The sequence below is a fragment of the Dechloromonas hankyongensis genome, from assembly GCF_022012295.1.
Classification (GTDB): Bacteria; Pseudomonadota; Gammaproteobacteria; order Burkholderiales; family Rhodocyclaceae; genus Azonexus; species Azonexus hankyongensis.
Genome location: NZ_JAKLTN010000002.1, coordinates 1,317,943 through 1,374,577 on the forward strand (window position 1 = coordinate 1,317,943; position 56,635 = coordinate 1,374,577).

Genomic DNA, 56,635 nt, shown 5'->3' on the forward strand with positions numbered 1-56,635 from the left:
AGGATGCCCGCCGCGCCGGGACTGAGCGCTAAGGCGGCACCCGCTTAAGCGCCGGCCGCTGCGGCGCGCGCTTCCAGCCAGCGCAGCATCCCTTGCCCGGCCACCCGGCCGCTGGCCAGGCAGGCGGTAAGCAGGTAGCCGCCGGTCGGCGCTTCCCAGTCGAGCATTTCACCGGCGCAGAAGATGCCAGGCAGGCCGCGCAGCATCAGACCATCATCCATGGCTGAGAACGTGACGCCGCCCGCCGTGCTGATCGCCTCGTCGAGCGGACGGGTGGCGGTCACCATCAAAGGCAGGCCCTTGATCGCGGCGGCCAGGGCTGACGCCGACTCCAGTTTTTCCGGCGGGTAGGCTTCGCGCAGCAAGGCGGCCTTGACGCCTTCAATGCCGGCCCGCCGGCGCAGGTGGTTGGCCAGGGTATCCCGGCCGCGCGGCCGGTCGAGATCGGCCTGCAGGCGCTGCAGGGTGCGTCCCGGTGCCAGGTCGAGGCTCAGCTCGGCCCGCCCGTCGCGTTCCAGCGCATCACGCAGCGGCGCGGCCAGGGCATAGATCAGGCCGCCCTCGATGCCGCTGGCCGTGATATTGAATTCGCCCTGCCGGGTATGGCCTGCCGCGCTGGCGATCACCGGCTTGATCGGCTGACCGGCAAAGCGCTCGCGGAAATAGGGCGACCAGGCGACCTCGAAGCCGCAATTGGCCGGTTTAAGCGCCGCCACTTCGACGCCGCGCTCGCGCAGCAGTGGGACCCAAGCGCCATCCGACCCCAGCTTGGCCCAACTGCCGCCGCCGAGGGCGAGCAGCACCGCATCGGCCTTCACCGTCACCTCGCCGCCCGGCGTGGCGAAGCGCAGCGCGTCCCCGGCCCAGCCCAACCAGCGATGGCGGACATGGAAATGCACGCCCTGCGTCCGCAGCCGGTGCAGCCAGGCGCGGAGCAGCGGCGCCGCCTTCATTTCGCGTGGGAATACCCGACCCGAGGTGCCGACGAAGGTTTCGATGCCCAGGCCGTGAATCCAGTCGCGCAAGGCCTCCGGGCCGAAGGCGTCGAGCCAGCCCGCCACCTTCCCGGCCCGCGCACCGTAGCGGCCGACGAAATCGGCCAGCGGCTCGGAATGAGTGATGTTCATGCCGCCCTTGCCGGCCATCAGGAATTTGCGGCCGACCGACGGCATGGCATCGTACACCTCGATCTGCAGCGAACCGTTGGCCGACAGCACTTCGGCGGCCATCAGGCCGGCCGGGCCGCCGCCGATGATTGCGACGCGAAGGGCGGTCATTCCTTGTTCGCCCGGGCTGCGCTGGCCGCCGACAGTTCGGCCGGCAGCTCTTCCTCGTCGATGGGGAAGACAGTCACCGCCACTTCCGGTTCGGCGCCACCGCCGCCCAGGATGATGCCCCGCAGCGGCGAAATGTCGGAAAAATCGCGGCCAAAGGACAAGGTGATGTGCTCGGTGTCGGGCAGCAGGTTGTTGGTCGGATCGAAATCGACCCAGTCGTGCTCGCTGCCGGGCGCATAGACCGAAATCCAGGCATGCGACGCGTCAGCGCCGATCAACCGCGGCTTGCCCGGCGGCGGCCGGGTCAGCAGGTAGCCACTGACGTAGCGGGCAGCCAGGCCGAGGGCACGCAGGCAGGCGATCATCAGGTGGGCGAAGTCCTGGCAGACGCCGCGCTTCTTTTCCAGCACTTCGAGGACGGGGGTGGCGACCGTGGTCGCTTCCGGATCGAACTTGAACTCGCGGAAAATCTTCGCCATCAGGGCCTGGGTGCCGACTAGGACGGGCGTTCCCGGCGGAAAGCAGTCGGCGGCGTAATCGGCCAGTTCGTGCTTGACGCGGACATGCGGACTTTCGAACAGGAAGCGCACGGCGTCGAGGTCTTCCGGCCGGGGTTCAGTCGAATCGTAGGCCAGGCGGTCGCGCACCTCTTCCCACGGCAGCGAATCGTGCAGATCAGCCGGTACGTGCGGCTCGACGGCGATGGTCATCACCGAGCGGATGAGCAGCGCGTCGTGCGGGGCATGGAAGGCGACCCAGCACACCGGGTTGCCGAAGGCATCCTGGCCGTCGCGCCGCCAGCTTGGGGCTGGTTCGATCTCGATGCTCTGCTCGTCGATGCGCTGCCAGGACAGGATGCGCGGCGACAGGTGCAGTTGCTGCTGGGACAGCGACACCGCACTGCCATAGTCGTAGCGGGTCTCGTGCAGAACGTGATAGCGGACGGTGGTCATAGCGCCATGGTCTGCCGGCTGACATCGCCGACATGGGTGAAGTAACGCATGCCGAGCCAGTCGGAAAGCTGGCCGGCCGCGCTGTCCAGTTCCCGCAGCAGCCGGGCCAGTTCCTCGCAGGGCGAGCATTCCTGGCAATGGCTGAATTGCAGGTTCTCCAGGCGGCTCAGATCGAAATTGCGCAGGCGCTCGATGGCGGCCGGCAGGTCGCCGTCGAAATCGGCGCCCAACTCGCGCTGCATGCGCTCGAGATAGCGGGTCAGGACGCCGGCCTGGAACAGCACGCCGTGCGGATTGCTGTCGTCGAAAACCAGCAGGTCGACGACCGGCAGCAGTTCGGGCAGGCGCGAATAGCGCGAGCGGTAGGTAATGATCGAGTCAGACAGTTCGAGCAGCCACTCCAGCGAACCGGGCCCGCGCGCCGACGGCATGCGCAGGAAATGGGCGATGCTTTGCGCCAGGAAGGACAGACGCTCCAGGCGGCGGCCGATGATCAGAAAGCGCCAGCCGTCGTCGCGTGTCATGTTGTCCATGGCGAAGCCGGTCAGCGACGACGAGACTCCGAGCACGCGATCGAGGAAGGCGATGGCTTCGGTCAGGGTCGGATGCTTTTTCAGCGCCGCCTGCTGGTCGCGCTGCAGGCGGTTGAGCGAATGCCAGTGGTCGAGCGACAGGCGTTCGCGGACATGGGTCGCCGACCACATCAGGCTGCGGATATTGCCGGCCAGGCTGCCCGCCTGCTCGGGGTCGTAGATGGCTTCGAGCAGGGCGTGCTCGCTGCCTTCCCGGATTTCGTCATCCTCTTCCGGCGACGGCAGGACACCCAGCCGCATCGCCATTTCCATGGCCGAAATCACCGCTGGGGTCTTGGCGCCACCGGCTTCGACGACGCGCGACAGGGCGACGCGCAGCATGCGGGCGCTGTTGTCGAAGCGCTCGGAATAGCGGCCAAGCCAGAAAAGGTTCTCGACCACGCGCGACGACAGGTTGGCGCCGGCCCGCACCAGGTCGCGTACGCCGACAGAGGGCTTGAGCAGCGTGAATTCGCTGACCGGGCCGTCGGTCAGCACCCAGGTATCCTTCGAGGCGCCGCCGCGCTGCATCGAGATGGTGCGCGTATTGGCGCCGGTGGCGACGCGGGCAAGGCCGCCCGGCATCACCGAATAGCCGCCGTCGGCATCGCTCACCGCATAGGCGCGCAGGCCGACCGGCCGGGCGAGCAGCCGGCGCTCGTGCGAGCGGCTCCAGGTCGGCGCCTGCGACAGCTCGATCATTTCCTGGGCGACGTAGGCGTGCGGCCGCGCCTCGATGCGGCGCAGCATCTCGGTGCGCTCCGCGCCCTTCAGCTCGTAGCCGAAGACCGGATCCATGTGCTGCGTCGGGTAGGCCGGCTTGATGACCAGATCGTCGAAATGCTCCTTGACGTAGTCCAGCGCCGGTTTTTCGCCGCACCACCAGGTCGCCACCGACGGCATCATCAGCTTTTCGCCGAGCAGGCGCTCGCAGATGGCCGGCAGGAAGCCCATCAGGGCGCCGGAAGCGAGCAGGCCGCTGCCCAGGGCATTGGCGATGACCACCCGACCGGCGCGCGCCACGTTGAGCAGGCCGGGCACGCCGAGTGCCGATTCGCCGCGCAGTTCGAGTGGGTCGCAGTAGCTGTCGTCCTGCCGGCGCAGGATGACATGGACGCGCTTCAGGCCGCGCAGGGTTTTCAGATAGACGGTATCGCCGCGCACCGTCAGGTCCTGCCCCTCGACCAGCGGGAAACCGAGGTAGCGCGCCAGGTAGGCGTGCTCGAAATAGGTTTCGTTGTACGGCCCCGGCGTCAGCAGCACGATGTGCGGCTGCTCGTCGCCGTCGACCGGCGCCAGCGCGCTCAGGCCGTCGAGCTGGTCGCGGAAGAAGTCGGCGAGGTGCTGGACGTGCAGGTCGCGGAACATCTCCGGGAAGACGCGCGACACCACCAGCCGGTTTTCCAGCGCATAGCCGGCCCCCGACGGCGCCTGCGTGCGGTCGGCGATCACCCACCAGCGGCCGTTCGGCGAGCGTGCCAGATCGACCGCGTAGTTGTGCAGCCAGACGCCGCCCACCGGCTTAACGCCCTGGCAGGGCCACAGGTAGCCGTGCTGGCCATAGACCAGCGCCGGCGGCAGCAGGCCATCGGCGAGCAGTTTCTGCTCGCCGTACAGATCGGCCAGCATGGCGTTGAGCACGGCGGCGCGCTGGGCGACGGCGGCCGACACCTCGGCCCATTCGTCGGGCGGGATGATCAGCGGCAGCGGATCGAGCGCCCACGGCCGGTCGGCGCCGCTGGGGTCGGCATAGACGTTATAGGTGACGCCGTTTTCCTGGATGCGCCGATCGACGAAATCGAGCCGCCGGTGCATTTCGTCGGGGGCCACCGAATCGAGATGGATGAAGAACTGCCGCCAGTGCGGACGAACGCCGCCCTCCGCCGTCAGCATTTCGTCGTAACGGCGGGAACTCTGGGGATAGATGGCGAGGAGCGTGCGGGCCATTGAGCCTTGTCTGACGCGAACAGGCCGGATTCGGCTTACTGCCGGCCTGCAGGTGCGCGGGACGCGTTAATTGGGGTCAAAAACGGCGCAAGTCTAGCGTAAACGGGTGTTCGGCGCTGACCGCCACCGGCTTGGCGACGACCGTTCCCGGCGTATGCCCGAAGCGGAAGAAGCGCGCCAGACGGCGGCTTTCGGCTTCGTAGGCATTGACCGGGAAGACCTCGTAATTGCGGCCGCCCGGGTGAGCCACATGGTATTGGCAGCCGCCCAGCGAACGCAGCATCCAGGTATCGACGATGTCGAAAACCAGCGGCGCATGGACACCGATGGTCGGATGCAGGCACGAGCCCGGCTGCCAGGCCCGGTAGCGCACGCCGGCGACGAATTCGCCATTGGTGCCGGTGGCGGTGAGCGGTACCGGCTCGCCGTTGCAGGTCAGCACGTAGCGGTCCGGCGCCATGCCCTTGACCTTGACCTGAACGCGCTCGACCGACGAATCGACGTAGCGCACCGTGGTGCCGGCCGCCCCCTCCTCGCCCATGACGTGCCAGGGTTCCAGCGCGTGGCGCAATTCGAATTCGATGCCCCTGACGGCGAAATCGCCGTATTTCGGGAAACGGAATTCGAAATGCGGGGCGAACCATTCCTGCTTGAAGGGGTAGCCGGCCTGCTGCATTTCTTCCATCACATCGGCGAAATCCTGGGCGACGAAATGCGGCAGCATGAAGCGGTCGTGCAGCTCCGTACCCCAGCGGGCGAGGCGTTGCGGCGCGTAGGGTTCTTCCCAGAAGCGGGCGACCAGCCCGCGCAGCAGCAGTTGCTGGGCCAGCGACATGCGGGCGTGCGGCGGCATTTCGAAAGCACGCAGTTCGAGCAGGCCGAGACGGCCGGTCGTGCTGTCCGGCGAGTACAGCTTGTCGATGCAGAATTCGGCGCGGTGCGTGTTGCCGGTGACGTCGATGAGCAGGTTGCGCAGCACGCGGTCGACCAGCCAGGGCGCGATGTAACCGCTCACGGGCGGAATCTGCTTGAAGGCGATTTCCATCTCGTAGAGCGAGTCGTTGCGCGCCTCGTCGATGCGCGGTGCCTGGCTGGTCGGCCCGATGAACAGGCCGGAGAACAGGTAGGACAGGCTGGGATGGTTGTGCCAGTAAGCGATCAGGCTGCGCAGCAGGTCCGGCCGGCGGAGGAAGGGCGAGTCGTTCGGCGTGGCACCGCCGAGCACGAAGTGGTTGCCGCCGCCGGTGCCGGTATGGCGGCCGTCGATCATGAATTTCTCGGTGGTCAGCCGCGTGTAATAGGCCGACTCATAGAGATGGGTGGTCTGGTCCACCAGCTGGTCCCAACTGCGGGCCGGATGGATGTTGACCTCGATGACGCCAGGGTCGGGTGTAACGCGGAAATGCGTCAATCGGGGATCGGACGGCGGTTCGTAGCCCTCCATGATGACCGGCAGTTGCATTTCCTCGGCCGTCGCCTCGACGGCGGCGACGACTTCCAAGTAGTCCTCCAGTTTCTGGGTCGGCGGCATGAAGACGTACAGCTTGCCGCCACGCGGCTCGGCGCACATCGCCTGGCGGGTGATCCAGCCGGCGGACTCCTTGAAGCCGGGCGCGGTATCGGCCGGCTTGTCCCACGGATGGCCCTTGCCGCCTTGGTCACCGATGCCGCCCCGACCGAAAGCCGGGCTCTGCATGCGCACCTGGGCGCGCGCCGGCGCCTGCCCGGCGCGCTGCCCCCTGGCCGCCGCCATGTACTCGGCGTGGCTGGCCAGCGGTGCCTGCGCCATCTCGGCATCGGGCGCATTGACGTAGGGGTAGTCGCTCTGCGCCGTCCACGGCTGCGAATCGAGCGGCAGGCGATAGCCGAGCGGCGAATCGCCGGGGAACAGGTAGCAGCGCTCGCTGCGCAGGAACCACGGGCCGGTCTGCCACTGCTCGGAAACGTTCTTCATGATGGGCAGGACGTGGCCGACGGTATGGGTCATACCCTGCGTGAACACCTTCATCAGGCGTTCGCGTTCGAGCGGATCGTCCACCCGCGAATCGAAGGGATCGACGTTGCCCGGCAGGCGCCGTTCGCGCCACAGGTAGTAATAGACGTCCTCGTAGGCCGGGAAGACGTGTTCGGCGGTAACGCCCAGGCGCTCGGCGACCTGCTTCAGGAAACGGCCGGCCTGCTCGGCGCTGGCGCCGTAGTCCTTGCGTTCGTCGGCATAGAGGTCTGGTGCGTTCCAGATCGGCTCGCCGTCCTTGCGCCAGAAGCAGTTCAGCGACCAGCGCGGCAGCTGTTCGCCGGGATACCACTTGCCCTGGCCGAAATGCATCAGGCCGTGGGGGGCGTATTTTTCGCGCAGGCGATGGAAGATTTCCGCCGCGTAGAAGCGCTTGGTCGGGCCGAGGGCGGCGGTATTCCATTCGGCGCCGTCCGGGTCGTCGCTGGCGACGAAGGTCGGCTCGCCGCCCTGGGTGAGGCGCACGTCCATGGCCTGCAGCTTGGCGTCGATGGCGTGGCCGAGACCTTCGATCTCGACCCATTGCTCGTCGGTGTACGGCTTGGTGACGCGCGGCGCTTCCCATACTCGGGTGACCTGCATGTGGTGGACGAATTCGGTTTCGCACTCGTCGATGCCGCCGGTGACCGGCGCCGCCGAGGCCGGTTCCGGCGTGCAGGCGAGCGGGATGTGGCCTTCGCCGGCGAACAGGCCGGAGGTCGGGTCGAGGCCGACCCAGCCGGCGCCCGGCAGATAGACCTCGGCCCAGGCGTGCAGGTCGGTGAAGTCGGCTTCCGGGCCGGACGGACCGTCGAGCGACTTGACGTCCGGTGTCAGTTGGATCAGGTAGCCGGAAACGAAACGGGCGGCCAGGCCGAGATGGCGCAGGATCTGCACCAGCAGCCAGGCCGAGTCGCGGCACGAGCCGGTCTTCCTGGTCAGCGTTTCATCGGGCGTCTGCACCCCCGGCTCCATCCGGATGGTGTAGCCGATCGCCTGCTGCACCTGGGCATTGAGGGCGACCAGGAAATCGACGCTGCGCTTCTTTGCCAGCGGAATGCCCGCCACGTAGGCATCGAACAGTTTGCCGCCGGGCACCTTGTACAGATAAGGCGTCAGCTCGTGGCGCTGCCAGTCCTCGTACTGAAAGGGGAATTCCTCGGCATGCGGTTCGAGGAAGAAGTCGAAGGGATTGATGACCGACATCTCGGCCACCAGATCGACCTCGAAGCGGAACTGGCGGGTCTTTTCCGGAAAGACCAGGCGGGCCAGGTAATTGCCCTGCGGGTCCTGCTGCCAGTTGATGAAATGGGCTTCCGGCGTCACCTTCAGCGAATACGACAGGATGCGGCTCCGCGAATGCGGACAGGGGCGCAGGCGGATGATCTGCGGCCCGAGGTTGACCAGGCGGTCGTAGGAATAGTGGGTGACGTGATTGAGGGCGACGTGTATGGACACGGTGGGTCTCCGGAAAGATGACTGAGGCCCTAAAAGCAAGACACGAACCAGCCCGCAAACCGGCGTTATTGGCATGACATGCCCCCTGCGGCGCACCCAATGCAGGCTTGCTGCGAGCGCAGTGCACCAGCATGGGGCATGGCCGCACCATGCGCCGAGGCGCTCGGCTATGCCGCCCTGAAAACTTATTTTGTTGCAGTGCACCATTTTTGCCAGAAGTACTCTATACTGTGTCCGAACACATCGATTCCCCACTCTTTTCAGGAGACAGCAATGTCCATCAACACCGAACAATTCACCGCCGCCAACAAGGCCACCGTCGACTCCCTGCTGGCTGTCGCCAACACCGCCCTGGCCTCGGCCGAGCGCATCGCCGCCCTGAACCTGAACGCTGCGCGCAGCGCCCTGGAAGACACCGCTTCCGGCGTCCAGTCCGTGCTCGCCGCCAAGGACCCGCAAGCCGCTTTCGCCGCCCAGAAGGCCCTGGCTCAGCCGGCCGTCGACAAGGCTGTCGCCTACGGCAAGTCGGTGTACGAAATCACCAGCCAGACCCAGCAGGAACTGGCCAAGATGGTTGAAGCCCAATTCGGCGACTTCCAGAAGTCCGTTGCCGGCCTGGTCGACCTGGCCGCCAAGTCCGCTCCGGCCGGTTCCGAAGGTGCCGTCGCCGCCATCCAGAACGCCATCGCCGCCGCCAACTCGGCTTTCGGCAACATGAACGCCGTCGCCAAGCAATTCGCCGACGCCGCTCAAGCCAACATCGCCGCAGTGACCAAGAAAGTTCGCTAAATCGCTGCCGTAAGGCAAAATGCGAGGCCCTGCGCAGTCGGCAGGGCCTTTTTACTGTCCAACAACGAGCCATCGAGACGAATGGAGAAGCGCATGTCTGACCAGGACATCGACCGACAAGCCGAACGCATGCTGGAAGCAGCCCTCGGCGGCATGACGCCGCACCAGGCGCTGCTCGAATCCTCGCGCGCCGAGAGTGCCGACGTGACCGCCCGCACCGCCGCCATCGCCAAAAACCGCGAACGCGCGCTGAAACTGTTGGCCGCCCTCGAAGGATCGCTGGACTGAGCGCATTCCCGACGGCGCCAAGACGCCATCGTCGCCACCAGCCCTACCACTCGATATAAGCAACCAAACATCTGACCGACAGTCCAAATCTGTGGACTGGCGTTGACGGAAGCCAACCGGGCACCTAGCGTGAACCAGGAACGCGGTGTCGGCGGCTGAGTCGGCGCCACCCTTTTCGATGAAGTCCGGCACGAGGGGTTTTGGTGAGCAGTAACCCGGCGGATGCAGCGCAGTGCGGCGAGAACGGCCCGTTGGCGGGGGCGTGTGGGAACGCGCATGCCAAAGGCCCGGAACGCCATATCTCGCTGCGCACCAGCCTGATCACCCTGGTTCTGGTCTGCATACTGCCCGGCGTGGCGTTCAGTGCCTATCTGGTCTACGCCAACTACCAGCTGGAAAAACAGAAAATCACCCGCGAGACGGAATTGCTCGCCGGCCAGATCCTGGTCGAACTGGATCGCGAACTGTCGGCCATGGAATCCGGCCTGCGCGTGCTGGCCACCGCCGACTCGTTGAAAAGCGGCGATCTGCAGCGCTTCCACCAGACTGCCCGCGCCGCGCTGAAGTCGCAGATGGCGTACAACTATTTCCTGATCGACCGCGAGGGCCGTCAGGTAATCAACACCCTGCGCCCGCCGTGGGCGGCACTGCCGGCGACGGGCAATCCGCCGCAACTGGAGGAGGTTTTCCGTTCCGGGAAGACGGTCTTGACCGACCTGTTCGACGGACCGGTCACCGGCAAGCCGACCATCGCGCTGGGCGTGCCGGTCTACGGCAAGAGCGGCGAAATCATCTATGCCCTCAATGTCGGCCTGCAGCCGGATTATCTGACCGGGCTGTTGAAGCGCCAGGCCCTTCCCAAAGGCTGGATGGCCGCCATCATCGACGGCGCCGGCACCATCGTCGGCCGCACGCGCGACGCCGAGCGTTTTGTCGGCCAGAAGGTCGTTCCCGAGCTGCGCGAGCGTCTGGACAACAGCCGCTACGGCTCGCTGGCGGTTTCGTCCAAGGAAGGCATACCGGTCACTACCGCCTATGCCCGTTCGGCGCTGTGGAACTGGAGCGTCGCCACCGGGGCGCCCAAGTCGCTGGTCGAGGGCGAAATGTTCCGGCTGTTCGCCGGCATCGCGCTGGCCGCGCTGATCTTCATCGTCATCGGCACCTGGCTCGCGGTGCGCATCACGCGGCGGGTGGTTTCCTCGGTCGAGTACCTCAACGACGCCGCCCTCGCCCTGCGCGAAGGCAAGCCGCTGACCCTGCCCAAGGTGCAGCTGTACGAGGCCGAGGCGGTCGGCCACGCCATCGTTCAGGCCTCGCACCTGATGGCCAAGGTGCATCACCGCGCCTACCACGACCCGCTGACCGAACTGGGCAACCGCTCGCTGTTCTACGAACTGGTCCAGCACCAGTTGGCCGTCGTCGATCGGGAAAGCGGCAGCCTGGCCATCCTGGCCATCGATCTCGACAATTTCAAGGTGGTCAATGACGAGGAGGGGCACGCCGCCGGCGACCACCTGCTCGAAGTGGTCGCCCGCCGCATCGAAGGGACGATACGCGCTTCGGATGCCGCAGCGCGCATGGGCGGCGACGAGTTCGCCATCCTGCTTTTCGACGCCGACCAGTGCAGCGCCGAGGAAACCGCCCAGCGCCTGGTCGCCCGCCTGTCGGAACCCTACGACGGCGTCCAATGCTATGTCACCGCGAGCATAGGCATCGCCGTCTATCCCGCCGCCGGCAACGATCTCGGCGAATTGCTCGAAAATGCCGACCGCGCGCTGTACGCGGCCAAGCGCAGCGGCCGCAACACCTTCTGCCTGGCCGGCTGCCGGGAGCAGGCCAAGGCTTCCTGACGACGGTACCCGGCCGGAGCGCAGGCAATTTCCGATTGTTCGATAGCCGGCCGTCCGCTATCCTCCAGCCCGCAGCCACGCCCGGGGAATAGTCGTGTTTTACATAGTCGAAAGCAGCAAGTCGTTCTACGAAGCCAACCTCGACCTGGGGCCGGTGGTCGAACGCCTCGGCTTCGTCATCGTGCATCGTCAGGACCTCGGCGAAACCTTGCAGCGGCGCGGCATCGAACTCGACGAAGACTGCCAGGTGCACGAGGTCATCAATTACCGCTACGCCGCCGACCTGCTCAATATCGACATGCGTTTCAGCCTGGGTTGCCCGTGGCGCATCGCGGTATTCACCGAAAACGGCGCCACCAAGATCGGCATCGCCCGTCCGCCGGCGCTGGCCGCCGCCCTCGGCGACCATGCCGAACTCGCCCGTCTGGCGGCCGAAGTCGAGGCCAAGCTGATCCTGATCGTCGACGAAACGCGCTAAGAAGCTACTGATTTACCGCAAAATGTCATTCCCGCGCAGACGGGAATGACAAATATACAGTGCTCCCCTAACTCCCTCCGCCATACCCCATGATCGTCCGCCCCCATCTCCACTGGTTTCGCCTGCTTTTCGTCTGGCGCGGCTCGGTGCTGCCCTACATCCTGACCCGCCTGCTGCCCGTGCTGGCCGTTTCCGTCGCCAGCGTGCTCAGCCAGGACTGGTGGATGAGCGCCCATGCCGCCTCGGCGCTGTCCATTCCGCCCTTCACGCTGATGGGCGTGGCACTGGCCATCTTCCTCGGCTTCCGCAACTCGGTCAGCTACGACCGCTACTGGGAAGCGCGCAAGCAATGGGGCAACCTGCTCATCGCCGCCCGTTCGCTGACCCGCGAAGTGGCCAGCTTTGCCCCCGAGGCCACCGAATTGCAGCGCCGCGTCGCCCGCACCCTGGGCGCCTTCGCCTATGCGCTGAAGCACCAGTTGCGCAGCACCGATCCGCGCGTCGACCTGGCCTGCCGCCTCGATGCGGATGTCCTCGAACAGGTCTGTGCCGCCCGCTTCCCGCCGTCCGCCCTGCTCCTCTGCCTCGCCCGGGACATCGCCACGGCGCAGAAGGCCGGCCAGATCAGCGACCTGCAACTGCAAGCGCTCGACCGCAACCTCAACCTGCTCACCGAAGCCTCCGGCGCCTGCGAGCGCATCGCCAACACGCCCATCCCCTACACCTACCGCGTGCTGATGAACCGCACCGTGGTGGTCTATTGCCTGCTGCTGCCCATCGGCCTGAGCACTTCCATCGGCTGGCTGACCGCCCTGGTCGCCCCGTTCATCGCCTATACGTTCCTGGCGCTGGACGTCATCGGCGAGCAGATCGAGGAACCCTTCGGCAAGGAACCGAACGACCTGGCGCTGGCCTCGATGTGCCACGGCATCGAAGTCTCGGTCTGCGAACTGGTCGGTGAAACGCCGCGCGGCACGGCGCCGGAAGTGGTCGATTACGTCGTTACCTGACGTCAGGAAAAGGACAGGGCGCAGCACGTATAATTCGCCCTTTCCCGTCCGTCCTGCCGCCACCATGTCCAAGCCCTTCCGAATCGGCCTCGTCGTCCTCGCCGCCACCCTGCTCGCCGCCTGTGGCGAACCGGAGGACACCCGTCCCGGACAGCCGGTCAAGCACCGCCAGCAGGCGTTCAAGGAGATCATCAAATCCTTCGAGCCAATGGGCGTCATGCTGCGCAAGGGCAGCTTCGATGCCGAGCGTTTCGACAAGCTGTCGGCCGAGCTGGTCGCCAAGCGCGACGGGCCATGGTCGTACTTCGGGCCGGACACCAACTACCCGCCGACCAAGGCGACCGCCGAGGTGTGGAAGCAGCCGGAAGAATTCGAGAAGGACAAGCAGGCCTTCATCGCCGCCACCGACAAGCTGCAGGAAGCGGTCAAGAGCCGCGACAAGGCGGCGGTCGAAAAGGCCTACGATGCCGTGCACGACAGCTGCAAGACCTGCCACAAGCAGTTCAAGGAACGCTGAGAGACCGCCCCGCCATGCTGCGCCTCACCGAACTGAAGCTCCCGCTCGACCACGCGGCCGATGCCCTGCGGCCGGCCATCTGCCAGCGCCTGGGCATCGCCGATACCGACCTGATCGATTTCTCGCTCTTTCGCCGCGGCTACGACGCGCGCAAGAAATCGGCCATTACGCTGATCTACACCGTCGATTGCACACTGCGTGACGAGGCCGCCGTTTTCAAGCGCCTGGACTGCGACCGCAACATCGGCCCGACGCCGGACATGGCCTACAAGGTCGTCGCCCAGGCACCGGCCGATCTGAAGGAGCGCCCCATCGTCATCGGCATGGGCCCCTGCGGTTTCATGGCCGCCCTGCTTCTGGCCCAGATGGGTTTTCGCCCCATCGTGCTCGAGCGCGGCAAGATCGTCCGCGAGCGGACCAAGGACACCTGGGGCCTGTGGCGCAGGAACACGCTGAATCCGGAATCCAACGTGCAGTTCGGCGAAGGCGGCGCCGGCACCTTCTCGGACGGCAAGTTGTACAGCCAGATCAAGGACCCCAACTTCTACGGGCGCAAGGTGCTCGAGGAGTTCGTCAAGGCCGGCGCGCCGGAAGAGATCATCTACGTCAGCAAGCCGCACGTTGGCACTTTCCGGCTGGTCAAGATGGTCGAGAACATCCGCCAAAACATCGTCGACCTGGGCGGCGAAATCCGCTTCGAGGCCAAGGTAGACCAGCTACTGCGCGACAACAGCCAGGTGGTCGGCGTCGAACTGGCCGGAGGCGAGCGCCTGATGAGCCGCCATGTCGTGCTGGCGGTGGGCCACAGCGCCCGCGACACCTTCCAGATGCTGTACGACGCCGGCGTCTACATCGAAGCCAAACCCTTCGCCATCGGCTTCCGTGTCGAGCACCCGCAGACCCTGGTCGACCACGCCCGCTTCGGCCCCAATGCCGGCAACGAAATCCTCGGCGCCGCCGACTACAAGCTGGTCCATCACTGCAAGAACGGCCGTGCTGCCTACAGCTTCTGCATGTGCCCAGGCGGCCAGGTGGTCGCCGCCACCTCGGAACCCGGCCGCGTGGTGACCAACGGCATGAGCCAGTATTCGCGCGCCGAACGCAACGCCAACTCGGCGCTGGTCGTGAATATCGATCCCGAGGATTTCCCCGGCGATTTCAAGAAGAACCCGCTGATCGGCATGGACTTCCAGCGCCACTGGGAAGCAGCTGCCTTCGTCGCCGGTGGCGGCGACTACAGCGCCCCGGCACAAAAGATCGGCGACTTCCTGGCCGGCCGACCATCCACGGCCCCGGGCACGGTCGAACCGTCCTACCAGCCGGGCGTACGGTGGACCGACCTTGGTAGCTGCGTACCAACTTACGTGACCGAGGCGCTGCGCGAGGCAATTCCCGCCTTCGACCGCCAGATCAAGGGTTTCGCCATGGCCGACGCGGTGCTCACCGGCGTCGAGACGCGCACCTCGTCGCCGATCCGCATCAAGCGCGGCGCTGACTACCAGAGCATCAACACCCGCGGCCTCTACCCGGCCGGCGAAGGTGCGGGCTACGCCGGCGGCATCCTGTCGGCCGGCGTGGACGGCATCAAGGTCGCCGAGGCCGTGGCGCTGTCCATGGTAAACGCAGAAAAAAACCTGGCCTGAATGACGTCCGTGCAGTGCCCGAGTGCTTGGTAAGTGCTCGGCAATCAGCTTCAGTTCGATATTTTGCTTGTCGGCCTTTGCCGACGTTCAAGCATCCAGCCGACAGTCTGCCAAGCGTCAGGGAGCGGATGCTCAAGCTTCACTTGCGCCGAACAGCCGCTTTGCGATTCGGCGAATGCGAACTATTGACACAAAAGCGGACCTTTAATACTGGAGTAGGCCATCATTTGCACTACCCTCGGTGGCTGCCTCGACATACGTTCGGCATACAAATAGCCGTTGGCACCGCAGAGCATTGCGCAGTTGGCATAGGGGCTGGCGGTCAGGTGAACAAGTTGGCCCTTTGCAAAAGTGACGGTCACCGTACATGAGTCCTCGGTATTGTCGCTTCGCGCCACGAGTGCTCGGCCGTTCCATTTCCCAACTCCCGAGAAATCACAGACGTGCAGATCATCGAACGTGAAGCTAACTTCAATTTGAAAGTGTGATGGGTCAATTCGTGCAACTAGCACTCGATCCGTCACAGTGACCCGATCACATTGGGCAGGGTGCCCGCCAGGACATTGACCAACCCAATCTCGAACTTGATGAGGCCGAGTGTACTGTCCGACAAGGCGGCTGGGATGTCTGCTATCGGGAGAAATCGACAATGGCCGAATGAGGCCGACTCCTGCCTAATCCAATTACATCTCAGGCATGATGCCCCACCAATGGCTGCTCTCAAAATTGGACTGAAAGCCTGCGCCCCATTACGGCCGGCTAGTTTTAGCAGCCGTTGGCAGGCTAATCCGGAAGCTCTGCGTCACACATTGCGGCGGTGCTCACCGAATGCAAAGACTGTGCATAAGCGCTACCTTGATTGCCATCACTAATCAGGGAGTCGAATATACACAAGAGATGCGTCAGTTCGTCGCCATGGGCATAGGTGGTGACAAAATGTTCACGACAGTTTGCCGAAGCTTGACTCCAATAGAGGTCGTCCACAAATAGACGCTCTACTTCATTTGCTGCGGCTTGCGGGTCTATAACGACCCGATGTCCCGATATCACCCCCTGTTGCGCGCTGACTTCAGTGAATGCGAGCGTCGGGACACCGCGCGCCCAAGCCTGTAGGAATACATTCGGCATACCTTCGACAGTAGATGTATTGACGACGACCCGTGCCCGATCGAAGTATGGCTCGACTTTGGCAAGAGGCAGAAATCCCATGAACTCAACATTCGACATCGCGTTGGCCGCGCTCCGTATGGCCTCGAAATACGATGCATCGTTGGGACCGTTGCTTCCGCCAATCATTACAAAGCGCCGCTGAGGCAACAGCCGGGCTAGTTCAAGCAAAAGTTCGGCTCGTTTGTGCGGACGGAGCATGGCTACCCAAAGAACGTATTCGCCAGGTCCGGGAGATGCATCCGCTGGCAGTTCATAGCAGCTAGGGATAAGGATCGCCGAGCGGCCATAATGCTCACGGCAATTCCGCTGCTGAATTTTGTTTTGAGCAAGCACCGTATCGACTGCGGCCAATCCGCGCTCGAAGAGCCATCGATCACGGCGGTAGCGGATGAGCTGGTGCCCAGGGATAAAATCCGTATCTAGGGCACCTGCATAGACCGAGTGCTTGCCGTATGTACGGCAAAATCCGGCCATGACTGCCGTAATCACGCCAGCCGAGCGCTGATAGTAGATATCGGCATCTACCTCACGCATTGCTTGCCAAATACTGCTCAAGCGCGGATGCAGGAAGCGTAGTACCGGAAGTCCAGCATCAGCCGAATAAGCACGAACAACTGTTATGTTGTCCACAACGGCTTGTTTCGGCTGGCCGTAATCTAGGCAGATCATGGACACCCGGTAACCGTTGCGCACCAGCAAACGGGCAAGAATGCATTGCTGCACTTCAGCGCCACCCACTACCTCAATGCTGGCTTGCCCGGACAGTACCGGCCATGCGTTAGGGGCGACAAAGCAAATGTGCGGCTTTCGGCTTGAAGTTGGCCCCTGGGAGGTCGGCGCGTCGTCGCGCATGGGACTTTCGGATATACGTCGCACGATGCACGGACCAGACAATGGTTTGGTATCCAATTCGGCGCTCCTGAGTGACAACGTTCACGATGCAGTATCGATGTGCTTCACCACGAGTCTAGCCAGCGCTTTAATGCCGCCCGTTAATCAGCGATAGTTCCAACGGCAGCGACCATTTGGCATATGTCACCGGTAACCAAGCGATGCCGGTCACACAGTTGAATAGCCGAGGACCTTGTTCAGCTGCCATCAGCGTTAATTTCAACGTGCTTGCCTAAACCCGACGGTCTGAGTCCGTGGACGCATTACCTATTGATATTCGATGACGCCCTTGAAAGGCAGCTTGTGGCCGGTAGCACCAGGTGGCCACAGTGCAGATAAGCAGCCGTTGGAAAAACGGAAATATTTGAACGTCGGCATACTGGGATATAGCCCCGAAGGCACCCCCAAAGATCGTCCTTGATCTTCTCGGCATGACCGACGCCTGGGTTCTCGCGATGAGCGAAGCCGACGCGCAGATTGCCGCGTTGGCTTGAGGCCGGCAGCAGGTGCAAAAAGGCCCGGACGCTCCTAGCAAGACTGACGGCAAGGAGCATTCGGAACGGCAACTCCTGGGGAATGGAACGCCGCGGCTCGACCGTTGTCATCTGAAGAATTCCCCAGGGAGTTCGGTCATGCAAGAACGAGAATCGTCGCCGGTCTTTTACCGCTATTTTTTCTTCAGTTGGCTGTTCCGCGACGCCGGCCGGGGCAGTCTGTCCGAGCGCCGCGCTGCGTGGCACCACAACTTGGCCCAAGCGCGCTGGCTGCCGACCTATCTGCGGCGCTGGCTGACGCTGAGCGCACTGTTCTTCTCGGGCGGCGTCGGCGCGGAAGCCATCGGCGGCGTCTGGTCGTGCGCCGCATGCTTCGTTCTCTTTTCGTCGGCGCTGCCGGTCGTCTCGGTCATTATCGTCGCGATGCTCGGCTTCCGCTATTTGCCGAGCCCCTGAACTGCGGTTCGGCGGGCACTTAGTGGGAACAGTTTTCTTAGGCAGGTCTGAGCGGCGGGAATGGCCGATTTCCTACCTGGCACCCCACCCGCATTTGTTGGCCAAGCGCATGGAGTGGGCGTGCGCCTCGCCATCACGCCAGGTAACGCAGCACCAGGCTGGCCCCGCTGACCACCAACAAGCCGTTGAGCAACCTGAACAACTGCTGGCGGCTGATGCGCAGGTCGATGTGGTGGCCGGTATAGACGCCGAGCGCCATGGCCGGCACGAAAGCCAGGGCCGTGGCCAGCAGCTTGAGGTCGAGCAGACCGAGCGACAGGCAGAGCACGATGCGCCAGGCCGTCGACAAGGCGATCAGCGCCGCCTGGGTCGCCCGGAAGGCAGTGCGGCTCTCGAGGGTGCGTTCCAGATAGGCGGCGTAGATGAAGCCGCCGCTGCCGAACAGGCCGCCCAGTACACCGCCGAACAGGCCGTGGCCGAAGGCAAAGCGCGGTAGCCCTGCCTCCTCCTGGCGTTTGATCAGCCCCTTGAGGCCCTGGACGACGACGAAGCCGCCGAGCGCTACGGCCATCAAGGCCGGCGGCAGTTGGGCCAGGACCAGCACCCCGAGCAGTTGCCCGGCCAGCATGCCGGGGAACAGCCGCATGAAGGCGCCCCAGGCGACTTCCTTGCGGGCCCGCCAGCCGCGCAGCGAGGAACCGGCGAAATCGAGGATGGCGAGCAGCGGGATCACCTTGCCGACCGGCATCAGCATGGCCAGCGGCCCGCTGGCCATCAGCGCCGAACCGAAGCCGACCAGGGTGAATACGGCATAGGCGACAACCACCCCGAGCAGCGCCCAGGCCAGGGCGGCGGGATGGTTCGCCAGGTCGAGAAGAAAAGTGAAATCGGGCATGGTCGCCGCCTCCGGGTAATGAACGATTTCATTTTGCGGAGCGATGCGGTATAAAACAAATACCGATTTATTGCCTTATCCATGCCGAAAACGCATGCCTAGCCTGAAGCAGATCCGCTATTTCCTGACCGTCGCCGATCTCGGCGGCTTCACACCGGCCGCCGCCGCCCTGTTCGTCGCCCAGCCCGCGCTCAGCCGGCAGGTCGCCCAACTGGAGGAGGAACTTGGCTTTGTGCTGTTCGAGCGCGAGCCGCGGGGCGTGCGCCTGACGCCGGCCGGCGCCGTCTATCGCGACCGGGTGACTGCCGTCCAGAACCTGCTGGCTGCGGCGGCCGAGGAAGGCGGGCAACTGGCCAATGGCGAAGCGGGCGTGCTGCGCCTGCTGCATTCCAGCTCCATTCCGGCGAGCAGCCTGCTGCCGGTCATCGAACGCTTCCTGCATGCCTGCCCGAAGGCCCGCATCGATCTCGACCGCATCGCTTCCGAACTGCAGGTGACGGAAGTGGCGAGCGGCAAGGCCGACCTCGGGGTCATCCGCCTGCCGGTCCTGCGGCGCGACGCCGGCGTGCGCTTCATCAAACTGCCGGCCGAGCGCCTGTGGGTTGCCCTGCCCGCCGGGCATGCGCTGGCCGGCCACGACAGTCTCTGTATGGCCGACCTGCAGCGGGAAGCCTTCGTTTCCGCCGTCCATCGCGAACGCGGCGGCCTGGCCCGGCTGGTCACCGACCTCTGCCTGCGCCAGGGCTTCGTGCCGCGCACCGCCCGCGTCGTGTCACGCAAGACGTCGATGCTCAACCTGGTCGCCGCCGGGCTGGGCATCGCGGTGATCCCCGAGCGCATGACGACGCAACAGCTCGCTGGCGTGGCCTACCGGCCGCTGCGCGACCCCGAGGCCGTCGCTCTCAGCGCATTGGTGTTGCCGGCGCAGCCAACGCCGCTGGCCCAGGCTTTCGCCGACCTGATGACGCAGGACGCAGCGCCCGAAACAGCCTAGCGCAGCCCGCCGTACTCGTCGGCCAGCCGGTCGTAATGGGCGTGCGCCTCGCTTTCGCGGATGCCGGCTTCGTACCATTCGCGCATCGCCGGATGTGCCCGCAGCGCCTCGCTGTAGGCGGCCGCCACCGGCGGCAGCGGCACGTTGTAGATGTGCAGGCGCCAGACGATGGGGGCATACATCGCATCGGCCACCGAAAAATCGCCAAAGAGGTAGGGGCCGTCGCCGGTGGCGAATTGCGTGCGCGCCTCTTCCCAGATTTCGATCACACGGTCGATGTCGCGCTGGACTTCCGGCGCCGAGGGCTTGCCTTTCAGCTTGAGCTTGAGGTTCATCGGCATCGCCGTGCGCAGCTTGGCGAAACCGGCGTGCATCTCGGCCGAAATGCAGCGCGCCCGCGCCCGTGCCTGGGCATTGGCCGGCCACATCTGTGGATGGCGCTCGGCCAGGTATTCGGCGATGGCGATGCTCTCCCAGACCTGGAAGCCGTCATCGTGCAGGCAGGGCACCTTGGCGTTACCGGCCAGCGGCTTGAGCGCCGCGTTGTAGTCGCGGCCGGCCACCGACACCATGTGCTCGGTGAACGGCAGGCCGAAATGCTTCATCAGCAGCCAAGCACGCAGGGACCACGACGAGTAGTTCTTGTTGCCGATATAGAGGTCGTACATCGCTTTCTCCAGGTTTAAAGTACGCCGGACAGGTGCTTGCCGGCTTCGCGCCGGCTGAGGGCAGACAGCCCCCTGCCCGCGCCGTTCAGAAAATCGACCACGGCCTGCGGCTCGGTGCGCGCGAAATCGCGCAGCGCCCAGCCGATGGCCTTGCGGATGAAGAAATCCGCTTCGCCGGCCTGCGCCAGAGCATAGCCGAACAGCCGTTCGCAGTCGGTAGCGCCCCGCCAGCCGAGTTGATGCAGCAGGGCGATACGGCGCACCCACAGGTTGTCGTGGCGCAAGGCCGCATCCATCGCCTGCTGCGCCGCCGGATCGGCGAGGCGTGCTGCAAGTACGACATCGCCGACCACGCCGGCCAGGCCATCGACGCTGTCCCACCACGACTTGGCCTGGACCAGATCGATGATGGCCGGGATATCGGCCATGCCCAGGGCACGATGCTGGCGGGCGAGCAGATCGACCGCGACGTACTGGCATTCCCGTTCCGGCATGGCCCACAGCGCGCGGGCATGGGCGAGTAGTTCGCTGGCCGTCTGGCGTGGCCGGACCAGGGCGGCCACGGCCTGCCGGCGAACCGGCGTCGGGATGCCGCAAAAGACGAACTGGCCGCGCATGTAGGCCTGCATGGCCGGCGCCCGCTGCGGGTCGGCCAGCGCTTGCAAGGCACGGCGGACCTGTGTCGGCCAATCGACGGAAGGTGCTGCCGGCGCCACTGCATTCGTCACTGCCGGAAACTTTCGGCAACGATGCCGTGGCGGGTCAGCTTGTCGTACAGGGTCTTCTTCGGCGTCTGCAGCAGTTCGGCGACTTTCGCCACGTTGCCGGCACATTGCCGTAGCGCGCCCTCGATGATCTGGCGCTCAGCCGCATCGACCTGCCCGGCCAGCGACAGGACGGAGGCGGAGGCCACCTCGCCGCTAGCCAGCGCATCCGGCATGCCCAGCGCCCAGCGTTCGGCGACGTTCTTCAGTTCGCGCACATTGCCCGGCCAGTCGTGCGCCGACCAGCGGGCCAGATCGGCCGGCGTCCAGCTCGCCGCCGGGCGCTGGAAGCGGGCCGCCGCCTCGTGCAGGAAATGCGCCATCAGCAGCGGCACATCCTCGCGCCGCCGGCGCAGCGGCGGCAGGTCGAGACTGACCACGTTGAGCCGGTAATAGAGGTCGGCGCGGAATTCGCCACTGTCCGACAGCGCCTTCAGATCGGCCTTGCTGGCCGCCACCACCCGGCAATCGACCGGGATGACGGCATTGCTGCCAAGCCGCTCGACGCTGCGCTCCTGCAGCACGCGCAGCAGCTTGACCTGCAGGTTGAGCGGCATCGATTCGATTTCGTCGAGGAACAGGGTGCCGCCGCTGGCGTGCTCGATGCGGCCGATGCGCCGCTTGCCGGCGCCGGTGAAGGCGCCCGCCTCATGGCCGAACAGCTCGCTCTCGAACACCGTTTCGGGCAGCGCGCCGCAATTGATGGCGACGAAAGCGCCGCGCCGGCCGCTGGCCTCGTGGATGGCGCGAGCGATCACTTCCTTGCCGCTGCCGGTTTCGCCGTTGATCAGGATATCGACCCCGGTCGGTGCCAGCGTGCCGACCAGCTGGCGCAGGCGCTGCATGGCCGGTGACTGGCCGATGATGCGCCCGACGCCCCCGGCCTGCTCACCGATACGCTCCTTGAGCTGGCGGTTCTCGACGAGCAGCGCCCGCTTTTCCAGCGCGCTGCGCACGGCGGCGATCAGCCGTTCCGACGGGAAGGGTTTTTCGATGAAGTCGTGCGCCCCCTCGCGCATCGCCTCGACAGCCATCGCGACATCGCCGTGCCCGGTCATCAGCAGCACCGGCAGCTCGCGGTCGAACTGGCGCACCTCGCGCAACAGCGTCAGCCCGTCCTTGCCCGGCAGGCGGACGTCGCTGACCACCAGCGCCGGCGCACCGCCGGCCAGCGCGGCGAGCATGGCCTCGCCGTCGGCAAAGCCGCGCACTGGGATATCGGCCAGGGCCAGCGCCTGCTCGCAGCCCTTGCGGACGGCGGCGTCGTCCTCGACCAGAAAGACGGGGGCTTCAGCCATGAACGACGGCCTTGGCGTAAGTCGGGCGATGCAGGTCGCTGGTCTCCACGCTGAGTTGCACCTCACCGACCGCCTTGCCGATCAGCAGCGGCATCAGCGCGTCGAGCAGACTGTCGGCCAGTGCCTTGCGTTCCTCATCGCTGCGCCCGGACAGCATCGCGACATTGACGTGCAGGAAGCCGCGCGGCGTGTCGCGGACGCCGACCTGATAGCAGTCCAGCCCGAGCGCCCGACTCTTGATGTCGGCTTCACCGAACAGGCCGGAATCGAACATTGCTTCGTTGAGCGCCGACAGCGCCCGGGCCGGATCGAAATCGACCAGGCTGCGGGTGTATTCAAGCGTCAGGTGCGGCATGCGTTTCTCCAGAGGCCGGCAGGCTGAGCAGGAACTCCGCCCCGCCCTCGGGGACGTTGTGGGCGCTCAGCGTGCCGCCGTAACTTTCGACGATGGTAAGCGAAATAGCCAGCCCGAGGCCCAGCCCTTCGCCGACCGGCTTGGTGGTGTAGAAGGCTTCGAACAGGTGGGCGCGCACGTCGTCCGACAGGCCGGGGCCGCGGTCGCGCACAGCGATGCACACGGTATTGCCGTCACGGCGGGTGGCGATGTCGAGCACCGGTTCGGCCTGCCCGGCCATGGCGTCCAGGCCGTTGCGCAGCAGGTTGACCAGCACCTGCTCCAGGCGGCCGGCCTCGGCCACCGCGAGCAGCGGTTCCGGCGCAGCCGTTACGGCGATGCGCGCCCCGATTTCCCGGCGCCGCGGCTCGACGATAAGCAAGGCATGCTCGATGGCGCCGGCCACGGTGACCGGCTGCGGCGTCGGCGCCTCCTTGCGGGCGAAGGTCTTGAGCTGGCGGACGATACGCCCGGTGCGGTCGACCAGTTCGCTGATCATCTGCAGGTTGTCGCCGACTTCGGCGTAACGGCCGCGTTCGAGCAGGGCGCGGGCGTTGTCGGCGAAGGTCTGCAGCGCGGCCAGCGGCTGGTTCAGTTCGTGGCTGATGCCGGCCGACATCTGGCCCAACGTCGCCAGCTTGCCGGCCTGCACGGCGGCATCGCGCGTCTCGCGCAGGATGGCCTTGGTCCGTTCGAGCGCGGCGATCTGCTCGGTAAGGTCGGCGGTGCGTTCGGCAATGCGGGTTTCCAGTTCGGCATAAACGCGGCGCAATTCCTCGCGTCGGCGGGTGCGATGGCGGAAGTGCGCCGCCAGTCCGAGCACGAAGGCAGCCGCAAAAGCCACCGCCGCCCCGCCCCCGGCAGCGGCCGCGCGCGCCTCCGCCGGATCGCCGAGCTGCACCACCTGCCAGCCCAGCGTGCCGACCGGCCGGGCGTGGATGAGCCGCTCGCGCGGCGTCTCGCCGGGCAGCGCGACGCGCACCGGCTGCATGGCATTGAGCGGTAGCGGCTGGTCGGCCAGCGGCTGCAGCGGCTGGCCGCCGTATTGCTGCGTCTGGCGCAGGCGCTCGGTCACCGCATCATCGAGCCGGGCTAGCACCCGATAGCGCCATTGCCGGTTGGCGGACAGGAAGACGATCCCGTCGCCGTCGGCCAGCAGCAGCGTATCGCCGCCCTTGCCCAGGGCCTGCTCGATGCTCTCCAGCCCGAGCTTGAGGACGATGACGCCGAGCGTCTTGCCTGCCTCGCGCACCGGCGCCGCCAGGAAATAGCCGGGCTCGCCAGTCGTCACGCCGACCCCGTAGAAGCGCCCCAGCCCCTTGTCCAGCGCATCGCGGAAATACGGCCGGAAAGCGTAGTTGTGGCCGACGAAGCTCTGCGGCTGCCGCCAGTTGCTGGCCGCCACGGTCTTGCCGCGGGTGTCGATCAGAAAATTGACGGCGACGGCCGCGCCTTGCTGCGCCGCTTCGAGATAGGCATTGGCGGCGGCGATGCGCTGGGGGTTGTCCGGCTCGCGCAGCACGGCGGCGAGTGAGGGATCGAGCGCCAGCAGGCCGGGCAGCGACTCATGGCGCGACAGCGTGGCGTCGAGTGACAGCGCGAAGGCGTCGAGGCGCTGGGCCGCCTGCCGCCGGTCGTTGTCGAGATGGATGGCGAACAGCGTCCGGTAGCTCAGCCAGCCGAGCAGCAGGCACAGCGCCAGTGCCGCGCCGGACAGAAGCAGGACGCGGCGCTGCGGGCGGATGGCGGAGTCGGGAGCAGTCACGCCGCCATCCTACCGGCTTGCCCGGTTTTCAGTCGACCGCCGCCAGCTTGAGTTCGGCATTGGCGTGGCGTTGCTGCTCTTCCATGACCAGATGGCCGAGTTCGCGCTTCAGGTCGTTGAAGGCGGCCGACGACGGGTCGCGCGGCCGCGGCATGTCGACCTTCTGGTCGCGCTTGACCGTGCCCGGCCGATAAGTCATGACCACGATGCGGTCGGCCAGGTAGATCGACTCCTCGATCGAATGGGTGACGAACAGGATGGTCTTGCCCAGCTTTTCCCAGATGCGCAGCAGCTCGTCCTGCAGGTTGCGCCGGGTCAGCGCATCGAGCGCGCCGAACGGTTCGTCCATCAGCATGATCGGCGAGTCGAGAGCCAGTACGCGGGCGATGGCGACGCGCTGGCGCATGCCGCCGGACAGGTCCTTGGGGAAGCGGTCGCGAAAATCCTTGAGGTGCAGCAGGTCGAGCAGTTGGCTGACCGTCAGGTCGATCTCGGCCTTGTCCTTCTTCTGGACCTCGAGGCCGAAAGCGATGTTCTGGGCCACGGTCATCCACGGAAACAGCGCGTATTCCTGGAAGACCATGCCGCGGTCCGGCCCGGGCTTGAGAATCGTCCTGCCTTCGATGACGACTTCGCCGGCCGACGGCGGCTGGAAACCGGCCACGGCGTTGAGCAGGGTGGATTTGCCGCAGCCTGAGGGTCCGAGCAGGCAAACGAACTCGCCAGGGCGGATGCTCAGGTTGATGTCCTTCAGCGCGACGACATCGCCGCCCGGGGTCTTGAATACTTTCTGGACGTTGCGCACGTCGATATGGGTTTGCATGGTGTATCCCCTAGCGTATGAGTTTGCCGCCGGCGCCGATCATGGTCAGTTCGACGAAATCGCTGCCTTCGTGCTTGCCGGAAGTGAAATTGATCTGGTAGCCGCCGAGTTCGAAGGGCGCCGCGGACAGGGCCTTGACCAGCCCCTGAGTCGTCGGTTTCGGGCCGGCCCGCTTCAGGGCCTCGACCAACACCTTGCCGTAGAGGTAGCCCTCCATGCTCGACACGCTGGGTTCGGCGTCCGGCTGGTACTTCTTCAGCAGCCCCTGGTAGGCGCGGGTCACCGGCATCACGCCGGAAGTCGGGAACGGCACCACCTGCGTAATGCCCAGGCCGCGCGCCCGTTCGGCCCCGATGGCGGCGACCACTTCGCGGTCGTTGTTCACCGACAGGGCATAGAGTTGGGCCAGGCCACCCTTTTCGCGGTAGGCCTTGACGAAGGTGGCAGTCGCCTGGCTGTTCGAGACCAGCACGATGGCCTGCAGGTCGGGCGCCTTGAGCAGGGTTTCCACCGCTGCTTCGACCTTGGTCGTGTTCTTCTCGTAGCCGGCGCTGGCGAGCAGCGGCAGCTTGCGCTTGTCGAGGGCGCGCTGCACCGCCTGCAGACCGTCCTGGCCGAAGGGATCGTTCTGGTACATGACGCCGAAACGGGTGTTGCCGATGGTGCTCGCCACCTCGACCAGCTTTTCCACCTCGGCAGCGTACGAGGCCCGCAGGTGATAGACCAGCGGATGGCCGGGCTGGCGCAAGGAACTGGCCCCGGTGCGCACGCCGATGACCGGCACACCGATTTCATCGACGATGCCCTCCTTGATCAGTGCTGCGACGTTGCCGGTGCCGACAAGGCCGAGCAGAGCCACCGGCTTCTCCGGACGCTTGGCGACTTCGCGGGCCAGGCGCACGCTCTCCTCAGCCTTGTAGGCATCGTCCAGCGTCTCGAAGACGATTTTCTGGCCATGCACGCCGCCGGCGGCATTGGCCTCGGCGAAGGCGAGCTGGGCGCCCTGCTGCAGCTGCTTGCCGGTCCCGGCGAGCGGGCCGGACAGCGGGGCGATCTGCACGACGCGCAACTGGGCTTGCGCCACGCCGGCCGCCACGAGCAGCAATGCGGGCAGGAATCTGACGAGCTTCATGTTCAGTGCTCCAGGCCGCGGTGCCAGCGCAGCAGATGGTTGTTCAGGCGGCTCACCGCAGTGTCGATGGCCAGGCCGAGCAGGCCGATGGTGATCATGCCGGCGATGATCTTGTCCGACCACATGAATTCCCGGGCTTCGAGGATGCGGAAGCCGAGGCCGTCATTGACCGCGATCATCTCGGAAACGATGACCACGATGAAGGCGGTGCCGATGCCGATGCGCACGCCGGCGAGGATGTAGGGCGTGGCAGCGGGCAGGATGACGCGGGTGAACATCGTCCATTGATTGACGCCGAGATTGCGCGCCGCCCGCAGGTAGATGCCGTCCACCTGCCGTACGCCGGCGATGGTGTTCATCAGCACCGGGAAGAAGGCGCCGATGGCGATCAGGAAGAAGGACGGCGGATTGCCCAGGCCGAACCACAGGATGGCCAGCGGGATATAGGCGATGGGCGGAATCGGCCGCAGGATCTGCATCAGCGGATTGAACAGGGCATAGACCCGGGTGCTGGCGCCCATCATCAAGCCGAGCGGCAGGGCCAGGCCGGCGCCGATCAGGAAGCCGGCGATGACGCGGAAGAGGCTGGAATAGGCGTCGTGCAGCATTTCGCCGGAGAGCAGCCAAGTCAGGGTGCTCTGCCCTTCCACCGGCTGCTGAGCCGGCAGCAGGTAGGCCCACCACTTGGCGGCGACGGCCGACGGCGCCGGCATCACCACCGCCGAGAACAGGCCGGCCCGCGAACAGGCTTCCCACAGGATCAGGACCAGTACCGGCACCAGAGCGCCGTGGGCGAAGTTTTTCAGTTTCTGCATGGCGGCCTCACATCACCTTCAGGTCGGCCTTGGCCTTCTGCAACAGGTCGAGCTTGACCCACTCGGCGGCTTTGGGCGGCTTGGCCATGCGTCCTACGCCGTACTTGTTCATGAACTCGGTGGTGATGTCGATATGCTCGAGCGTCACGTCGTAGGTGTAGTCGGCATTGTCCATCGCGTCCTTGAAATCCTGCGACGTGATCTGGCCCTTGAACATCTGCTCGCGTACGTACTTGTCCGCCAGCGCCGTGTCCTTGTTGAACAGTGCGGTGGTCTCGACGAAGCACTTCATCAGACGCTGTGCGACGTCCTTCTTTTCGTTGTACATCTTCTCGGTCATCACCAGCAGGCGGACCGGCTCGCCCATCCGGGTCGAGTACGGCTTCATGATCTCGACGCCGAACTTCTTGTTCAGCGCCTGCGACGACTGCGGTTCGGACTGGCACATGGCGTCGATCTGCTTGGCGGCCAGCGCCTGGTTGAGGTCGGCGAAAGCGAGGAAGACGATCTGCACGTCCTTGCCCGGCTTGTCCGACCAGGTCAGGCCGGCTTTTTCCAGTTCGGCGTAGAGCAGCAGTTCGTGTGCGCCGCCACGGGTGACGCCGACCTTCTTGCCCTTCATGTCGGCCAGCGACTTGATGCCGCTATCGACGCCGGCGACGATGCGCGCCCCACCCTTGGCGAAGCCAGCCACGGTGACGATCGGCACGCCGTTGGCACGGCCGGAAATGGCGCCGTCGGACGCCAGCGCGGCGATGTCGATTTCACCGGCGACGATGGCCGGCATGATGTCCGGCCCCTTCGGAAACATGCGCTCCTCGACCTTCAGGTTGTACTTGACGCAGGCCTCCTTCATGTACGACACGGCACCGTAGTGGGCGAACTTCAGGTTGCCGAGGCGGACCACGTCGGGCGTCTGGGCGTGGCCGACCAGCGGGGCGGCAAGGTACAGGGTGGTGATGAGGGCAAGGGATGTGGTTTTTTGCATGGGGATCTCCTCCGGATTCAATCAGGACCGCAACGCGGACAGATCCGATATCGCACAACACATGCCAGTCCAGAATAGAACACACGTCAATGAATTCACAAGGGAAGTTAGACGACCAAGCAGGCCGTTCGTGCAGTTTTCCGGATAGAGGGTGCAATTCTGTGCGGAATTTCGCACAGAATCGCCTCGCCTTTTGCAGCGTGGCGCAGCGAAAGATTTTCCGTACGCCACGCCAGCGGCGGAAAGCGGCCATGGGAGCATGGTTTCGGCCTACGCAGCGCAACACCGCTGCACCGAAACATGCAAGCGTGCTGTAAGCAAATCCCCGTAAGCTGACTGCTGACTTGGAAAACATTCGTTTGTTTACAATGACGTGCGCACGCACATCGGCTTCAACAAAAACCACAAACGAGTTGACCCAAGTCAATAGATATTTATGTTGCAATGCAACAATATTCAAAGAACATTGTTACAATTTCATCGCCGTAATTATTAATTTCTTTCGCAAGGAGCTTCCCATGTCTATCAATCCCGAACAATTCGCCGCCGCCAACAAAGCCGCCGTCGATTCCCTGCTGGCTGTCGCCAACACCGCCCTGGCTTCCGCCGAGCGTATCGCCAGCCTGAACCTCGAAACCGCCCGCTCGGTTCTCGAAGATTCCGCCGCCAACGCCAAGGCCCTGATCGGCGCCAAGGACGTCAAGGACGCCGTCTCCATCCAGGCCTCCCTGGCCCAGCCGGGTGTCGAAAAGGCTGTCGCCTACGGCAAGTCGGTCTACGAAATCTCGACCCAGCTGCAAGAGCAAGTCAGCAAGATGGTCGAAGCCCAGTTCGGCGAATTCCAGAAGAACGTTACCGGCATGCTGGAAAAGGCCGCCAAGTCCGCTCCGGCCGGTTCTGACGTTGCCGTCGCCGCTGTGCAAAGCGCCATCGCCGCCGCCAACTCCGCCTTCGACAACATGCGCAAGGCTGCCCAGCAAGTGACCGACCTGACGCAAAACAACATCGCCGCTGCCACCAGCGCCACCGTCAAGGCCGCCAAGAAGGCTTCCGGCAAGTAATCTCGCCGTACCCTCAGCAGGAAAAAGCCCGCGTCGATCGCGGGCTTATTTTCTCTGGGGAGCACGCCTGCATAGAATTTCGAGATACGGATATTCATTCGTGCAGCGATCATTTGACCTAGCGCAAGCTCGGGCGGGCACGACGAAAATAGTATGCGCGACGCGCTGACGCGGCATGGCCGCGCTATGGCTGGCAAACGCCAGGGGGGCGACGCCGCGTGGCGTGATTTGCCTTGAATATTCAGGATGGCGTTTTGGCCACCCATCATCTTGTGGATCAGGAATGATGAATCTAGTGGGAAAACTGGTTTGGCAGCGGGAATACGATACCGGCGTCACCGAGATCGATTTGCAGCACCGTACCCTGTTCAGGATGTTCAACAAGGTGAATCTCGAGCTGCGGGATGACAGCGGCCGCGACGTCTGGGAACAAGCCATCCACGATTTGCTGGGCTATGCCCTGTTTCACTTCTGGTGCGAAGAGGATCTGGCGACGCGCTATGGTTATGATCAGGAAAAGCACGCCGACGCGATAGAGCATTTCAACGAGCACCTTGCCTTCGCCGAGGCGATGAACGACATGCGTTCCCGCCTTCGCACCGGCGAACGCATTTCCAAGGCGGCACTGATCGATTTTCTACGCGACTGGCTGTCCCGCCACGTTACCGACAGCGATCAGTGGCTGCTCGCATTCATTCTCGACAAACAGCGTCAAGCAGGCCTACACGCCATCGAATCGGCCAAGCGGAGCGCTGTACACTCATCGGGCGAGTGCACCGCCGCCTGACCCTGCTCCGGGCGAACGCTAGCGCAACGTGTGGAGATAGAGGGACTCGACCCGCTCCCGCGCCCACGGGGTCCGCCGCAGGAATTTCAGGCTGGAAGCGATGCTCGGCTCGTGGTTGAAGCAGCGTATGTCGATCTGGCGACCGAGTTCGGCCCAACCATAATGGGCGACGAGATGGTGGAGTATCGCCTCCAGCGTCACGCCGTGCAGCGGGTTGTTCGGTTGTTCTTGCGTCATCTCTGAACTGTATGGACTCGATCCGCCCCCGGTTCGTTTATATCGCTAGCCGGCCATCGCCGCATGCGACCTGGCAGTGCCGTTGGTGATCACCGTTTGCGCTGCTTGGGCATCGGCTTGCGTTGCCGCTGGCCGGGGCGTGCCTGGGCCTGTTCGGGCTTCGGCTTGGGGACCAGCAGGTTCTTGGCGGTCGTGGCTGCCGCCGCGCGATGGGCGAGCATCGCTTCGCGCAGACTCTCGGGCGCAATGGCGATGGCCGCCCCCTCGCTTGCTACGTAGGATGCCAGCAAGCCGCGCAGCGCGATCAGGCGATCCGCCATATCGCCCTTGCCCGGCAAGGCCTCGATCAACTGCTCGGCACCCGGCGTCAAGGCCAGGCCGCCATCGCGCTCGACCAGCAGACCGCATAGGCCGAGGCGGGAAAACGCTTCGCTCAGCTTGCCCTCGGCCGGAATATTGCCCTGGACAAGATCGATGGCCGCCATGATTTCCAGCAGCTCGGCAGGGCGGCGCTTGGCGGCCAGGGCCGTGGCAAGCAGGAGAAGCGGATCGTGATCGTGAATCGGGTACATGGGCAGCCTTGATGAATGGGCAAAAGGCAGCCGGAAATCGGTTTGCCTTTGCAAGGCTGGCAGTTTAAGGCCAGCCACCCGAAATCATCCGATTGATTTGCCGCAATTCAGAAAATATCGCCCGTTCAGTGGCTTGAGGCCCACATCAGGCGACACCAAGAAGAAGGCCCGACGTCACCGGGCCTACCTGCCATGCTCGCGCCAGCGATCAGGCCGCTTCGGCCATCGGCACCAGGAAGTCCTTGCTGATCCCGTCGCCGAGCAGATAGATGCGATCCATGAAGTCCTCCAGCCATTCGTGCAGGCCATGTTCGAGGATATTGCCGATCCGCCCGTAGTGCAGTTGGGCGTGCAGCAGACCGGCCTGGCGGGTGGTCTCGCCCGAGTGCTGGTTGGCGATCAGGTCGAGGGTCTTGATCACGCCGTTCATGCAGAAATGCAGCGAGCGCGGCATGTCCTTGTTGAGGATCAGCAGCTCCGCCACGCGGTCCGGCGTGATCACGTCGCGATAAACCTTGCGGTACACCTCGAAGGCCGACACCGAGCGCAGCAAGGCCGCCCACTGGTAGAAATCGGTCGCCCCCTCGTCGCCATGCGGGCGCAGCACGTGGTACTTGAAATCGAGGATGCGCGCCGTGTTGTCGGCCCTTTCGAGCAGCGTGCCGAGCCGGATGAAGTGGTAGCCCTCGTCCTGCAGCAAGGTGCCGAGCGTCGTGCCGCGCGTCAGCGACGAACGCATCTTGACCCATTCGAAATACTCGCTGATGCCGGCGCTGACCAGTTGCTCGAAGCTGCGCCCACGCGCCTCCAGCCACGTGTAGTTCAGCGTCTCCCACATTTCGGTAGTCAGCGTGCCGCGCACGGCATGGGCATTTTCCCGCGCCATGCGCAGGCAGCTATGGATGGACGAGAAATTGTCGGCATCGCTGACCATGAACTTCAGCACGTTCTCGCCATTGACCGCCGAATATTTGGCGGCATAGGCTTCCTCGAGGCTGTTCAGGGCGATGATGGCATTCCAGCTCTGGTTGGCCGCTTCCTCGGATTGCGGCACCAGCGACATCTGGTAGGTCACATCGAGCAGACGGGCGAGATTCTCGGCGCGCTCCATGTAGCGCGACATCCAGAACAGGTGATCGGCAGTACGGCTCAGCATGATTAATCCTCCAGAACCCAGGTGTCTTTGGTGCCGCCGCCCTGCGATGAATTGACGACCAGCGAGCCCTTGGTCAAGGCAACGCGGGTCAGGCCGCCAGGCACCATGTTTATGCATTCGCCCGAGGACAGCACGAAGGGGCGCAGGTCGAGGTGGCGCGGCGCAATGCCCTCCTCGACGAAGGTCGGGCAATTGGACAGGGCCAGCGTCGGCTGGGCGATGTAGCCCTCCGGCTTGGCGATCAGCAATTCTCGGAAGTGCGCGATCTGTTCCTTGCTCGATGCCGGGCCGACCAGCATGCCGTAGCCGCCGGCGCCATGCACTTCCTTGACCACCAGTTCCGGCAAATGATCGAGCACGTACTTCAGGTCGTCCGGTTTGCGGCACATGTAGGTCGGCACGTTGTTCAGCTTCGGCTCTTCGCCGAGGTAGAAACGGATCATGTCCGGGACATACGGGTAGATCGACTTGTCGTCGGCGACGCCGGTGCCGACCGCATTGGCCAGTGTCACGTTGCCGGCCCGATAGGCCTGCATCAGCCCCGGTACGCCCAGGGCGGAATCGGCACGGAAAACCTGCGGATCGAGGAAATCGTCATCGATGCGGCGGTAGATCACATCGACGCGCTGCGGCCCCTGCGTCGTGCGCATGTAGACCACCTCGTCCTTGACGAAGAGATCGCGCCCCTCGACCAGTTCGACGCCCATCTGCTGGGCCAGGAAGGTGTGCTCGAAATAGGCGCTGTTGTAGGCCCCCGGGGTCAGCAGCACTACCGTCGGATCGGAAACCCCCTTGGGCGACACCGCGCGCAGCTTCTCGAGCAGCACGTCCGGGTAGTGCTGGACCGGCGCCACCTTGTGCCGGGCGAACAGTTCGGGGAACAGCCGCATCATCATCTTGCGGTCTTCGAGCATGTACGACACACCGGACGGCACGCGCAGGTTGTCTTCGAGCACGTAGAACTCGCCGGCGCCGGCCCGCACGATGTCCACGCCGGTAATGTGCGCATAGATCCGGCCCGGCACATCGACGCCGCGCATGATCGGCCGGTACTGGGCATTGTTCAGTACCTGCTCGGCCGGAATGACGCCTGCCTTGAGGATTTCCTGATCGTGGTACACGTCCCACAGGAACATGTTGATCGCCTTGACCCGCTGGCGCAGGCCGGACTGCAGGGCCCTCCATTCGGCTGACGGAATGACACGGGGAATGATGTCGAAGGGGATCAGGCGCTCCTTGCCGGCCTCCTCGCCATACACGGCGAAGGTGATGCCGACGCGGTGGAAGGCCAGATCGGCCTCGGCCCGCTTGCGTTCGATGCGCTCCGGCGGTGTCGCCTTGAGCCAGTCTTCATATCCCTTGTAATGCGCCCGGACGCCGCCTTGGGCGTCGTACATCTCGTTATAGAAGTTCATTTTGGACTCGTCGCTGAGGATGCTCTCACACCGGATTCAGCAGGTTCCATGCCACCTGCAAATGACCTTCAAATCATACGCTCGGTACTACTTTGCGACTATTGACGCACTGTAAAGGTGCGCCTCGAATTCATGATGGTGCAAATAAAAAAACCCGCTGGATCGCTCCAGCGGGTTTGGTACAAAACGTACTGCGAACGGCTTAGACGCGTTCGAAGATCACGGCAATGCCCTGACCGCCACCGATACACATGGTGACCAGGCAGTACTTGCCGCCGATGCGGTTCATTTCGTAAATCGCCTTGGTGGCGATGAAAGCACCGGAGCAGCCGACCGGGTGGCCGAGGGCGATGGCGCCGCCGTTCGGGTTGGTCTTGGCCGGATCCAGGCCGAGCACCTTGGAAACGGTCAGTGCCTGGGCAGCGAAGGCTTCGTTGGATTCGATGACGTCCATCTGGTCCAGGGTCAGGCCGGCCTTCTTCAGAGCCAGCTTGGTCGCCGGGATCGGGCCTTCACCCATGACGTCGTTCGGCACGCCGGCAACGGCGTAGGAGACCATGCGGGCGATCGGCTTCTGGCCGGCAGCGGCAGCCTTGGCAGCATCGGCCAGGACGAAGAAGGCAGCGCCGTCGTTGATGCCGGAAGCGTTACCGGCAGTGACCGTACCGTCCTTCTTGAAGGCTGCCTTCATCTTGGCCAGCGATTCCATCGTCGTGCCACGCTTCAGGTGCTCGTCGGTGTCGAACACGACTTCGCCCTTGCGTGTCTGCTTGACGATGGGCAGGATCTGCGACTTGAAGTGGCCAGCGTCGATGGCGGCAGCGGCACGGCGCTGCGATTCGACGGCGAAGGCATCCTGGTCTTCACGGGTGAAGCCGTGCTTGGTGGCCAGGTTTTCTGCGGTGATACCCATGTGGCCGACGCCGAACGGGTCGGTCAGCACGGCGACCATGGCGTCGATGGCCTTGGTGTCGCCCATGCGGGCGCCGGAACGCAGCGTCGGCATCAGATAGGCTGCCTTGGACATCACTTCGACGCCACCGCCGATACCGTAGTCGCAATCGCCGAGCAGAATGTTCTGGGCGGTGGTGACGATACCCTGCAGGCCGGAGGCGCACAGACGGGAAACCTGCATGGCGACGGAGTCCATCGACAGGCCGGCCTGGATGGAGGCCACGCGGGACACGTAGGCGTAACGGGAATCGACCGGCATCGTGGTGCCGACGGTCACATAGTTGATCTGCTGCGGATCGACGTTGGAACGGGCGATCGCTTCTTTCATGACGGTGCTGGCCAGATCGCACGGATCCATGTCAGCCAGAGAACCACCGAAGGCACCGATGGGGGAACGAACTGCGCTCAGAACGACAACATCTTTGCTCATGAAACACCTCCAGATATAGATTATTCAGCCCACCAGACTAGCGAGCCCCAGCAAAAAGAGCAACAACATCCACACGACCGTGGCTCGCCAGACGAGGCCCACGGCACTTTGCATGAAATCTACGTCGGCTGGATCGCCCAGCCCCAATTCTGCGCGGTCGGAGACCTCGACGCCATCGACCACCGGCCGGCCCAACTGCACGCCCAAAGCCCCTGCCCCGGCTGCCAGCACGATGCCCAGATCGCGGTCCGGCCATTGCGCCGGCTGGGTGCGCCAGCAGTACGCCGCATCCTCGAAGTCGCCGACGATGGCAAAAGCCGAAGCGGTCGCGCGCAGCGGCAGCCAGTCGATGATACCGAAAACCTGGCGCGAAAATAGCGTAAATGCATTTTCCTGGTCGATCCGCTCGGCATTCCAGCGATCGCGGACGATCAGCGCCAGCCGGTAGAGCAAGGCGCCGCACGGTCCGGGCAGCAGGACGAACCAGAGCAGCACGGCAAAGACATGGCGGTGCGAAGCGGCCAGCGCCCCTTCGATGGACAGGCGTGAGATGTCTTCCGAACCGAGGTTGTAGGTCGAACAGCCCTGCCATTCGGCGAGCAACTGGCGCGCCCGTTCAAGGTCGCCCAGGCGCAGAGCCAACTGGATCTCGGTGTAATGGTGGCTGAACTGGCGGAAGCCCATGGTCAGGTAGAGCACCGCCACGTTGAGCAGCAAACCGAACAGCGGACTCAGCGCGTATAGCGCAGCATAGACGAGGCCGACCAGGGCCACCGGCAAGAGGACGGCGAAGCACCAGGCCAGCACACCATGGCGATAGGCACCTGCATTGAAACGGGATTCGATGAAATCCGCCCAGGCGCCCAGCGGCTCGGCAATGATGCGACGGTAATCAAGGGGCTGCAGTTGCTCGATGAGAAAAACTGCAATCAGCGAGAGGAGACTCATGTGGGGCTAAGCATTGCCGTATTCGGCTTATTTTCATATAGCAAAGTGTCACGATACCACAAGCTCAGGCGACGTGGAGAAGGCCTAGCCGCTCGGACAGCGAGCGGATCATGCCCGCCGTTGCGCCCCAGATGAAATACTCGCCGTAGGGCATGGCGAAATAATTGCGCAGCGCCCCGCGGTAATGCAGCGAATGCTGCTGGTGATTGGCCGGGTCGAGCAGAAATGACAGCGGCACCTCGAAAATCTCCGCCACTTCGAAAGGGTCCGGCTGCAGGTCGAACGGTGGCCTGACCAGCGCCACCACCGGCGTCACCCGGAACCCGGTGCCGGTGCGGTATTCCGGCAGGAAACCGACAATCTCGATCCGCTCCCGCGCCAGGCCGATCTCTTCCTCGGTCTCGCGCAGGGCGGTATCCGTCGGCGACCGGTCATGTTCCTCGACGCGGCCGCCGGGAAAACTGACCTGCCCGGCGTGGTCCCGCAGATGGGCCGTGCGCTGGGTGAGCAGAACGGTGTAGCCGTCATCGCGCAGGACGATAGGAAACAATACCGCCGCCGGGGTCAGCGGCAGGTCTGCTGCGCCATCTTCCTGCACAAACTCGCCGGCCAGCGGCTCGGGAAGCAAGCTGGCCCGCAAACGCTCCAGATCAACCGTCATTTCGCCGCGGAGTCTTCCTCGATTTCGGCATTGACCGACGCCAGCGCGTCCTGCAACGTTTCTTCGGACAAATCGTTGATCGACGTGGCGACCAGGTCGGCCGACTCGACCGCACCGACCGGCAGCCGCTTGCTGTCCAGGCTGGCGATCAGTACCGCCGCCGAACCGGCCACGCGCAACAGCGCCTGGCGCTCACCCATCAGCATTTCCAGCTCTTCGCGCAGCAGCGCTATTTCCTGATCTCGTTGCGGCATCTGCTCTCTCCTAGAATCGTTTTTTAAGTGTCATGGTACTGCCGTCGCGCTGCATTTCCATCCGGTTCAAAAAGCTCATGCCCAACAGGGCAATCGGCATGTCGGTCTGATGGATCAGCGCGCCCACGTTGTGCAAGGTCACATCGCCGATGCGCACGGTATCGAGTTGCACCTTGCTCACCACGGCCTGTCCATTGGCCGTATTGGTCAGCGTTTTCTCGCCACGATTGAAATCGACACCAACCCGCCGTGCATCGCTCATTCCCAGCGAAATCATCGTCGCTCCGGTATCGACCAGGAAGCGGACCGACGTCCCGTTGATCGTGCCGGTGGTGAAGAAATGGCCCTGCCCGTCCGCCGTCATGACGATCTTGCCGGAGCCATCGCCATTCGCCGCGCCGACGGCATACTGCCCGACGCGCAAGGGGCGCTTCTTGCCACCGATCTCGATCATCACCTGATCGCCCTGAACGGATAGTACCTTGACGCCATCCAGAGTCTGCCCGACCGGGACGGCCTGCGGCTCGCTGCCGTTGATCATCAGCATCGCCTTGCTGCCCATGATGCCGGCCAGGCCGACTTCCTGGGCCACAGCGACAGGGGACATCGAGAAAAAGAGCGCAGCGAGCAGCGTAGAATGACAACTCACTTTCGAGGACATTTTCCGCACCATGAAACCCGTTGCCATCTTCCGCCACTCCCCTACCGAAGGTCCGGGCTATTTTGCCATATTCCTTGAGCAGCACGGGATTCCCTGGCAATTGATCGCCATTGACGAAGGCGCCGCCGTGCCGGCCAAACCGGACGACTTCTCCGGCCTCTGCTTCATGGGCGGCCCGATGAGCGTCAATGACCCGCTGCCCTGGATCGAGCCGGTGTGCGCGCTGATCCGCTCGGCTGTCACTGCCGACATCCCGGTCATCGGCCACTGCCTGGGCGGCCAGTTGATGAGCAAGGCGCTCGGTGGCGAGGTCACCCGCAATCCGGTCAAGGAAATCGGCTGGGGCCAGGCCTTCGGCGAGGCCAATGCTACCGCGCGGCACTGGCTGGGCGACTTGGCCGGCAAGAGCGGGATCGTTTTCCAGTGGCACGGCGAAACCTTCAGCATCCCGGGCGGCGCGACGCGCCTCTTTTCCAACAACTACTGCGCCAACCAGATGTTCGCCCTCGGCCCCCACCTGGCCATGCAGTGCCATGTCGAAATGACGCCCGAAATGATCGCCAAGTGGTGCGAACAATGGGCCGACGAGGCGAATGCCGTAGCCGATCAGCCGAGCGTGCAAACCCCGCAGGCCATGGAAGGCGAAATCGCCGCCCGCCTGCCGACCATGCGACAGTTGTCGGAACAGCTGTATTCGGTGTGGATCAAGGGCCTGGCCCGCTGATCAAGACAAAGGGCAGCCGAAGCTGCCCTTTTCGTTTTATCCGGCCGGATCAACCGGTCAGTCGCGGAAATTGCCCGCCTTGATCGGGAAATCGGTCACTTCCTTGCGGATCAGGGAAATGCAATCCTGCAGGTCGTCACGCTTGGCGCCCTGCACGCGCACCGCATCGCCCTGGATCGAGGCCTGCACCTTGAGCTTGGCATCCTTGATCATTTTGACGAGTTTCTTGGCCAGTTCGGTCTCGATACCCATCTTGATTTTCAGCTCCTGCTTCACCTTGTTGCCGGACACCTTCTGTACCGGCTGGTGATCGAGGCGCTTGGTGCTCTCGACTTCTTTTTTCTCCATGGCCGGGAACAGGATGTCCTTGATCTGGTCGAGCTGAAAGTCCGAATCGCCGTGCAGGGTGATGACCTTGTCCTTCTCGTTGAACTCGACCTTGGCCGAGGTACCCTTGAAGTCGTAGCGGTTGTCGATCTGGCGAACGGCGACGTCGATGGCGTTCTTCAACGCCACCATATCGGCTTCGGAAGTGAAGTCAAAACTGGGCATGAAATCTCCTGAAATCAAAAGCCCGGCGACGGCCGGGCTGGTTGGCTCACCGGCTGTTTAGCCGAAGTGGCAAACGTAGTGGTAAGGCTCGTCGCAGGCGATTTCGAAGCTGGAATTGCCCGGCACGTTGAAGGACTGGCCATCGCCGTAGGTCTTCCACTCGCTTTCGCCTTTCAGCTTGACGCGGCAGGAACCGCCGACACCTTCCATGATTTCCGGCGCACCGGTATTGAAGGTCAGGCTGGACGGCAGGATCACGCCGACCGTCTTCTTGGTGCCATCGGCCAGCACCACGGTGTGGCTGACGCACTTGCCATCGAAATAAACATTGGCCTTCTTGACCACCGAAACGTTGTCGTATTGCGACATTTAAATACCCCAGAGTTTTTGAATGATTCCCTTGGCGATGAAACCGACCATGCCGAAAGCCAGCACGAAGAAGAGCACGAAGGTACCCGTCTTGCCGGCCTTGGACTTGTAGGCGATCTCGCCGATGATGAACAGCATGAAGAGAATGAAGGCACCCACGCCCCAGGTCGAGAAGAAATCCGCGATCTGTTCTTCGTTGAGTCCGAAAACGGTGCCTTCCATCGCTTAGCCCTTCTTCTTGGCGGCCGGCTTCTTGGCGACAGCCTTGGCCGGTGCAGCAGCTTTCTTGGCCACCGGAGCGGCCACGGCCTTCTTGACCACGGCCTTGGCAGCTACCGGCTTGGCGACGGCTTTCGGTGCAGCCTTGGCGACCTTGGCTGCCGGCTTGGCTGCCGGTTTAGCGGCAGCGGCCTTCTTCGGCGCCGCCTTCTTGGCAGCGGCCGGCTTACCGGTCTTCTTCGCCGTCAGGTTGGCCGCAATGCGCATGCGCAGGGCGTTCAGCTTGATGAAGCCGCCAGCATCACGCTGGTCGTAGGCACCGGCGTCGTCTTCGAAGGTAGCGATGGTCGAATCGAATAGCGAATCGGTCGCCGAATCGCGGCCGACGACGATGACGTTGCCCTTGTACAGCTTGAGGCGAACGGTACCGTTGACCGTCTGCTGGGTGTGGTCGATCAAGGTCTGCAGCGCCTTGCGCTCCGGGCTCCACCAGTAGCCGTTATAAATCAGGCTGGCGTAGCGCGGCATCAGGTCGTCCTTGAGGTGGGCGACTTCGCGGTCCAAGGTAATCGATTCGATGGCACGGTGGGCGCGCAGCAGGATGGTGCCGCCCGGGGTTTCGTAGCAGCCGCGCGACTTCATGCCGACGTAGCGGTTCTCGACCAGGTCGAGACGGCCGATGCCGTGCTTGCCGCCCAACTCGTTGAGCAGGGCCAGCACTTCGTGGGCCTTCAGCTTCTTGCCATTGACGGCGACCACGTCACCCTTGGCGAACTCCAGATCCAGGTATTCAGCCTTGTTCGGAGCCTTTTCCGGCGACACCGTCCACCGCCACATCGACTCTTCGGCTTCGGCCGCCGGGTCTTCCAGGTGACGGCCTTCGTAGGAAATGTGCAGCAGGTTGGCGTCCATCGAATACGGCGAGCCGCCCTTCTTATGCTTCATGTCGATTTCGATACCGTGCTTCTCGGCATAGGCCATCAACTTTTCGCGCGACATCAGATCCCACTCGCGCCACGGGGCGATGACCTTGATGCCTGGCTTCAGCGCGTAGGCACCCAGCTCGAAACGTACCTGGTCGTTACCCTTGCCGGTGGCGCCGTGGCAGATGGCGTCGGCGCCGGTTTCGTTGACGATCTCGACCAGGCGCTTGGCGATCAGCGGACGGGCGATGGAGGTACCGAGCAGGTACTCACCCTCGTAAACGGTGTTGGCGCGGAACATCGGGAAGACGAAGTCGCGGACGAACTCCTCGCGCACGTCGTCGATATAGATGTTCTTCGGCTTGATGCCGGCCTTCAGTGCCTTGGCGCGTGCAGGTTCGAGTTCTTCACCCTGGCCGAGATCGGCCGTGAAGGTGACCACTTCGCACTTGTACACGTCCTGCAGCCACTTGAGGATGACTGAGGTATCCAGACCGCCCGAATAGGCCAGCACAACCTTCTTGATATCGCTCATTTGCGTTCCCTTGTTTCGATTTTGATTTAATCCAGCCGCTCAGCCCTGAATACGGCCCAACAGCAAATACTCCATCAACGCCTTCTGGACGTGCAGGCGGTTCTCCGCCTCATCCCAGACCACCGATTGTGGTCCGTCGATCACTTCGGCCGTCACTTCCTCACCGCGATGCGCCGGCAGGCAGTGCATGAACACGGCTTGCGGGTCGGCCACCCGCATCATGTCGCCATCGACGCACCAGTCGGCGAAGGCCTTGATCCGCTCCTCGTTCTCGGCTTCGAAGCCCATCGAGGTCCACACGTCGGTGGTGACCAGATCGGCGCCGCGGCAAGCGTCCATCGGATCGGCGAAAATCTTGAAGCGGGCCGGATCGATTTTGCCGACCAGTTCCGGCTGGATCTCGTAGCCCGGCGGGGTCGATACATGAACCTTGAAATCGAGCACTTCGGCCGCCTGCAGCCAGGTGTTGCACATGTTGTTGGCGTCGCCGACCCAGGCCACGGTCTTGCCCTGGATGTCGCCGCGATGCTCGATGTAGGTATAGATATCGGCCAGTATCTGGCACGGGTGATATTCGTTGGTCAGCCCGTTGATCACCGGCACGCGCGAATTGGCCGCGAAACGCTCGATAATCTCTTGCTCGAAGGTGCGGATCATCACAATGTCGCTCATCCGGGAGATGACTTGCGCCGCATCCTCGACCGGCTCGCCACGCCCGAGTTGGGAATCGCGAGTATTCAGGTAGATCGCCGAGCCGCCCAGCTGCTGCATCCCGGCCTCGAAGGACAGACGCGTCCGCGTGCTGGCCTTTTCGAAAATCATCACCAACGTACGGTCGGAAAGCGGCCAGTACTTCTGGTAGGACTTGAACTGGTTCTTGATCCACGCCGTGCGTTCGAACACGTAGTCGAACTCGTCGCGGGAGAAATCCTTGAATTGCAGAAAATGTTTGATTGCCATGATTAAGCAGCCAGAAATGCCTTGATCAGCGGCGCGGTGCGCACCACCAGCTCGCGGGCGTCGCTTTCGCTGAAGATCAGCGGCGGCAGGAAACGGACGACGCTATCCGCCGTCACGTTGATCAGCAGGCCGGCCTCTAGGCCCCGGCCGACCAGGGCGCCGCACGGACGATCGAGTTCGATGCCGATCATCAGGCCATGGCCGCGAATATCGACTACCCCCTTGGTGCCAGCAAGCGCTTCGCCGAACAGCTGGCGAATCTGGCTACCGATATGCGCAGCGTTGGCCAGCAGGCCGTCCTGCTCGATGACCTCGATGGTCGTCAGCGCAGCGACGGAGACCAGCGGATTGCCGCCGAAGGTCGAACCGTGGTTGCCCGGCCCGAAGAGGCCAGCCGCCTTGCCGCGCGCCAGACAGGCACCGATCGGCACGCCCGAGCCGAGGCCCTTGGCCAGAGTGGCGATATCCGGTTGTACGCCGACCTGCTGGAAGCCGAACCAGCTTCCGGTACGGCCCATGCCGCACTGCACTTCGTCGCAGATCATCAGCCAGTCGTGGCTATCGCACAGCTCGCGAACGCCGCGATAGAAGGCCGGATCTACCAGATGAATGCCGCCCTCGCCCTGAATGACCTCGAGCATGACGGCAACGATATTCTTGTGATGTTCGGCGACGTTGCGGATCGCCTCCAGATCGCCATAAGGCACCCGGACGAAGCCGCTCACCAGCGGCTCGAAGCCGGCCTGCGCCTTGCGATTTCCGGTCGCCGACAAGGTCGCCATGGTGCGGCCATGGAAAGCCTTTTCCATGACGATGATGGTCGGCATCTCGATGTTCTTCTTGTGGCCGAAGAAACGCGCCAACTTTATGGCCCCTTCGTTGGCTTCGGCACCCGAATTGCCGAAGAACACCTCGTCCATGCCTGACAGGGAACACAGCTTGTCGGCCAGTTGCTCCTGCTCGCGAATGCAGTACAGGTTAGAGGTATGCAACATGCGACCGGCTTGGGCGGAAATCGCCGCCACCAGCCTGGGATGGGCGTGCCCCAACGTCGAAACGGCAATCCCGGACAGGGCATCCAGGTACTCCTTGCCTTCGGTATCGGTAATCCGGGAGCCCTGGCCGTGACTGAATGTCACCGGCAAACGGGCATAGGTATTCATGACATGCGACATGAGGCAACCTCATAAAACGAAAACGGCGGCAATTGCCGCCGAAACGACCACCACCCGACGGGTCATACAACCCAGGCCAAGCAGCAGAAAGCCGAATTTTATGAGAAAAACAAGGCATTGTATAGAACGCCGCTCGCCCACCAAGCCCCGCCGCATCGCGCCCTGTGCGCCATAATTATGGAAAGGTTAAGCGCTTCTGCTAGAATGCGCCCACGCAAGGTCGTATCGCCCGAAAACGCAGAGTAGAACAATGACAAACCTAGAATCGACCACATTCATCATTGTTGGCCTCACCAAAGAAGGACGCAAATTTCGCCCCAGTGATTGGGCCGAACGCCTATGCGGCGTCATGTCCGCTTTTGGTGCCGAGCGCAAGATGAAATACTCCCCTTACGTCGGCCCCGGAGATTACAACGGCGAAAAAGCTGTCTTCGTTGACGGCCGCCTGGGCGAACTAGAACCAATGGCTTACCGCTTCATGCTCAATTTTGCCCAGGACAACGACCTGCAAATCGTCGACGGTGTTTGCTCGATCGACGGCAAGAAATAAGCAGCAGTAATCAGAAACGGCAGAAATAAAAAAGGCGCCCGCAGGCGCCATTTTTATTGGGGCAATCTACCGCGATTAGGCAGCAGCAAGCGCCTTGATCTGAGCGGACAGACGGCTCTTGGTACGGGAAGCCTTGTTCTTGTGAACAATCTTCTTGTCGGCAATGCGGTCGAGCACTGCGACGGATTGCTGGAAGACGCCCTGTGCGGCGGCTTTATCACCAGCTTCGATCGCCTGGCGCACGCGCTTGATCGCGGTACGCAGGGTCGAACGCAGGCTGGCGTTGTGGGAGCGCTGCTTGTCAGCTTGACGGGCGCGCTTGCGGGCTTGTGCGCTGTTGGCCATGAATGAATTCCAATGGTGTTTCGATAAACCGAGGATTCTAACCGCACTGAGAACAAAAAACAAGATGCCGCATTGAAATCAGTGATGCATAGCCAAAATATACGCCGCTCATCGCCCCCAGCGGACCGTTGATTGATCCTGATATACACAATCCGAAAATCGGAGTCGATAATTCAAAATAAGGAGATGATCCATGAGGAAACAAAGCCTTCCGTTACCTAAAGGTTTCACGATAATAGAGTTGGTTATCACCATCGCCGTTCTAGGCATAGTGATAACTTTAGCAGCTCCGTCGTTTCAGCGAACGATCGCTGCCAATCGCGCCCAAGCCGTTAGCATGGACTTAGCGTCTGCTTTAATGCAAGCACGAGCTGAAGCAGTCAAAAGAGCAACCAAAGTTACTCTTTGCAAGAGTGTAGACGTCGCTAGCAATGCGAACCCGACCTGCACATCGGCCTCAGGGACATCCTGGGCCAATGGCTGGGTTTCCTTTACGGATGCCGGTACCGCCGGAAGCATTGACGGAAGCGACGCAAGACTAAAAATGGCGCAGCCCAATATTGGCTCTGGCACCCTCACTAGTTCAGATAGCAACTTTGGCAACTTTATATCGTTTGACTCCAGAGGGGCCGTCATCTCCAGCGGGGGAGCGTCAACAACAACATTCTCAATTTGTATAACCCCCTCGTTGCGAACGATTCAGATCTCTCCAATGGGTCGCATTCATACAGACTCAGGAAGCTGTTGACATGACTTCAAGGCCACCTCTCTCCTTTCATCATCAACAAAATGGCATGACGATGATCGAAACTCTAATCTCGATTGTCATTATCGCTATCGGCCTGCTGGGCTATGCCGGCCTTCTCCTGCAATCCAACAAGGCCAATCTGACATCCTATCAGCGCAGTCAGGCAACCTTACTGGCCTATGACATCGCCGATGCCATGCGTGCAAACCGCAGCAGCGCGCTAGCCGGACAATACAACATTGCCATGGGTTCTGCTGCCTCAAGCGGATCTGCTGTATCCACGCAGGATCTCGTACGGTGGAAATCGAATCTCTCGAAGGCGCTTCCGTCTGGTGACGGATCCATCCAAGTCAACGGAACAGGCAGCGCAACGATAACGATACAGTGGTCGAATACTAGCCAAGTACACGCTGGCGAGGACAGTAGCACCACATTCGTCACCCAAACCAGGATCTAGGGATTACAGAGCAATGGCGCCAAGAATCCATCCCCATTCCGCAAAGCAAGACAGCCCTGTTCTTGCCGCTGGCTTTTCCTTGGTCGAGCTAATGGTTTCCATGGCTGTCGGCTTAGCTTTGATTCTCGTGGTCAGCTACACCTATGTCGGTAGCAAACAAACGTTCAGGACACAGGAAACACTATCGCGCATGCAGGAAACAGCTCGTTTTGTCTTTGAAACCCTCGGCTACGACATTCGGATGGCCGGATTCACAGGTTGCGGCAATACCGCGACCGCCGTCAATACACTCAACGATTCCGCCGCTTGGGACAAAGACATTCTTAACTCCCCGCTAATTGGCTATGAAGGGGGAGTCAGCACCTTCCCCTCAGGGGTTGCTGGCAATGTTCTTCGCGGTGATTCGCTAACTGTGCTGCGTGGCGATGGCTCTGATTACACAGTCGCCTCTCACAATCCTTCCGCAGCATCGATGCAACTTACAGCCAACCATGACATCAAGCAAGGAGAAATCCTGATCGCCACCGACTGTCAACACACAGCCATCTTCCAGATGAGCAACGTCAATAATAACAATACTGTTTCCGTGGTTGACCACAATACTGGAAGTGGCATTAGTCCCGGAAACTGCACCAAAGGCCTAGGATCGCCGCTTCTCTGTACTGCACTCGGAACACCCTATACCTTTGGGCCGGGATCAAAGCTTCTTCGCATGAGTAGCGTGAATTACCACATCCGTTCCAATGCCTACGGGGAACCCGCTCTCTATCGGCTGCGCTTGGGTGCCAACTCCAGCGGGGCAGCAACTCAATTTCCAGAAGAACTGGCCGAAGGCGTTGAAAATATGCAGATCACCTATGGCATCGATGCCGGCACAGACAAACAGGTGGACCAATACGTCAAGGCTGACGCTGTCACCGATTGGTCGAAAGTATTAAGTGTCCGCATTTCCTTATTGATCGCTTCAACCGGAACTACGACATACACGACAGAAGCTCAGGCATACACCTACGACGGTGCGGCAGTGACGCCTACTGATCGGCGCCTAAGGAAGGTTTTTGACATGACAATTGCTGTCCGGAACAGACTGCCATGACACGCCAGCACATACACTTGAATCCTGCTCGCTCTCAACAAGGCGCCACCTTGATGGTTGTGCTGATTTTTTTGATGGTACTTTCGATGCTGGGTGTGGCAGCTGTTCAGAACAACATATTTCAGGAAAAAATGTCCGGAAACACCCGTGACCGTGAGCTTGCCTTCGAAGCTGCGGAAGCGGCGGTACGCGATGCCAGTGCAAACATAATCTCTTTAAGGGCCGGCCCATGGACTGGCGGAGGGGGATTAAGCACTTACGATGCGAACAATGCAAACGATTCGACATATTGGAATACGTCAAGTAACTGGTCGAGTTACCGTAATCCGTCGGCAACGGTGGCCAAGGTCGCCACTCAACCTCAATATCGTATCGAGAAAAAACCGAACATCGGGACTGTTGAATATTATCGCGTGACTGCTCGCGGCTTTGGCGCAGACAGCACGACGATTGTGATTATTCAGGCTGAATTCACCTATACCCCTTGAGCGAGAGACGATCATGAACGATATGTTTACGAGCCGTTCTTCCCTGCGGAAAACGCTACTGTCAATTTCATTTGGCTTTTGTGCATCCGCATTTGCTGTAGATGTCGCCAATACCCCCCTCTTTTTGACCGTCGATGTCCCACCGAACCTGATTCTGACACTCGACGACTCAGGCAGTATGGCACGCGCATTCACACCGGACCTGTGCGGCAATCCGGATGACGTCTGCGACAACAATCCGGATACCCGTTTGAATGATCGTTTTGTGAAATCAGCGCACTTCAATCCACTTTTCTACAATCCGAATATCAAATACGAAATTCCTAAGGATGCCAACGGCAATTTCGTTAATGCCGGAACTCAAACAAGTTTTACCGCTGCTTATCTCAACGGATTCGATCCAGCCTTCGGAACAATTGATTTGAGCTCGGGCTATCGTCCCAGTGCAGGCCTTCATATCAATACAGCCCATAAAAACCATCGGCTGATGAACCACTATCTTAGTGGCACAACAGGGGACGTCCGTTGTTCATCCGCGAACAAATGCCAGTACACCACCAACAAAGGGGGAAATTGGACCAACATGACTTCTGCCACGTCCTGCGCTGGCAGCAATGCAACATGTCAAGCCTATACCATGCCGGCGTATTACTATGTATTCGACACCAGTGTTTCCGGGTGCTCGGCTACAAACGTCGCAAACAAGACGAATAACAACTGCTACAAGATGGTGGTAGTCGGCAGTACTTCAGGAACCGGAACCGTTGACCTTAATGGTGACGGCGCTCTCAGCAATGCCGACAAGGATGAACGGCAGAATTTTGCCATCTGGTATTCCTATTACCGGACGCGCAACCTTATGACCATCAGCGCCGCTGCTCGTGCTTTTGCCAACGTTCCAGCAACTACGCGCGTGGGCTGGCAGGGCCTTAATAGTTGCCGAGGAGGCAACTCCAGTTTTGTCACTGCCGACTGCGAAGGCTGGGAGACGACAACCACCAATTTTTCCAATGCTATCAAGCCGTTCACCGGAACCCATCGCAGCAACTTCTACTCGTGGCTTTTCCGCCTCCCAATGAACCCCAGCACGCCACTGCGTACTGGCCTGAAGCGTGTCGGCGATTATCTGACGGTGAACAGCAATACGGTCGCAGCCCTAGCCAACACGCCATATGATCATTTCACGGAGACCTATACGGCGACCTATCTACCGATATCTTGCCGCAAGAATTTCCATATCGTCATGACCGATGGCATATGGGGAGACGCGCTGACAACGAACAACGCCGATAACGCGTCTGCGACCCTGCCTGATGGAACCACGTACACTCCCATTGCCCCGTTCAGCGCCACCGAAGCAGACACTCTAGGGGATATCGCCTTCTATTTCTGGAAAACCGATCTTTCTTCAGGGACCAATGGCCTGAACAATTCCATCATCCCAACCTGGCATGACCGCTCAGGCACCGATACCGAGCAATATTGGAACCCGGTAAACGACCCAGCCACTTGGCAGCACATGGTGAACTTCACTGTTGGTCTGGGTTTGACACCTTTCCTAGAATCCCTCACTCCGAGCTTAACTTATGGGAATGAGGGTTATGGCGGTAGCTATCCAAATATCAAGGCCGGAACGTTGTCTTGGCCATCGGTTGCATCCGATGGTGGCAAGGTAGCGGATCTCTGGCACGCCGCCATCAATAGCCGCGGCAAGTTCTTTAGCGCCGACGATCCCTCCGCGCTTAACGAAGCGTTTACATCGATCATACGCAGTGTCAGCGATGCCACCCCCTCTGCTGCATCGCTTGCGGCCAATTCGACGCAGTGGCAGGCCGGCTCTATCGTCTATCAAGCAAAATTCAACTCCCGCGATTGGAGTGGCAATTTCTTAGCGTTGCCTGTATCAAGCACCGGCGTCGTCGGAACTGCCTACTGGGATGCTGCCAATCTGCTACCTACACCAGCCAATAGAAAAATCTACACATTGAATGGATCGTCTAAAGAGGAAGCGCGCTGCACTGGTAACGGCACATTCCAAACAACGCTGAACAGCTCAGATAATCGCTGTGCTGACCGACTAAACTGGCTGAAAGGGGATACCAGCAAGGAAGCACGTTTCTACAACTCTTCATCGAACCCTACCGCTACGCTGCGTAATCGCACGGGTAGCCTTCTCGGCGACATCATTAACTCTGACCCCTTATACGTTGAAAAAACGGATTTCGGGTATGCCAACAGCGCATCCACCAGTTTTACCGAAAAGTCGACTTATGCTGCGTTCGTTACTTCGGTATCCAGTCGCATTCCTTTTGCCTACGTCGGGGCCAATGACGGCATGTTGCACGCTTTCCGCTCTGATACAGGAAATACTGATTCCGGCAAGGAGTTGTTCGCCTATATCCCCAAAGGCGTCTACTCCAACCTTGTCTCCTTAACCGACCCTAATTACAGCCATCGTTATTATGTTGACGGCGCTCCAATGGCTGGTGACGCCTATTTCAACGGATCGTGGCACACTACACTCGTCGGCGGTCTTAATGCCGGCGGCAAAACGATCTATGCGCTGGATATCACCAGCCCTACTACGTTCAATGCCAGCTCAATTCTCTGGGAATATGCCGATGCCGATGACCTTGGTTATACGTTTTCACAGCCTCAGATCGGGCGCTTGAACAGCGGACACTGGGTTGCAATATTTGGCAACGGCTATAACAGTGCAAATGGCAATGCTTACCTTTATGTAATCGAATTGGGTTCTGGCACCTTGCTTGCCAAAATTCAAGCTGGTTCGGCCACAAATAATGGACTATCGACTCCCATTTTATGGGACAACGATGGCGATAAGATAATTGATTACGTTTATGCAGGAGATTTACAAGGCAATATTTGGAAGTTCGACCTTACAGCTAACACACCTACCTCCTGGGGAATAGGCAATGGCGGCACCCCTTTATTCACTGCCGTAAACGCTGCCTCTCAGAGCCAACCTATAATCGCACAGCCTAAAATCAGCCAACATCCGTCTGGTGGCGTAGTTATTCTTTTCGGAACGGGCAAGTATATTGGCGATAGCGATGTCAGCACGACACAAATCCAATCGTTCTATGGCATTCGTGACTCCGGTCTGGACCGGACAATCGCCCGTAGTGAATTACAAGCCCAAACCATTGATAACGAAGCAACAATTGGAACATCACTCATCCGCATCACGAGCAATAACACTGTTGATTACTCCGGATCTCCTGCCAAGCAAGGCTGGTATATGGATTTAGTCTATCCAAGCAATGCCACAAGTAGTGGAGAACGTTCTGTATCAGCAGCCAGCCTATTGGAGGATCGGGTTATCTTTACAACGATTATTCCTTCTCGTGACCCTTGTGCCCCTGGCGGTGAAAGTTGGCTGATGGAGGTATTGGCTCTGACAGGGCAACGGCCAAACAATACGGTGCTGGATACCAACAACGATGGCTCATTTAATAGCGGCGACAACTACGGCTCGAGCCCTGCATCCGGAATGAAATCTACGATCGGCATGATCAAGGTTCCAGCCATCATCAAAAATGGTGAGACAGCCTTCAAGATTCTGACTGGAACATCAGGTGGATTCATGACCATCAAGAATAAGATTCCGCCACCAGCGCCAGGGACAATCAATCAACTCTATTGGCGACAAATACAGTAATTTAATTAGGAGATTTAAGTGAGACAACACGCCGCTATTGCTAACGACTTCGGCTTCACGCTAATCGAACTGATGATCACCGTTGCCATCATTGGAATTCTCGCGGCAATTGCTTACCCTTCATACGATTCGTATCTGCGACGCGGGGCACGTGCTGATGCGCGTGCTGCGTTGCTTGAGAACGCACAATATCTGGAACGCAACTTTACCGAGGCATCCCGGTACGACAAGAAATCAGACAACACGACGGCTGTAACGTTACCCGTAGTCAATTCGCCACGTGATGGCGGTGCTGTCTACACCATATCGGCTACTACCTTGACTAGCAGCACTTACACCTTATCCGCCACTCCGGTTGCAGGTGGGAGGATGGCTACAGATGGATGCGGAACGTTAACTTTAAACCATCAGGGCGTCAAAGGCGTAACCAGTGCCACCCTATCCGCCAGTGACTGCTGGAACAGGTGATAGATATTCGCAGGAAGAGGAACTTATCCGCCCCCCGTCTCACCATAAATACGATGAAAACTAAAGCAGGATGATCGGGCATACCGACAGAAACAATAGAATTTTGGCGTGCCCGGCAAACAAGTTAATCCTCCCGCTAACCTGCTCCTTGGCAATTCATTCAGCATTGCTTCTTGACTGTCATCTTTCGTCACAAAAAGCGTCTGCAACTACTCATCGTCGACTCTTAGTGACTCTAAACAGCTTTTCTAAAAACGATAGGAGCGTTGCCGAACTACCGAAACACAACGACTCTAGGACAGTAGATGAAATGCCATCTCATGGAAAAATCTCCCGAGATCCATCATCACAGAAGCGGCTTCCTTCAACTATCAATATTCTTCAGCCAGAGCTTCGTATTGCCCGGCCCAAGCTTTTGATAGCCCCAGAACATCGTGATGGCTTGGCTTTTGCCAGCGATGATAAAGGTTACGCAAATTTTGAATTGGAGATTGGATCTGACGGCACAGTACTTAATGCAAGAACAATCGATTCAAATCTTCCTGATGATTTTTTAAAAATAATAGAATCAAGTACCTTTGACGCAATTTTTAAACCAGCCGTTGAAGGTGGAAAGAAGGTAAAAGGAAAGGCGAATTTACGTTTCGAATTTCATCCTGCGGAACCAGTAGATCTTCGTTATGAATGGATTCCGGACTTTGAGCCTAACAGTGGGTAATCCAGCCTTATAGTTGCGTCAACTCCTTTGGCAGAGGGAATGAAACGCCTTCTTCTACGCCCGGCAACTGAGTAATTGATGCACCAGTGAGCGTATTGATTCGCTCTAGCACACGACTCACCAAAATCTCAGGAGCAGAAGCCCCGGCAGTAATGCCGATACTCTTTTTTCCCACTAGCCAGCGCACATCTACCTCGTCTGGACCATCAACTAAGTGGGCATCAATCCTCCTAGATACTGCGACCTCCTTCAGGCGCCGCGAATTTGAACTATTCGGGCTACCGACAACAATCACCAAGTCACATTGCTCTGCCAACTCCTTAACGGCATCCTGCCTATTTTGAGTGGCATAACAAATGTCATCTTTTTTAGGTCCCTGAATTTCAGGAAAACGCTGCTTCAGGGCTTCGATGACCACGGTAGCGTCATCTACAGAAAGCGTCGTCTGGGTTACATAGGAAAGGGAGGCGGAGTTCATAACACTCAGTCGAGCAACATCATCGACAGTTTCTACGATGTACATCCCCCCCTCGCTCTGCCCCATCGTCCCTTCCACCTCGGGGTGCCCCTTGTGGCCGATCATGACGACTTCACGGGTCTGGTTGCGCATCTTGCCGACTTCGACATGCACCTTAGTAACCAGTGGACAGGTCGCATCGAACACCTTCAGGCCACGGGCTTCGGCATCGGCGCGGACGGCTTTGGAAACGCCGTGGGCGCTGAAAATGACGGTGCTTCCGGCCGGCACTTCATCCAGCTCCTCGACAAAAACCGCCCCCTTGGCGCGCAGGTCGTCGCAGACGAACTTGTTGTGCACAACTTCGTGGCGCACATAGATCGGGGCGCCGAATTTTTCCAGGGCGCGTTCGACGATGGCGATGGCGCGTTCGACGCCGGCACAGAAGCCGCGGGGGTTGGCGAGGATGATTTCCATTACATGATTCCGATGATTTTCACCTCGAAGCGGATCGTCTTGCCGGCCATCGGGTGATTGAAGTCGAAGAGCGCGTGGGTGGCGTCCAGTTCGCGCAGGAAGCCGGCAAAGGTGCCGCCGTTCGGCGCGGTGAATTCGACGACGGAATTTTCCTTGAGTTCCATTTCCGGCGGCAGGCCATTTCGCGCAATGCGCTCGACCAGACGGGCATTGTGCTGACCGAATGCTTCGTCCGGCGGCAGTTCAAAAACGAAATGCTCCATCGCCGGCAGGCCGACCAGAACCTTTTCCAGATTTTCGGCCAGTTGCCCGCTCCCCATTTGCAAGGTAGCCGGACTCATGTCGAAGGTGGACAGGAATTCCTCGCCATCCTGCGCCGTAATGCGATAGTGGAGCGTCAGATAGCTGTCGGAACGGACGGTATTACTCATCGGAAGTCTCTTTCCTGGTGAAAAGCGTGGCGCCAACCATCAGGACCGCGCCCAGCGTAATCGCCGAATCGGCTAGGTTGAAGGCCGGCCAATAGTAGCCGGCGGCGTGCCATTGGATGAAGTCGACGACGGCGCCGAAACGGACGCGGTCAATGACGTTGCCCAGCGCCCCGCCCATGACTAGGGTCAGGGCCAAGGCCAGGAGTTTTTGCGTCGGATGCCTTTTCAGTTCCAGGGCGATCCAGCCGGAAACGCCCAGGGCCAGCACGGTGAAGAACCAACGCTGCCAGCCCGGCTGATCGGCGAGGAAGCTGAAGGCCGCTCCCGGATTGAAGGTCAGCACCCAGTTCCAGAAAGATGCAACATAGATGGTTTCGCCAAACTGGATATGGCTGAGCACCAGCCATTTGCTGAGCTGGTCGAGAACAACAACGATCGCGGCCAGCCCGTACCACCCATTCGCCGTCCTAGGCACTGACACGCGCCTCGCCGTCGCCATGCAGGTTGCTGACGCAACGGCCACACAGGCCCGGATGCTCGGCATGGGCGCCGACATCGTCGCGGACATGCCAGCAGCGCTCGCACTTGGCATGTTCCAGCGGTGTCGCCGTCACCGATTCGGCCTCATCGCCGATGACCGTGGTCGCTGAGCAGATGAAGATGAACTTGAGATCGTCGCCGAGCGAAGTCAGCGCGGCCAGCTTGTCGCCGGCGCAGCGGATTTCAACGGCTGCCTGCAGCGCCGAACCGATCTTGCCCGCTTCGCGCTGCGCCTCCAGCGCCTTGGTCACATCGGCGCGTGCGGTGCGGATCTGGCTCCACTTGGCCAGCAGATCGCCTTCGTCAGCCGCCACCGGCAGCTCGTGCCAGAGCTGGAACATGATCGAGTCGTCGTCCTTGCCGGTCAATACCGCCCAGACCTCTTCGGCCGTGAAGGAGGTGATCGGCGCCAGCAGGCGAACGAAAGCCTGCGTGATGTGCCACAAGGCCGACTGGGCCGAACGGCGGGCAACCGACTTCGGCGCCGTGGTGTACAGACGGTCCTTCAGGATATCGAGGTAGAAGCCGCCCAAATCTTCGGAACAGAAGGTCTGCAGGGCCTGGACGACACGATGGAACTCGTATTTGTCGTAGTCGGCGCGGCAGCCTGCTTGGAGCTCGCGCGTCAGCGCAAGTGCGTAGCGGTCGATTTCCAGCCATTGCTCGACCGACAGCATGTCGGCGGCAGCATCGAAGTCGGAAACGTTGGCGAGCAGGAAGCGTAGCGTGTTGCGGATGCGACGGTAGCCTTCGACGACGCGCTTGAGGATTTCGTCGGAAATGCTCAGTTCGCCGGAATAGTCGGTCGATGCCGTCCACAGGCGCAGGATGTCGGCGCCCATCTTGTCGGAAACCGTTTGCGGCGCGATGACGTTGCCCTTGGACTTCGACATCTTGTGGCCCTTGCCATCGACGACGAAGCCATGGGTCAGCAGCGCCTTGTACGGCGCGCGGCCATCGATGGCGCAGCCGGACAGCAGCGAGGACTGGAACCAGCCGCGATGCTGGTCGGAGCCTTCGAGATAGAGGTCGGCCGGATGCGTCGACACCGCAGCATGCGAACCGCGCAGCACATGCCAGTGCGTCGTGCCGGAATCGAACCAGACATCCAGCGTGTCCTTCATCTTGACGTACTGATCGGCCTCGGCGCCGAGCAGCTCGGCGGCATCGAGGCTGAACCAGGCTTCGATACCGGACTTCTCGACGCGCCGGGCGACCTGCTCGATCAGTTCTGCCGTACGCGGATGCGGCTGACCGGTTTCCTTGTGCAGGAAGAAGGGGATCGGCACGCCCCAGTTACGCTGGCGCGACACGCACCAATCCGGGCGGGTCTTCATCATGCCTTCGAGACGGGCACGGCCCCAGGCCGGGAAGAATTGGGTTTCATCGACGGCACGCTCGGCAATCCAGCGCAGGGTCGGTTCGCTCTCGTCCTTGCGGTTTTCCATGCCAATGAACCACTGCGTCGTGGCGCGGAAAATAATCGGCGTCTTGTGGCGCCAGCAATGCGGATAGCTGTGCTGGATGCGTTCCTGCCTGAGCAGACGACCGCGCGCTTCCAATTCGCCGAGCACGAGCGGATTGGCTTCCCACACGCTCTGGCCAGCCAGTTCGCCGGTCGACAGTGCGGGCACGGTGGAGATGAACTTGCCGTCGTTGCCGACCGGGTTATTGACCGGCAGACCGTACTTCTTGCCGATGTTATAGTCGTCCACGCCGTGCGCCGGCGCGGTATGGACCAGGCCGGTACCGGCCTCGGTCGTCACGTGAGTGCCGCAGATGATGGCGACATCGCGGTCCTGGAACGGGTGCTTCAACGACACCTGATCGAGCGCACTACCCTGGCAGGAAGCGACGACCGCACCTTCCAGGCCATAACGCTTGAGCGCAGCCTCGGCCAGTTCGCGAACAAGGATCAGCCCGCCCTTTTCCGTCTCGATCAGATCGTAGGTCAGTTCCGGATGGACGCTGACCGCCTCGTTAGCCGGCAGGGTCCACGGCGTCGTCGTCCAGATCACAGCGAAGGCCGGACCACGCAGGTGGGTCAGGCCGAACGCAGCCGCCAGCTTGTCGGCATGGTTTTCATGCACTTCGAAAGCGACGTCGATGGCCGGCGAATTCTTGTCTTCGTACTCGACCTCGGCCTCGGCCAGGGCCGATCCGCAATCCAGACACCAGTTAACCGGCTTCAAGCCCTGGTACAGGTAGCCTTGCTCCAGTATCTTGCCCAGGGCGCGCATTTCGTCGGCCTCGGCCTGGAAAGCCATGGTCAGATAGGGATTGTCCCAATCGCCCAGCACGCCGAGGCGGATGAAATCCTTCTTCTGGCGCTCGACCTGCTCGGCGGCGTAGGTGCGGCACAGTTCGCGCACCTTGTCGGCGGGGATGTTCTTGCCGTGCAGCTTCTCTATCTGATGCTCGATCGGCAGACCGTGGCAGTCCCAGCCCGGCACGTAGGGGGCATCGAAGCCGGACAGGGTTTTCGAACGAACGATGATGTCCTTCAACACCTTGTTGACCGCATGGCCGATGTGGATGTCGCCGTTGGCATAGGGCGGGCCATCGTGCAGCACGAAGCGCGGGCGGCCGGCGCTGATTTCGCGGATGCGCTGGTAGAGCTTTTTCTGCTGCCACTGGGCGACCCATTGCGGTTCGCGCTTGGGCAGGTCGCCGCGCATCGGGAAGGCGGTATCCGGCAGGTTCAGGGTGTCTTTGTAATCAGCCATTTTGCGTGCTCACAGCTTGAAGTAGGCCCGCGCCGCCGCGGCATCGGCCGCGATCTGCGCCTTGAGGGCGTCGAAATTGGGAAAACGTTGCTCGTCGCGCAGCTTGTGCACAAAACGGACGGCAATATGCGCGCCGTAGATGTCGCGATCGAAATCGAAAAGATGTGCTTCCAGCAGCGGCCGCGATCCGCCGACAGTGGGGCGGACGCCGAGATTGGCGACCCCCGGCAGGGCGCGCTCGCCGAGGCCGCTAACCTCGACCGCGAAGACGCCCGACATGGGCAGCGGATTGTGTTTGATGCGCAGGTTGGCCGTGGCAAAACCGAGCTGGCGACCCAGTTTCTGGCCATGCAGAACTTGTCCATCCATGACATAGGGACGACCCAGCAAGCGTGCCGCATGCTCCATGTCGCCGGCGGCCAGCGCCTTGCGCACCCCGGAGCTGGACACCCGCTCGCCATCGATCAGCACGCTGCCCATGGCCTCGACGGTGAAGCCATGGCGGGCCCCGGCCTGTTGCAGGAAAGCATAATCGCC

General features: G+C 61.8%; 55 protein-coding genes and 1 pseudogene (1 of these 56 cut by a window edge). 20 read left to right on the plus strand and 36 right to left on the minus strand.

Annotated features, from left to right (window positions below):
* Positions 1-44: 44 nt before the first annotated feature.
* The 4 genes from LZ012_RS14835 to LZ012_RS14850 form a co-directional block, all read right to left on the minus strand.
* Positions 45-1,277: a TIGR03862 family flavoprotein gene (locus LZ012_RS14835; protein WP_275711601.1), complete on the minus strand. Its 1,233-nt coding sequence runs from the start codon at positions 1,275-1,277 to the stop codon at positions 45-47.
* On the minus strand, positions 1,274-2,230 hold the full coding sequence (locus LZ012_RS14840) for a transglutaminase family protein (RefSeq protein ID WP_275711602.1): 957 nt from the start codon (positions 2,228-2,230) through the stop codon (positions 1,274-1,276). Before LZ012_RS14840 ends, LZ012_RS14835 begins: the two co-directional genes overlap by 4 nt.
* Entirely contained in the window at positions 2,227-4,749 is a 2,523-nt protein-coding gene (locus tag LZ012_RS14845; RefSeq protein WP_275711603.1) for a circularly permuted type 2 ATP-grasp protein, read from the minus strand. The genes LZ012_RS14840 and LZ012_RS14845 overlap by 4 nt, the downstream gene beginning before the upstream one ends.
* Positions 4,750-4,825: 76 nt before the next feature.
* Positions 4,826-8,200, minus strand: a complete 3,375-nt coding sequence (locus LZ012_RS14850; protein ID WP_275711604.1) for a transglutaminase family protein — start codon at positions 8,198-8,200, stop codon at positions 4,826-4,828.
* Positions 8,201-8,473: 273 nt separating this feature from the next.
* Here LZ012_RS14850 and LZ012_RS14855 point away from each other — a divergent pair, with 273 nt between their 5' ends.
* From LZ012_RS14855 to LZ012_RS14885, 7 genes are all read left to right on the plus strand, one after another.
* On the plus strand, positions 8,474-8,989 hold the full coding sequence (locus tag LZ012_RS14855) for a phasin family protein (RefSeq protein ID WP_275711605.1): 516 nt from the start codon (positions 8,474-8,476) through the stop codon (positions 8,987-8,989).
* Positions 8,990-9,082: 93 nt separating this feature from the next.
* The gene (locus LZ012_RS14860) at positions 9,083-9,277 is read left to right on the plus strand and encodes a hypothetical protein (RefSeq protein ID WP_275711606.1); all 195 of its coding nucleotides are present in this window, start codon (positions 9,083-9,085) and stop codon (positions 9,275-9,277) included.
* 203 nt (positions 9,278-9,480) lie between these two features.
* A complete protein-coding gene (locus LZ012_RS14865) occupies positions 9,481-11,127 on the plus strand; it encodes a sensor domain-containing diguanylate cyclase (protein WP_275711607.1) in 1,647 nt (548 codons plus the stop codon).
* A gap of 94 nt (positions 11,128-11,221) precedes the next feature.
* Entirely contained in the window at positions 11,222-11,605 is a 384-nt protein-coding gene (locus LZ012_RS14870) for a DUF302 domain-containing protein (RefSeq protein WP_275711608.1), read from the plus strand.
* A gap of 89 nt (positions 11,606-11,694) precedes the next feature.
* Entirely contained in the window at positions 11,695-12,615 is a 921-nt protein-coding gene (locus LZ012_RS14875; RefSeq protein ID WP_275711609.1) for a bestrophin family protein, read from the plus strand.
* A 64-nt stretch (positions 12,616-12,679) separates the two neighbouring features.
* Positions 12,680-13,132 (plus strand): c-type cytochrome, encoded by a 453-nt coding sequence (locus tag LZ012_RS14880; RefSeq protein ID WP_275711610.1) that lies wholly within the window; start codon positions 12,680-12,682, stop codon positions 13,130-13,132.
* A gap of 14 nt (positions 13,133-13,146) precedes the next feature.
* Positions 13,147-14,775: an NAD(P)/FAD-dependent oxidoreductase gene (locus LZ012_RS14885; RefSeq protein ID WP_275711611.1), complete on the plus strand. Its 1,629-nt coding sequence runs from the start codon at positions 13,147-13,149 to the stop codon at positions 14,773-14,775.
* Between the two features lie 783 nt (positions 14,776-15,558).
* Here LZ012_RS14885 and LZ012_RS14890 read toward each other — a convergent pair.
* Entirely contained in the window at positions 15,559-16,797 is a 1,239-nt protein-coding gene (locus tag LZ012_RS14890) for a glycosyltransferase family 4 protein (protein WP_275711612.1), read from the minus strand.
* Positions 16,798-17,468: 671 nt separating this feature from the next.
* Between LZ012_RS14890 and LZ012_RS14895 the strand changes: the two genes are divergently transcribed.
* The gene (locus tag LZ012_RS14895; RefSeq protein ID WP_275711614.1) at positions 17,469-17,786 is read left to right on the plus strand and encodes a hypothetical protein; all 318 of its coding nucleotides are present in this window, start codon (positions 17,469-17,471) and stop codon (positions 17,784-17,786) included.
* 133 nt (positions 17,787-17,919) lie between these two features.
* Here LZ012_RS14895 and LZ012_RS14900 read toward each other — a convergent pair whose 3' ends face one another.
* Positions 17,920-18,681, minus strand: coding sequence for a sulfite exporter TauE/SafE family protein (locus LZ012_RS14900; RefSeq protein WP_275711616.1), 762 nt, complete (start codon positions 18,679-18,681; stop codon positions 17,920-17,922).
* A gap of 94 nt (positions 18,682-18,775) precedes the next feature.
* Between LZ012_RS14900 and LZ012_RS14905 the strand changes: the two genes are divergently transcribed.
* Positions 18,776-19,675, plus strand: coding sequence for a LysR family transcriptional regulator (locus tag LZ012_RS14905; RefSeq protein ID WP_275711617.1), 900 nt, complete (start codon positions 18,776-18,778; stop codon positions 19,673-19,675).
* Here the strand turns inward: LZ012_RS14905 and LZ012_RS14910 are convergent.
* The 9 genes from LZ012_RS14910 to LZ012_RS14950 are packed head-to-tail and all read right to left on the minus strand — an operon-like array spanning position 19,672 to position 28,322.
* Positions 19,672-20,343 (minus strand): glutathione S-transferase family protein, encoded by a 672-nt coding sequence (locus LZ012_RS14910; RefSeq protein ID WP_275711618.1) that lies wholly within the window; start codon positions 20,341-20,343, stop codon positions 19,672-19,674. The genes LZ012_RS14905 and LZ012_RS14910 overlap by 4 nt on opposite strands.
* A gap of 14 nt (positions 20,344-20,357) precedes the next feature.
* Positions 20,358-21,059 carry a DNA alkylation repair protein gene (locus tag LZ012_RS14915; RefSeq protein WP_275711619.1) on the minus strand — a complete coding sequence of 234 codons (702 nt, stop codon included), beginning with the start codon at positions 21,057-21,059 and terminating at the stop codon, positions 20,358-20,360.
* An 8-nt stretch (positions 21,060-21,067) separates the two neighbouring features.
* Complete coding sequence (locus tag LZ012_RS14920) at positions 21,068-22,405, minus strand: sigma-54-dependent transcriptional regulator (RefSeq protein WP_275711620.1); 1,338 nt, start codon at positions 22,403-22,405, stop codon at positions 21,068-21,070.
* Entirely contained in the window at positions 22,398-22,760 is a 363-nt protein-coding gene (locus tag LZ012_RS14925; protein WP_275711622.1) for a 5-carboxymethyl-2-hydroxymuconate Delta-isomerase, read from the minus strand. Before LZ012_RS14925 ends, LZ012_RS14920 begins: the two co-directional genes overlap by 8 nt.
* Entirely contained in the window at positions 22,741-24,564 is a 1,824-nt protein-coding gene (locus LZ012_RS14930; protein ID WP_275711624.1) for a sensor histidine kinase, read from the minus strand. The genes LZ012_RS14925 and LZ012_RS14930 overlap by 20 nt, the downstream gene beginning before the upstream one ends.
* A 28-nt stretch (positions 24,565-24,592) precedes the next feature.
* Positions 24,593-25,387: an ABC transporter ATP-binding protein gene (locus LZ012_RS14935; RefSeq protein ID WP_275711626.1), complete on the minus strand. Its 795-nt coding sequence runs from the start codon at positions 25,385-25,387 to the stop codon at positions 24,593-24,595.
* 10 nt (positions 25,388-25,397) lie between these two features.
* Complete coding sequence (locus tag LZ012_RS14940) at positions 25,398-26,519, minus strand: ABC transporter substrate-binding protein (RefSeq protein ID WP_275711628.1); 1,122 nt, start codon at positions 26,517-26,519, stop codon at positions 25,398-25,400.
* 2 nt (positions 26,520-26,521) lie between these two features.
* Positions 26,522-27,334 (minus strand): ABC transporter permease, encoded by an 813-nt coding sequence (locus tag LZ012_RS14945; RefSeq protein WP_275711629.1) that lies wholly within the window; start codon positions 27,332-27,334, stop codon positions 26,522-26,524.
* A gap of 7 nt (positions 27,335-27,341) precedes the next feature.
* Positions 27,342-28,322, minus strand: coding sequence for an ABC transporter substrate-binding protein (locus tag LZ012_RS14950; protein ID WP_275711630.1), 981 nt, complete (start codon positions 28,320-28,322; stop codon positions 27,342-27,344).
* Between the two features lie 518 nt (positions 28,323-28,840).
* Here LZ012_RS14950 and LZ012_RS14955 point away from each other — a divergent pair.
* On the plus strand, positions 28,841-29,383 hold the full coding sequence (locus LZ012_RS14955) for a phasin family protein (protein WP_275711631.1): 543 nt from the start codon (positions 28,841-28,843) through the stop codon (positions 29,381-29,383).
* A 283-nt stretch (positions 29,384-29,666) separates the two neighbouring features.
* Positions 29,667-30,170 carry a bacteriohemerythrin gene (locus tag LZ012_RS14960; RefSeq protein WP_275711632.1) on the plus strand — a complete coding sequence of 168 codons (504 nt, stop codon included), beginning with the start codon at positions 29,667-29,669 and terminating at the stop codon, positions 30,168-30,170.
* Between the two features lie 18 nt (positions 30,171-30,188).
* Here the strand turns inward: LZ012_RS14960 and LZ012_RS14965 are convergent, their stop codons facing one another.
* From LZ012_RS14965 to LZ012_RS15005, 9 genes are all read right to left on the minus strand, one after another.
* On the minus strand, positions 30,189-30,407 hold the full coding sequence (locus tag LZ012_RS14965) for a VF530 family protein (RefSeq protein WP_275711633.1): 219 nt from the start codon (positions 30,405-30,407) through the stop codon (positions 30,189-30,191).
* Positions 30,408-30,496: 89 nt separating this feature from the next.
* Positions 30,497-30,979 carry a hypothetical protein gene (locus LZ012_RS14970; RefSeq protein ID WP_275711634.1) on the minus strand — a complete coding sequence of 161 codons (483 nt, stop codon included), beginning with the start codon at positions 30,977-30,979 and terminating at the stop codon, positions 30,497-30,499.
* 208 nt (positions 30,980-31,187) lie between these two features.
* Complete coding sequence (locus LZ012_RS14975; RefSeq protein WP_275711635.1) at positions 31,188-32,135, minus strand: alpha-E domain-containing protein; 948 nt, start codon at positions 32,133-32,135, stop codon at positions 31,188-31,190.
* Between the two features lie 2 nt (positions 32,136-32,137).
* A complete protein-coding gene (locus LZ012_RS14980; RefSeq protein ID WP_275711636.1) occupies positions 32,138-33,550 on the minus strand; it encodes a circularly permuted type 2 ATP-grasp protein in 1,413 nt (470 codons plus the stop codon).
* A 202-nt stretch (positions 33,551-33,752) separates the two neighbouring features.
* Positions 33,753-34,934: an acetyl-CoA C-acyltransferase family protein gene (locus tag LZ012_RS14985; RefSeq protein ID WP_275711637.1), complete on the minus strand. Its 1,182-nt coding sequence runs from the start codon at positions 34,932-34,934 to the stop codon at positions 33,753-33,755.
* Between the two features lie 24 nt (positions 34,935-34,958).
* Positions 34,959-35,882 carry a CobD/CbiB family protein gene (locus tag LZ012_RS14990; protein WP_275711638.1) on the minus strand — a complete coding sequence of 308 codons (924 nt, stop codon included), beginning with the start codon at positions 35,880-35,882 and terminating at the stop codon, positions 34,959-34,961.
* A 64-nt stretch (positions 35,883-35,946) separates the two neighbouring features.
* Positions 35,947-36,543 (minus strand): CoA pyrophosphatase, encoded by a 597-nt coding sequence (locus LZ012_RS14995; RefSeq protein ID WP_275711639.1) that lies wholly within the window; start codon positions 36,541-36,543, stop codon positions 35,947-35,949.
* Positions 36,540-36,797 (minus strand): hypothetical protein, encoded by a 258-nt coding sequence (locus LZ012_RS15000; RefSeq protein ID WP_275711640.1) that lies wholly within the window; start codon positions 36,795-36,797, stop codon positions 36,540-36,542. The genes LZ012_RS14995 and LZ012_RS15000 overlap by 4 nt, the downstream gene beginning before the upstream one ends.
* A gap of 10 nt (positions 36,798-36,807) precedes the next feature.
* A complete protein-coding gene (locus tag LZ012_RS15005) occupies positions 36,808-37,446 on the minus strand; it encodes a retropepsin-like aspartic protease family protein (protein WP_275711641.1) in 639 nt (212 codons plus the stop codon).
* Positions 37,447-37,468: 22 nt separating this feature from the next.
* On the opposite strand from LZ012_RS15005, the gene LZ012_RS15010 reads away from it, so the two are divergent.
* Positions 37,469-38,182, plus strand: coding sequence for a type 1 glutamine amidotransferase (locus tag LZ012_RS15010; RefSeq protein ID WP_275711642.1), 714 nt, complete (start codon positions 37,469-37,471; stop codon positions 38,180-38,182).
* 57 nt (positions 38,183-38,239) lie between these two features.
* Here the strand turns inward: LZ012_RS15010 and LZ012_RS15015 are convergent, their stop codons facing one another.
* The 6 genes and pseudogenes from LZ012_RS15015 to LZ012_RS15040 form a co-directional block, all read right to left on the minus strand.
* Complete coding sequence (locus tag LZ012_RS15015) at positions 38,240-38,734, minus strand: YajQ family cyclic di-GMP-binding protein (protein ID WP_275711643.1); 495 nt, start codon at positions 38,732-38,734, stop codon at positions 38,240-38,242.
* A 57-nt stretch (positions 38,735-38,791) separates the two neighbouring features.
* Entirely contained in the window at positions 38,792-39,103 is a 312-nt protein-coding gene (gene ppnP, locus LZ012_RS15020; protein WP_011288757.1) for a pyrimidine/purine nucleoside phosphorylase, read from the minus strand.
* Positions 39,104-39,325 carry a DUF2788 domain-containing protein gene (locus tag LZ012_RS15025; RefSeq protein ID WP_275711644.1) on the minus strand — a complete coding sequence of 74 codons (222 nt, stop codon included), beginning with the start codon at positions 39,323-39,325 and terminating at the stop codon, positions 39,104-39,106.
* Between the two features lie 231 nt (positions 39,326-39,556).
* Positions 39,557-40,780: pseudogene (locus LZ012_RS15030) on the minus strand (argininosuccinate synthase); the annotation flags it as partial.
* A gap of 39 nt (positions 40,781-40,819) precedes the next feature.
* Positions 40,820-41,740, minus strand: a complete 921-nt coding sequence (gene argF, locus LZ012_RS15035) for an ornithine carbamoyltransferase (RefSeq protein WP_420839531.1) — start codon at positions 41,738-41,740, stop codon at positions 40,820-40,822.
* 2 nt (positions 41,741-41,742) lie between these two features.
* On the minus strand, positions 41,743-42,915 hold the full coding sequence (locus tag LZ012_RS15040; RefSeq protein ID WP_275711645.1) for an aspartate aminotransferase family protein: 1,173 nt from the start codon (positions 42,913-42,915) through the stop codon (positions 41,743-41,745).
* Between the two features lie 250 nt (positions 42,916-43,165).
* On the opposite strand from LZ012_RS15040, the gene LZ012_RS15045 reads away from it, so the two are divergent.
* Positions 43,166-43,465 carry a DUF3579 domain-containing protein gene (locus tag LZ012_RS15045; RefSeq protein WP_275711646.1) on the plus strand — a complete coding sequence of 100 codons (300 nt, stop codon included), beginning with the start codon at positions 43,166-43,168 and terminating at the stop codon, positions 43,463-43,465.
* A gap of 75 nt (positions 43,466-43,540) precedes the next feature.
* Here LZ012_RS15045 and rpsT read toward each other — a convergent pair whose 3' ends face one another.
* Positions 43,541-43,810 (minus strand): 30S ribosomal protein S20, encoded by a 270-nt coding sequence (gene rpsT / locus LZ012_RS15050; RefSeq protein WP_150429559.1) that lies wholly within the window; start codon positions 43,808-43,810, stop codon positions 43,541-43,543.
* A gap of 193 nt (positions 43,811-44,003) precedes the next feature.
* On the opposite strand from rpsT, the gene LZ012_RS19815 reads away from it, so the two are divergent.
* From LZ012_RS19815 to LZ012_RS15080, 7 genes are all read left to right on the plus strand, one after another.
* Positions 44,004-44,558 (plus strand): GspH/FimT family pseudopilin, encoded by a 555-nt coding sequence (locus LZ012_RS19815; protein WP_420839532.1) that lies wholly within the window; start codon positions 44,004-44,006, stop codon positions 44,556-44,558.
* A gap of 1 nt (position 44,559) precedes the next feature.
* A complete protein-coding gene (pilV, locus tag LZ012_RS15055) occupies positions 44,560-45,015 on the plus strand; it encodes a type IV pilus modification protein PilV (protein WP_275711647.1) in 456 nt (151 codons plus the stop codon).
* 13 nt (positions 45,016-45,028) lie between these two features.
* Positions 45,029-46,111, plus strand: coding sequence for a PilW family protein (locus LZ012_RS15060; protein WP_275711648.1), 1,083 nt, complete (start codon positions 45,029-45,031; stop codon positions 46,109-46,111).
* Positions 46,108-46,599: a pilus assembly PilX family protein gene (locus LZ012_RS15065; RefSeq protein ID WP_275711649.1), complete on the plus strand. Its 492-nt coding sequence runs from the start codon at positions 46,108-46,110 to the stop codon at positions 46,597-46,599. The genes LZ012_RS15060 and LZ012_RS15065 overlap by 4 nt, the downstream gene beginning before the upstream one ends.
* A 13-nt stretch (positions 46,600-46,612) precedes the next feature.
* Positions 46,613-50,281 carry a pilus assembly protein gene (locus tag LZ012_RS15070; protein WP_275711650.1) on the plus strand — a complete coding sequence of 1,223 codons (3,669 nt, stop codon included), beginning with the start codon at positions 46,613-46,615 and terminating at the stop codon, positions 50,279-50,281.
* Between the two features lie 18 nt (positions 50,282-50,299).
* Positions 50,300-50,749, plus strand: coding sequence for a type IV pilin protein (locus tag LZ012_RS15075; RefSeq protein WP_275711651.1), 450 nt, complete (start codon positions 50,300-50,302; stop codon positions 50,747-50,749).
* Between the two features lie 310 nt (positions 50,750-51,059).
* Positions 51,060-51,467, plus strand: a complete 408-nt coding sequence (locus LZ012_RS15080; RefSeq protein ID WP_275711652.1) for an energy transducer TonB — start codon at positions 51,060-51,062, stop codon at positions 51,465-51,467.
* A gap of 7 nt (positions 51,468-51,474) precedes the next feature.
* On the opposite strand, the gene ispH is transcribed toward LZ012_RS15080, so the two are convergent.
* The 5 genes in view from ispH to LZ012_RS15105 are tightly spaced (at most 9 nt apart) and all read right to left on the minus strand, a layout consistent with a single transcriptional unit that may run on beyond the window.
* Positions 51,475-52,401 (minus strand): 4-hydroxy-3-methylbut-2-enyl diphosphate reductase, encoded by a 927-nt coding sequence (ispH, locus tag LZ012_RS15085; protein ID WP_275711653.1) that lies wholly within the window; start codon positions 52,399-52,401, stop codon positions 51,475-51,477.
* Positions 52,401-52,832 carry an FKBP-type peptidyl-prolyl cis-trans isomerase gene (locus LZ012_RS15090; RefSeq protein ID WP_275711654.1) on the minus strand — a complete coding sequence of 144 codons (432 nt, stop codon included), beginning with the start codon at positions 52,830-52,832 and terminating at the stop codon, positions 52,401-52,403. Before LZ012_RS15090 ends, ispH begins: the two co-directional genes overlap by 1 nt.
* Positions 52,825-53,331, minus strand: a complete 507-nt coding sequence (gene lspA, locus LZ012_RS15095) for a signal peptidase II (protein WP_420839534.1) — start codon at positions 53,329-53,331, stop codon at positions 52,825-52,827. Before lspA ends, LZ012_RS15090 begins: the two co-directional genes overlap by 8 nt.
* Entirely contained in the window at positions 53,300-56,098 is a 2,799-nt protein-coding gene (gene ileS / locus LZ012_RS15100) for an isoleucine--tRNA ligase (RefSeq protein ID WP_275711655.1), read from the minus strand. The genes lspA and ileS overlap by 32 nt, the downstream gene beginning before the upstream one ends.
* A gap of 9 nt (positions 56,099-56,107) precedes the next feature.
* Positions 56,108-56,635, minus strand: the 3' portion of a protein-coding gene (locus tag LZ012_RS15105) for a bifunctional riboflavin kinase/FAD synthetase (protein ID WP_275711656.1). It continues 393 nt past the right edge of the window; only the last 528 of its 921 coding nucleotides appear in the window; its start codon lies beyond the right edge, outside the window — the gene reads right to left on this strand; the stop codon is at positions 56,108-56,110.

Excerpts from the sequence above, each read along its gene's own strand:
- LZ012_RS14835 (WP_275711601.1), bottom strand. The coding sequence starts at position 1,277 with ATGACCGCCCTTCGCGTCGCAATCATCGGCGGCGGCCCGGCCGGCCTG.
- LZ012_RS14840 (WP_275711602.1), bottom strand. The coding sequence starts at position 2,230 with ATGACCACCGTCCGCTATCACGTTCTGCACGAGACCCGCTACGACTAT.
- LZ012_RS14845 (WP_275711603.1), bottom strand. The coding sequence starts at position 4,749 with ATGGCCCGCACGCTCCTCGCCATCTATCCCCAGAGTTCCCGCCGTTAC.
- LZ012_RS14855 (WP_275711605.1), top strand. The coding sequence starts at position 8,474 with ATGTCCATCAACACCGAACAATTCACCGCCGCCAACAAGGCCACCGTC.
- LZ012_RS14860 (WP_275711606.1), top strand. The coding sequence starts at position 9,083 with ATGTCTGACCAGGACATCGACCGACAAGCCGAACGCATGCTGGAAGCA.
- LZ012_RS14875 (WP_275711609.1), top strand. The coding sequence starts at position 11,695 with ATGATCGTCCGCCCCCATCTCCACTGGTTTCGCCTGCTTTTCGTCTGG.
- LZ012_RS14880 (WP_275711610.1), top strand. The coding sequence starts at position 12,680 with ATGTCCAAGCCCTTCCGAATCGGCCTCGTCGTCCTCGCCGCCACCCTG.
- LZ012_RS14885 (WP_275711611.1), top strand. The coding sequence starts at position 13,147 with ATGCTGCGCCTCACCGAACTGAAGCTCCCGCTCGACCACGCGGCCGAT.
- LZ012_RS14890 (WP_275711612.1), bottom strand. The coding sequence starts at position 16,797 with ATGCGCGACGACGCGCCGACCTCCCAGGGGCCAACTTCAAGCCGAAAG.
- LZ012_RS14895 (WP_275711614.1), top strand. The coding sequence starts at position 17,469 with ATGCAAGAACGAGAATCGTCGCCGGTCTTTTACCGCTATTTTTTCTTC.
- LZ012_RS14900 (WP_275711616.1), bottom strand. The coding sequence starts at position 18,681 with ATGCCCGATTTCACTTTTCTTCTCGACCTGGCGAACCATCCCGCCGCC.
- LZ012_RS14905 (WP_275711617.1), top strand. The coding sequence starts at position 18,776 with ATGCCTAGCCTGAAGCAGATCCGCTATTTCCTGACCGTCGCCGATCTC.
- LZ012_RS14910 (WP_275711618.1), bottom strand. The coding sequence starts at position 20,343 with ATGTACGACCTCTATATCGGCAACAAGAACTACTCGTCGTGGTCCCTG.
- LZ012_RS14920 (WP_275711620.1), bottom strand. The coding sequence starts at position 22,405 with ATGGCTGAAGCCCCCGTCTTTCTGGTCGAGGACGACGCCGCCGTCCGC.
- LZ012_RS14925 (WP_275711622.1), bottom strand. The coding sequence starts at position 22,760 with ATGCCGCACCTGACGCTTGAATACACCCGCAGCCTGGTCGATTTCGAT.
- LZ012_RS14935 (WP_275711626.1), bottom strand. The coding sequence starts at position 25,387 with ATGCAAACCCATATCGACGTGCGCAACGTCCAGAAAGTATTCAAGACC.
- LZ012_RS14940 (WP_275711628.1), bottom strand. The coding sequence starts at position 26,519 with ATGAAGCTCGTCAGATTCCTGCCCGCATTGCTGCTCGTGGCGGCCGGC.
- LZ012_RS14945 (WP_275711629.1), bottom strand. The coding sequence starts at position 27,334 with ATGCAGAAACTGAAAAACTTCGCCCACGGCGCTCTGGTGCCGGTACTG.
- LZ012_RS14950 (WP_275711630.1), bottom strand. The coding sequence starts at position 28,322 with ATGCAAAAAACCACATCCCTTGCCCTCATCACCACCCTGTACCTTGCC.
- LZ012_RS14955 (WP_275711631.1), top strand. The coding sequence starts at position 28,841 with ATGTCTATCAATCCCGAACAATTCGCCGCCGCCAACAAAGCCGCCGTC.
- LZ012_RS14960 (WP_275711632.1), top strand. The coding sequence starts at position 29,667 with ATGATGAATCTAGTGGGAAAACTGGTTTGGCAGCGGGAATACGATACC.
- LZ012_RS14965 (WP_275711633.1), bottom strand. The coding sequence starts at position 30,407 with ATGACGCAAGAACAACCGAACAACCCGCTGCACGGCGTGACGCTGGAG.
- LZ012_RS14970 (WP_275711634.1), bottom strand. The coding sequence starts at position 30,979 with ATGTACCCGATTCACGATCACGATCCGCTTCTCCTGCTTGCCACGGCC.
- LZ012_RS14975 (WP_275711635.1), bottom strand. The coding sequence starts at position 32,135 with ATGCTGAGCCGTACTGCCGATCACCTGTTCTGGATGTCGCGCTACATG.
- LZ012_RS14980 (WP_275711636.1), bottom strand. The coding sequence starts at position 33,550 with ATGAACTTCTATAACGAGATGTACGACGCCCAAGGCGGCGTCCGGGCG.
- LZ012_RS14985 (WP_275711637.1), bottom strand. The coding sequence starts at position 34,934 with ATGAGCAAAGATGTTGTCGTTCTGAGCGCAGTTCGTTCCCCCATCGGT.
- LZ012_RS14990 (WP_275711638.1), bottom strand. The coding sequence starts at position 35,882 with ATGAGTCTCCTCTCGCTGATTGCAGTTTTTCTCATCGAGCAACTGCAG.
- LZ012_RS14995 (WP_275711639.1), bottom strand. The coding sequence starts at position 36,543 with ATGACGGTTGATCTGGAGCGTTTGCGGGCCAGCTTGCTTCCCGAGCCG.
- LZ012_RS15000 (WP_275711640.1), bottom strand. The coding sequence starts at position 36,797 with ATGCCGCAACGAGATCAGGAAATAGCGCTGCTGCGCGAAGAGCTGGAA.
- LZ012_RS15010 (WP_275711642.1), top strand. The coding sequence starts at position 37,469 with ATGAAACCCGTTGCCATCTTCCGCCACTCCCCTACCGAAGGTCCGGGC.
- LZ012_RS15015 (WP_275711643.1), bottom strand. The coding sequence starts at position 38,734 with ATGCCCAGTTTTGACTTCACTTCCGAAGCCGATATGGTGGCGTTGAAG.
- ppnP (WP_011288757.1), bottom strand. The coding sequence starts at position 39,103 with ATGTCGCAATACGACAACGTTTCGGTGGTCAAGAAGGCCAATGTTTAT.
- LZ012_RS15025 (WP_275711644.1), bottom strand. The coding sequence starts at position 39,325 with ATGGAAGGCACCGTTTTCGGACTCAACGAAGAACAGATCGCGGATTTC.
- argF (WP_420839531.1), bottom strand. The coding sequence starts at position 41,740 with ATGGCAATCAAACATTTTCTGCAATTCAAGGATTTCTCCCGCGACGAG.
- LZ012_RS15040 (WP_275711645.1), bottom strand. The coding sequence starts at position 42,915 with ATGTCGCATGTCATGAATACCTATGCCCGTTTGCCGGTGACATTCAGT.
- LZ012_RS15045 (WP_275711646.1), top strand. The coding sequence starts at position 43,166 with ATGACAAACCTAGAATCGACCACATTCATCATTGTTGGCCTCACCAAA.
- rpsT (WP_150429559.1), bottom strand. The coding sequence starts at position 43,810 with ATGGCCAACAGCGCACAAGCCCGCAAGCGCGCCCGTCAAGCTGACAAG.
- LZ012_RS19815 (WP_420839532.1), top strand. The coding sequence starts at position 44,004 with ATGAGGAAACAAAGCCTTCCGTTACCTAAAGGTTTCACGATAATAGAG.
- pilV (WP_275711647.1), top strand. The coding sequence starts at position 44,560 with ATGACTTCAAGGCCACCTCTCTCCTTTCATCATCAACAAAATGGCATG.
- LZ012_RS15060 (WP_275711648.1), top strand. The coding sequence starts at position 45,029 with ATGGCGCCAAGAATCCATCCCCATTCCGCAAAGCAAGACAGCCCTGTT.
- LZ012_RS15065 (WP_275711649.1), top strand. The coding sequence starts at position 46,108 with ATGACACGCCAGCACATACACTTGAATCCTGCTCGCTCTCAACAAGGC.
- LZ012_RS15070 (WP_275711650.1), top strand. The coding sequence starts at position 46,613 with ATGAACGATATGTTTACGAGCCGTTCTTCCCTGCGGAAAACGCTACTG.
- LZ012_RS15080 (WP_275711652.1), top strand. The coding sequence starts at position 51,060 with ATGCCATCTCATGGAAAAATCTCCCGAGATCCATCATCACAGAAGCGG.
- ispH (WP_275711653.1), bottom strand. The coding sequence starts at position 52,401 with ATGGAAATCATCCTCGCCAACCCCCGCGGCTTCTGTGCCGGCGTCGAA.
- LZ012_RS15090 (WP_275711654.1), bottom strand. The coding sequence starts at position 52,832 with ATGAGTAATACCGTCCGTTCCGACAGCTATCTGACGCTCCACTATCGC.
- lspA (WP_420839534.1), bottom strand. The coding sequence starts at position 53,331 with ATGGCGACGGCGAGGCGCGTGTCAGTGCCTAGGACGGCGAATGGGTGG.
- ileS (WP_275711655.1), bottom strand. The coding sequence starts at position 56,098 with ATGGCTGATTACAAAGACACCCTGAACCTGCCGGATACCGCCTTCCCG.